At 66.4% G+C, this 53,927-nt stretch carries 63 protein-coding genes and 1 tRNA gene; 30 read left to right on the top strand and 34 right to left on the bottom strand.

The window, feature by feature from the left end:
• Window positions 1-216: 216 nt before the first annotated feature.
• From KYX69_RS13735 to KYX69_RS13710, 6 genes are read right to left on the bottom strand one after another with little or no spacing between them, the layout of a single operon-like run.
• Window positions 217-1,149 carry a ParB/RepB/Spo0J family partition protein gene (locus KYX69_RS13735; protein WP_300498288.1) on the bottom strand — a complete coding sequence of 311 codons (933 nt, stop codon included), beginning with the start codon at window positions 1,147-1,149 and terminating at the stop codon, window positions 217-219.
• On the bottom strand, window positions 1,146-1,925 hold the full coding sequence (locus KYX69_RS13730) for a ParA family protein (RefSeq protein ID WP_300498286.1): 780 nt from the start codon (window positions 1,923-1,925) through the stop codon (window positions 1,146-1,148). The genes KYX69_RS13735 and KYX69_RS13730 overlap by 4 nt, the downstream gene beginning before the upstream one ends.
• Window positions 1,922-2,530, bottom strand: coding sequence for a 16S rRNA (guanine(527)-N(7))-methyltransferase RsmG (rsmG, locus tag KYX69_RS13725; protein ID WP_300498285.1), 609 nt, complete (start codon window positions 2,528-2,530; stop codon window positions 1,922-1,924). The genes KYX69_RS13730 and rsmG overlap by 4 nt, the downstream gene beginning before the upstream one ends.
• Window positions 2,527-4,362: a tRNA uridine-5-carboxymethylaminomethyl(34) synthesis enzyme MnmG gene (gene mnmG, locus KYX69_RS13720; protein ID WP_300498283.1), complete on the bottom strand. Its 1,836-nt coding sequence runs from the start codon at window positions 4,360-4,362 to the stop codon at window positions 2,527-2,529. Before mnmG ends, rsmG begins: the two co-directional genes overlap by 4 nt.
• A gap of 55 nt (window positions 4,363-4,417) precedes the next feature.
• Window positions 4,418-5,713: a tRNA uridine-5-carboxymethylaminomethyl(34) synthesis GTPase MnmE gene (gene mnmE, locus KYX69_RS13715; RefSeq protein ID WP_300498282.1), complete on the bottom strand. Its 1,296-nt coding sequence runs from the start codon at window positions 5,711-5,713 to the stop codon at window positions 4,418-4,420.
• Window positions 5,710-5,949 carry a DUF6489 family protein gene (locus tag KYX69_RS13710; protein WP_300498281.1) on the bottom strand — a complete coding sequence of 80 codons (240 nt, stop codon included), beginning with the start codon at window positions 5,947-5,949 and terminating at the stop codon, window positions 5,710-5,712. Before KYX69_RS13710 ends, mnmE begins: the two co-directional genes overlap by 4 nt.
• A gap of 50 nt (window positions 5,950-5,999) precedes the next feature.
• Between KYX69_RS13710 and KYX69_RS13705 the strand changes: the two genes are divergently transcribed.
• Window positions 6,000-6,464: a methylated-DNA--[protein]-cysteine S-methyltransferase gene (locus tag KYX69_RS13705; protein WP_300498280.1), complete on the top strand. Its 465-nt coding sequence runs from the start codon at window positions 6,000-6,002 to the stop codon at window positions 6,462-6,464.
• A 15-nt stretch (window positions 6,465-6,479) separates the two neighbouring features.
• A complete protein-coding gene (locus tag KYX69_RS13700) occupies window positions 6,480-7,172 on the top strand; it encodes a dienelactone hydrolase family protein (protein WP_300498278.1) in 693 nt (230 codons plus the stop codon).
• A 57-nt stretch (window positions 7,173-7,229) separates the two neighbouring features.
• On the opposite strand, the gene KYX69_RS13695 is transcribed toward KYX69_RS13700, so the two are convergent.
• From KYX69_RS13695 to hemE, 4 genes are all read right to left on the bottom strand, one after another.
• Entirely contained in the window at window positions 7,230-7,907 is a 678-nt protein-coding gene (locus KYX69_RS13695; protein WP_300498276.1) for a TerC family protein, read from the bottom strand.
• A gap of 23 nt (window positions 7,908-7,930) precedes the next feature.
• On the bottom strand, window positions 7,931-9,187 hold the full coding sequence (gene rho, locus KYX69_RS13690) for a transcription termination factor Rho (RefSeq protein WP_300498274.1): 1,257 nt from the start codon (window positions 9,185-9,187) through the stop codon (window positions 7,931-7,933).
• Window positions 9,188-9,341: 154 nt separating this feature from the next.
• On the bottom strand, window positions 9,342-9,797 hold the full coding sequence (locus tag KYX69_RS13685; protein ID WP_300498272.1) for a CopD family protein: 456 nt from the start codon (window positions 9,795-9,797) through the stop codon (window positions 9,342-9,344).
• Window positions 9,794-10,825 (bottom strand): uroporphyrinogen decarboxylase, encoded by a 1,032-nt coding sequence (gene hemE, locus KYX69_RS13680; RefSeq protein ID WP_300498270.1) that lies wholly within the window; start codon window positions 10,823-10,825, stop codon window positions 9,794-9,796. Before hemE ends, KYX69_RS13685 begins: the two co-directional genes overlap by 4 nt.
• A 321-nt stretch (window positions 10,826-11,146) precedes the next feature.
• On the opposite strand from hemE, the gene KYX69_RS13675 reads away from it, so the two are divergent.
• The 11 genes from KYX69_RS13675 (at window position 11,147) to KYX69_RS13625 (ending at window position 17,911) form a co-directional block, all read left to right on the top strand.
• The gene (locus KYX69_RS13675; RefSeq protein ID WP_300498269.1) at window positions 11,147-11,968 is read left to right on the top strand and encodes a pyruvate, water dikinase regulatory protein; all 822 of its coding nucleotides are present in this window, start codon (window positions 11,147-11,149) and stop codon (window positions 11,966-11,968) included.
• Window positions 11,965-12,552, top strand: coding sequence for a nucleoside triphosphate pyrophosphatase (locus tag KYX69_RS13670; protein ID WP_300498267.1), 588 nt, complete (start codon window positions 11,965-11,967; stop codon window positions 12,550-12,552). The genes KYX69_RS13675 and KYX69_RS13670 overlap by 4 nt, the downstream gene beginning before the upstream one ends.
• The gene (gene aroE, locus KYX69_RS13665) at window positions 12,549-13,361 is read left to right on the top strand and encodes a shikimate dehydrogenase (protein ID WP_300498266.1); all 813 of its coding nucleotides are present in this window, start codon (window positions 12,549-12,551) and stop codon (window positions 13,359-13,361) included. Before KYX69_RS13670 ends, aroE begins: the two co-directional genes overlap by 4 nt.
• Complete coding sequence (gene coaE, locus KYX69_RS13660) at window positions 13,358-13,954, top strand: dephospho-CoA kinase (protein ID WP_300498265.1); 597 nt, start codon at window positions 13,358-13,360, stop codon at window positions 13,952-13,954. The genes aroE and coaE overlap by 4 nt, the downstream gene beginning before the upstream one ends.
• A 7-nt stretch (window positions 13,955-13,961) precedes the next feature.
• Complete coding sequence (gene dnaQ, locus KYX69_RS13655) at window positions 13,962-14,654, top strand: DNA polymerase III subunit epsilon (protein WP_300498264.1); 693 nt, start codon at window positions 13,962-13,964, stop codon at window positions 14,652-14,654.
• A 51-nt stretch (window positions 14,655-14,705) separates the two neighbouring features.
• A complete protein-coding gene (gene raiA / locus KYX69_RS13650) occupies window positions 14,706-15,281 on the top strand; it encodes a ribosome-associated translation inhibitor RaiA (RefSeq protein ID WP_300498263.1) in 576 nt (191 codons plus the stop codon).
• A gap of 8 nt (window positions 15,282-15,289) precedes the next feature.
• Complete coding sequence (locus KYX69_RS13645) at window positions 15,290-15,760, top strand: PTS sugar transporter subunit IIA (protein ID WP_300498261.1); 471 nt, start codon at window positions 15,290-15,292, stop codon at window positions 15,758-15,760.
• On the top strand, window positions 15,750-16,220 hold the full coding sequence (locus KYX69_RS13640) for a PaaI family thioesterase (protein WP_300498416.1): 471 nt from the start codon (window positions 15,750-15,752) through the stop codon (window positions 16,218-16,220). The genes KYX69_RS13645 and KYX69_RS13640 overlap by 11 nt, the downstream gene beginning before the upstream one ends.
• The gene (locus KYX69_RS13635; RefSeq protein ID WP_300498259.1) at window positions 16,217-16,558 is read left to right on the top strand and encodes a DUF1491 family protein; all 342 of its coding nucleotides are present in this window, start codon (window positions 16,217-16,219) and stop codon (window positions 16,556-16,558) included. Before KYX69_RS13640 ends, KYX69_RS13635 begins: the two co-directional genes overlap by 4 nt.
• Window positions 16,559-16,720: 162 nt before the next feature.
• Complete coding sequence (locus KYX69_RS13630) at window positions 16,721-17,356, top strand: cell wall hydrolase (protein WP_300498257.1); 636 nt, start codon at window positions 16,721-16,723, stop codon at window positions 17,354-17,356.
• A gap of 51 nt (window positions 17,357-17,407) precedes the next feature.
• Window positions 17,408-17,911 (top strand): MmcB family DNA repair protein, encoded by a 504-nt coding sequence (locus KYX69_RS13625; RefSeq protein WP_300498256.1) that lies wholly within the window; start codon window positions 17,408-17,410, stop codon window positions 17,909-17,911.
• On the opposite strand, the gene KYX69_RS13620 is transcribed toward KYX69_RS13625, so the two are convergent.
• A complete protein-coding gene (locus KYX69_RS13620; protein ID WP_300498254.1) occupies window positions 17,908-18,504 on the bottom strand; it encodes an ankyrin repeat domain-containing protein in 597 nt (198 codons plus the stop codon). The two genes, KYX69_RS13625 and KYX69_RS13620, sit on opposite strands and share 4 nt — an antisense overlap.
• A gap of 74 nt (window positions 18,505-18,578) precedes the next feature.
• On the opposite strand from KYX69_RS13620, the gene KYX69_RS13615 reads away from it, so the two are divergent.
• From KYX69_RS13615 to KYX69_RS13605, 3 genes are read left to right on the top strand one after another with little or no spacing between them, the layout of a single operon-like run.
• Entirely contained in the window at window positions 18,579-19,172 is a 594-nt protein-coding gene (locus KYX69_RS13615) for an SCO family protein (RefSeq protein ID WP_300498252.1), read from the top strand.
• A complete protein-coding gene (locus KYX69_RS13610) occupies window positions 19,169-19,597 on the top strand; it encodes a YcgN family cysteine cluster protein (protein ID WP_300498414.1) in 429 nt (142 codons plus the stop codon). Before KYX69_RS13615 ends, KYX69_RS13610 begins: the two co-directional genes overlap by 4 nt.
• Window positions 19,594-20,268: a M48 family metallopeptidase gene (locus KYX69_RS13605; RefSeq protein ID WP_300498250.1), complete on the top strand. Its 675-nt coding sequence runs from the start codon at window positions 19,594-19,596 to the stop codon at window positions 20,266-20,268. The genes KYX69_RS13610 and KYX69_RS13605 overlap by 4 nt, the downstream gene beginning before the upstream one ends.
• Here the strand turns inward: KYX69_RS13605 and KYX69_RS13600 are convergent.
• The 3 genes from KYX69_RS13600 to KYX69_RS13590 form a co-directional block, all read right to left on the bottom strand.
• Window positions 20,244-22,331 carry a transglycosylase domain-containing protein gene (locus KYX69_RS13600; RefSeq protein WP_300498248.1) on the bottom strand — a complete coding sequence of 696 codons (2,088 nt, stop codon included), beginning with the start codon at window positions 22,329-22,331 and terminating at the stop codon, window positions 20,244-20,246. The two genes, KYX69_RS13605 and KYX69_RS13600, sit on opposite strands and share 25 nt — an antisense overlap.
• A gap of 67 nt (window positions 22,332-22,398) precedes the next feature.
• Window positions 22,399-22,809, bottom strand: a complete 411-nt coding sequence (gene msrB / locus KYX69_RS13595) for a peptide-methionine (R)-S-oxide reductase MsrB (protein WP_300498247.1) — start codon at window positions 22,807-22,809, stop codon at window positions 22,399-22,401.
• A gap of 32 nt (window positions 22,810-22,841) precedes the next feature.
• Window positions 22,842-23,465 carry a methyltransferase domain-containing protein gene (locus tag KYX69_RS13590; protein ID WP_300498245.1) on the bottom strand — a complete coding sequence of 208 codons (624 nt, stop codon included), beginning with the start codon at window positions 23,463-23,465 and terminating at the stop codon, window positions 22,842-22,844.
• A gap of 132 nt (window positions 23,466-23,597) precedes the next feature.
• Here KYX69_RS13590 and KYX69_RS13585 point away from each other — a divergent pair, with 132 nt between their 5' ends.
• Together KYX69_RS13585 and KYX69_RS13580 are read left to right on the top strand one after the other, a co-directional pair.
• Complete coding sequence (locus KYX69_RS13585; RefSeq protein WP_300498243.1) at window positions 23,598-23,921, top strand: antibiotic biosynthesis monooxygenase; 324 nt, start codon at window positions 23,598-23,600, stop codon at window positions 23,919-23,921.
• Window positions 23,918-25,234, top strand: coding sequence for an MFS transporter (locus KYX69_RS13580; protein WP_300498241.1), 1,317 nt, complete (start codon window positions 23,918-23,920; stop codon window positions 25,232-25,234). The genes KYX69_RS13585 and KYX69_RS13580 overlap by 4 nt, the downstream gene beginning before the upstream one ends.
• Here KYX69_RS13580 and KYX69_RS13575 read toward each other — a convergent pair.
• A complete protein-coding gene (locus tag KYX69_RS13575) occupies window positions 25,185-27,479 on the bottom strand; it encodes a CDC48 family AAA ATPase (protein WP_300498240.1) in 2,295 nt (764 codons plus the stop codon). The genes KYX69_RS13580 and KYX69_RS13575 overlap by 50 nt on opposite strands.
• A 329-nt stretch (window positions 27,480-27,808) precedes the next feature.
• Here KYX69_RS13575 and KYX69_RS13570 point away from each other — a divergent pair, with 329 nt between their 5' ends.
• The gene (locus tag KYX69_RS13570) at window positions 27,809-28,699 is read left to right on the top strand and encodes a LysR substrate-binding domain-containing protein (RefSeq protein WP_300498238.1); all 891 of its coding nucleotides are present in this window, start codon (window positions 27,809-27,811) and stop codon (window positions 28,697-28,699) included.
• Here KYX69_RS13570 and KYX69_RS13565 read toward each other — a convergent pair.
• A complete protein-coding gene (locus KYX69_RS13565; RefSeq protein WP_300498236.1) occupies window positions 28,696-28,965 on the bottom strand; it encodes a hypothetical protein in 270 nt (89 codons plus the stop codon). The two genes, KYX69_RS13570 and KYX69_RS13565, sit on opposite strands and share 4 nt — an antisense overlap.
• The gene (locus tag KYX69_RS13560) at window positions 28,962-31,268 is read right to left on the bottom strand and encodes a DNA translocase FtsK (RefSeq protein ID WP_300498234.1); all 2,307 of its coding nucleotides are present in this window, start codon (window positions 31,266-31,268) and stop codon (window positions 28,962-28,964) included. Before KYX69_RS13560 ends, KYX69_RS13565 begins: the two co-directional genes overlap by 4 nt.
• 85 nt (window positions 31,269-31,353) lie before the next feature.
• Between KYX69_RS13560 and KYX69_RS13555 the strand changes: the two genes are divergently transcribed.
• On the top strand, window positions 31,354-32,571 hold the full coding sequence (locus KYX69_RS13555; RefSeq protein ID WP_300498232.1) for an FAD-dependent monooxygenase: 1,218 nt from the start codon (window positions 31,354-31,356) through the stop codon (window positions 32,569-32,571).
• A gap of 65 nt (window positions 32,572-32,636) precedes the next feature.
• Here the strand turns inward: KYX69_RS13555 and KYX69_RS13550 are convergent, their stop codons facing one another.
• The 3 genes from KYX69_RS13550 to KYX69_RS13540 all read right to left on the bottom strand — a co-directional run bounded on the left by KYX69_RS13550 (window position 32,637) and on the right by KYX69_RS13540 (window position 34,516).
• Window positions 32,637-32,897, bottom strand: a complete 261-nt coding sequence (locus KYX69_RS13550) for a hypothetical protein (protein ID WP_300498230.1) — start codon at window positions 32,895-32,897, stop codon at window positions 32,637-32,639.
• Between the two features lie 90 nt (window positions 32,898-32,987).
• Window positions 32,988-33,608, bottom strand: coding sequence for an LON peptidase substrate-binding domain-containing protein (locus KYX69_RS13545; RefSeq protein WP_300498228.1), 621 nt, complete (start codon window positions 33,606-33,608; stop codon window positions 32,988-32,990).
• Window positions 33,605-34,516 carry a tetratricopeptide repeat protein gene (locus tag KYX69_RS13540; RefSeq protein WP_300498226.1) on the bottom strand — a complete coding sequence of 304 codons (912 nt, stop codon included), beginning with the start codon at window positions 34,514-34,516 and terminating at the stop codon, window positions 33,605-33,607. Before KYX69_RS13540 ends, KYX69_RS13545 begins: the two co-directional genes overlap by 4 nt.
• 187 nt (window positions 34,517-34,703) lie before the next feature.
• Here KYX69_RS13540 and KYX69_RS13535 point away from each other — a divergent pair.
• From KYX69_RS13535 to KYX69_RS13520, 4 genes are all read left to right on the top strand, one after another.
• A tRNA-Gly gene (locus KYX69_RS13535) sits at window positions 34,704-34,778 on the top strand.
• Window positions 34,779-34,969: 191 nt separating this feature from the next.
• Window positions 34,970-35,425: a DUF2147 domain-containing protein gene (locus tag KYX69_RS13530; protein ID WP_300498224.1), complete on the top strand. Its 456-nt coding sequence runs from the start codon at window positions 34,970-34,972 to the stop codon at window positions 35,423-35,425.
• A 34-nt stretch (window positions 35,426-35,459) separates the two neighbouring features.
• Window positions 35,460-36,260: a DUF72 domain-containing protein gene (locus tag KYX69_RS13525; protein WP_300498222.1), complete on the top strand. Its 801-nt coding sequence runs from the start codon at window positions 35,460-35,462 to the stop codon at window positions 36,258-36,260.
• A 44-nt stretch (window positions 36,261-36,304) separates the two neighbouring features.
• Window positions 36,305-37,390 carry an acyltransferase gene (locus KYX69_RS13520; RefSeq protein ID WP_300498220.1) on the top strand — a complete coding sequence of 362 codons (1,086 nt, stop codon included), beginning with the start codon at window positions 36,305-36,307 and terminating at the stop codon, window positions 37,388-37,390.
• On the opposite strand, the gene KYX69_RS13515 is transcribed toward KYX69_RS13520, so the two are convergent.
• From KYX69_RS13515 to KYX69_RS13455, 13 genes are all read right to left on the bottom strand, one after another.
• Window positions 37,341-38,492: an FAD-dependent oxidoreductase gene (locus KYX69_RS13515; RefSeq protein WP_367280208.1), complete on the bottom strand. Its 1,152-nt coding sequence runs from the start codon at window positions 38,490-38,492 to the stop codon at window positions 37,341-37,343. The two genes, KYX69_RS13520 and KYX69_RS13515, sit on opposite strands and share 50 nt — an antisense overlap.
• Before the next feature lie 22 nt (window positions 38,493-38,514).
• Window positions 38,515-39,633 carry a CaiB/BaiF CoA-transferase family protein gene (locus KYX69_RS13510; protein WP_300498219.1) on the bottom strand — a complete coding sequence of 373 codons (1,119 nt, stop codon included), beginning with the start codon at window positions 39,631-39,633 and terminating at the stop codon, window positions 38,515-38,517.
• Complete coding sequence (locus tag KYX69_RS13505; RefSeq protein ID WP_300498217.1) at window positions 39,630-40,148, bottom strand: GNAT family N-acetyltransferase; 519 nt, start codon at window positions 40,146-40,148, stop codon at window positions 39,630-39,632. Before KYX69_RS13505 ends, KYX69_RS13510 begins: the two co-directional genes overlap by 4 nt.
• Entirely contained in the window at window positions 40,148-41,332 is a 1,185-nt protein-coding gene (locus tag KYX69_RS13500; protein ID WP_300498215.1) for an acyl-CoA dehydrogenase, read from the bottom strand. Before KYX69_RS13500 ends, KYX69_RS13505 begins: the two co-directional genes overlap by 1 nt.
• Before the next feature lies 1 nt (window position 41,333).
• Window positions 41,334-42,203, bottom strand: a complete 870-nt coding sequence (locus tag KYX69_RS13495; protein WP_300498214.1) for a hypothetical protein — start codon at window positions 42,201-42,203, stop codon at window positions 41,334-41,336.
• A 24-nt stretch (window positions 42,204-42,227) separates the two neighbouring features.
• Window positions 42,228-42,899, bottom strand: a complete 672-nt coding sequence (locus tag KYX69_RS13490) for a uroporphyrinogen-III synthase (protein ID WP_300498213.1) — start codon at window positions 42,897-42,899, stop codon at window positions 42,228-42,230.
• A complete protein-coding gene (hemC, locus tag KYX69_RS13485; protein ID WP_300498211.1) occupies window positions 42,899-43,810 on the bottom strand; it encodes a hydroxymethylbilane synthase in 912 nt (303 codons plus the stop codon). Before hemC ends, KYX69_RS13490 begins: the two co-directional genes overlap by 1 nt.
• 40 nt (window positions 43,811-43,850) lie before the next feature.
• Entirely contained in the window at window positions 43,851-45,047 is a 1,197-nt protein-coding gene (locus KYX69_RS13480; protein ID WP_300498210.1) for an acetyl-CoA C-acyltransferase, read from the bottom strand.
• Window positions 45,048-45,114: 67 nt separating this feature from the next.
• The gene (locus tag KYX69_RS13475) at window positions 45,115-45,900 is read right to left on the bottom strand and encodes a crotonase/enoyl-CoA hydratase family protein (RefSeq protein WP_300498208.1); all 786 of its coding nucleotides are present in this window, start codon (window positions 45,898-45,900) and stop codon (window positions 45,115-45,117) included.
• Between the two features lie 35 nt (window positions 45,901-45,935).
• Window positions 45,936-46,490 (bottom strand): response regulator transcription factor, encoded by a 555-nt coding sequence (locus KYX69_RS13470; RefSeq protein WP_300498206.1) that lies wholly within the window; start codon window positions 46,488-46,490, stop codon window positions 45,936-45,938.
• A 7-nt stretch (window positions 46,491-46,497) separates the two neighbouring features.
• Window positions 46,498-47,427 carry a transposase gene (locus KYX69_RS13465; RefSeq protein ID WP_300498205.1) on the bottom strand — a complete coding sequence of 310 codons (930 nt, stop codon included), beginning with the start codon at window positions 47,425-47,427 and terminating at the stop codon, window positions 46,498-46,500.
• Window positions 47,424-48,326, bottom strand: coding sequence for a hypothetical protein (locus tag KYX69_RS13460; RefSeq protein ID WP_300498203.1), 903 nt, complete (start codon window positions 48,324-48,326; stop codon window positions 47,424-47,426). Before KYX69_RS13460 ends, KYX69_RS13465 begins: the two co-directional genes overlap by 4 nt.
• Window positions 48,323-48,484 (bottom strand): hypothetical protein, encoded by a 162-nt coding sequence (locus KYX69_RS13455; protein ID WP_300498201.1) that lies wholly within the window; start codon window positions 48,482-48,484, stop codon window positions 48,323-48,325. The genes KYX69_RS13460 and KYX69_RS13455 overlap by 4 nt, the downstream gene beginning before the upstream one ends.
• 113 nt (window positions 48,485-48,597) lie before the next feature.
• Here KYX69_RS13455 and KYX69_RS13450 point away from each other — a divergent pair, with 113 nt between their 5' ends.
• Both KYX69_RS13450 and KYX69_RS13445 read left to right on the top strand, forming a co-directional pair.
• Window positions 48,598-49,035, top strand: coding sequence for a PaaI family thioesterase (locus KYX69_RS13450; RefSeq protein ID WP_066658351.1), 438 nt, complete (start codon window positions 48,598-48,600; stop codon window positions 49,033-49,035).
• Entirely contained in the window at window positions 49,032-49,418 is a 387-nt protein-coding gene (locus KYX69_RS13445) for a PaaI family thioesterase (RefSeq protein WP_300498199.1), read from the top strand. The genes KYX69_RS13450 and KYX69_RS13445 overlap by 4 nt, the downstream gene beginning before the upstream one ends.
• A 3-nt stretch (window positions 49,419-49,421) precedes the next feature.
• On the opposite strand, the gene KYX69_RS13440 is transcribed toward KYX69_RS13445, so the two are convergent.
• The gene (locus KYX69_RS13440; RefSeq protein ID WP_300498197.1) at window positions 49,422-50,555 is read right to left on the bottom strand and encodes a PQQ-dependent sugar dehydrogenase; all 1,134 of its coding nucleotides are present in this window, start codon (window positions 50,553-50,555) and stop codon (window positions 49,422-49,424) included.
• Window positions 50,556-50,777: 222 nt separating this feature from the next.
• Between KYX69_RS13440 and rimP the strand changes: the two genes are divergently transcribed.
• From rimP to KYX69_RS13420, 4 genes are all read left to right on the top strand, one after another.
• Window positions 50,778-51,323: a ribosome maturation protein RimP gene (gene rimP, locus KYX69_RS13435; protein ID WP_300498195.1), complete on the top strand. Its 546-nt coding sequence runs from the start codon at window positions 50,778-50,780 to the stop codon at window positions 51,321-51,323.
• Window positions 51,323-52,951: a transcription termination factor NusA gene (gene nusA, locus KYX69_RS13430; RefSeq protein WP_300498193.1), complete on the top strand. Its 1,629-nt coding sequence runs from the start codon at window positions 51,323-51,325 to the stop codon at window positions 52,949-52,951. The genes rimP and nusA overlap by 1 nt, the downstream gene beginning before the upstream one ends.
• A 13-nt stretch (window positions 52,952-52,964) precedes the next feature.
• Window positions 52,965-53,600: a DUF448 domain-containing protein gene (locus KYX69_RS13425; RefSeq protein ID WP_300498410.1), complete on the top strand. Its 636-nt coding sequence runs from the start codon at window positions 52,965-52,967 to the stop codon at window positions 53,598-53,600.
• A gap of 79 nt (window positions 53,601-53,679) precedes the next feature.
• Window positions 53,680-53,927: translation initiation factor IF-2 associated domain-containing protein (locus KYX69_RS13420; protein ID WP_300498191.1), on the top strand; the 248-nt coding region annotated here is incomplete at its 3' end.

The following is a 53,927-nucleotide window of genomic DNA, read 5'->3' as shown; positions in this document are numbered from 1 at the left end:
TCTCGCTCTGGTTGAGCGCGCGTCGGGCAGGTGCCCGAATGCGGACTACCGCCTCTTAGCCCTCTCCCGCTTGCGGGAGAGGGTTGGGTGAGGGTCTTCTTCATTTTGAGGGGGAGCGAGGTTCCCCGTTTCAAGAAGAAGAAGAAGAAGAAGACCCTCCCCAACCCCTCCCGCAGGCGGGAGGGGCTTTAGAAGACACCTAAACTACTGATATAACTATATTTTCTCGCCGGTCAGGCGCTGGCAGATCATGTCCAGCTGGTCCAGCGTCGAATAGGCCAGCGTAAGCGCCCCGCCCTTCTCGCCGAAGCTGATCTTGACGTTGAGGCCGAGCACGTCGCCCAGTTGGCGCTCCAGCGCGACGATGTCGGCGTTGCTGCCGCCGCCGCCCTTCTCGCCACCCTTCCCCGCCGCGCGCGGCTTGGCTTCGCGGGCGAGTTTTTCGGTGTCGCGTACCGACAGGTCACGTTCGACGACGATCTTGGCGAGCTTTTCCGGGTCCGGCGCACCAATCAGCGCGCGGGCGTGGCCCATGGTCAGCGCGCCTTCGACCACGCGCTGGCGGACGGTGGCGGGCAGGTCAAGCAGGCGGATCAGGTTCGCGATATGGCTGCGCGACTTGTGGACGACCTTGGCCAGTGCCTCCTGGCTATGGCCGAATTCGTTGATCAGCTTGGCGTACGCCTCGGCCTCTTCAATTGCGTTGAGATCCTCACGCTGGATATTCTCGACGATCGCGATTTCGACGGTCTGCGCCTCGTCCAGGTCGCGAACGATGACCGGCACCTCGTGCAGTCGTGCACGCTGGGCGGCGCGCCAGCGGCGTTCGCCGGCGACGATCTGATAATCCTTGCCATGCGGGCGCACGACAATCGGCTGAATGAGGCCACGCATCGCGATCGACTTGGCGAGCTCCTCCAGCGCATCCTCATCGAAATGGCGGCGTGGCTGATCCGGGTGCGGCGACAGCGAGCTGACCGGGAGCAGCCGCACGCCCATCGACGGCTCGGTACCAGGACGAACGGGCTCTTCACGCTCGGCATCGCCCAGCAATGCGCTGAGACCACGGCCAAGGCCGGGCCGCGCCTTGCGGGGGCTGAGTGGCGAGGCAGCGGGCGTCGTCGGCTCTTGCGGTGTCTCTTCGGTCATGCGGCCTTCTTCAGCTTGGGCAGGCGATCGATCACTTCGCGGGCAAGAGCGATATAGGCTTCGGACCCCGCGCAGCGATAATCATAGATCAGCGCAGGCAGGCCGTGGCTGGGCGCCTCGGACAGGCGGACGTTGCGCGGGATGACGGTATCGAACACCACCTTGCCCAGGACGGCGCGGACGTCGTCCGCAACCTGATCGGTCAGACGGTTGCGGCGGTCGTACATGGTGAGGACGACACCCAGGATCGACAGGCCGGGATTGAAGCGTCCGCGGATGCGCTCGACCGTGTTGAGCAACTGGCTAAGCCCTTCGAGGGCAAAGAATTCGCATTGGAGGGGTACGAGCAGCGCGTCCGACGCGACCATCGCGTTGATGGTGAGCAGCCCGAGCGAGGGCGGACAGTCCATCAGCACAACATCCCAACGCTGTGCGCTGCGCTCGATCGTGGTGGCCAGACGATGGGTGCGTGCTTCGAACTCGATCAGCTCGATCTCCGCGCCCGAGAGGTCGACCGTGGCGGGAACGATGTCGAGGCCCGGCACGCGGGTCGGGACAAACACGTCCTCGAGGTTGGTCTCACCGATCAGCAAGTCGTAGGTCGACCGCTCGCGATCAGCGCGACCGATGCCAAGGCCAGTGGAACAATTGCCCTGCGGGTCGAGATCGAGCAGCAGCACCCGCTTGCCGGTCGCGGCGAGTGCGGTGCCGACGTTGATCGCGGTCGTGGTCTTGCCCACGCCGCCCTTCTGATTCGCAATGGCGATGCAGATCATCTGGGGCGCACCTCTTTGGCGACGATGATGAGCGAGTCCGGTGCGGTCACGCTCGGTTCCACGTGGAACGAACCTTGCCACCATAGCTGCGCATCTTCCACCTCCGATTGCGCATTGCGGCCTTTGGGGAGCACCCAGATTGTGGACCGATCGCTCCGGTGGCGAGCGATGCGGAACAGTGTGTCGAGCGATCCGACAGCGCGGGCGGTGATGACGGCGGCGCGTCCCGTTGTTCGCTCTACCTTGGCCGTGTGGATGGTAACGTTGGTGAGACCGAGCGTATCAACGCAATGCTGGAGAAAGGCCGTGCGGAGTTTACGCGGTTCGACCAGTTCGACGGGCTCGTCACGGAGGATCGCTAGGACGATTCCGGGCAGGCCGGCGCCGCTGCCGATGTCGAGCCACAAGCCGCCGACATCGGCATGCTCAAGCAGCTGAGCTGAATCAACGATGTGCCGCGCCCAAATTTGCTCCAGGGACGTTGGGGAAACGAGGTTCTGACGCGTGGACTCATCGCGCAGCAGGTCCACAAAGGTTGCGAGCCGTGTTTCACGTGAAACATCGTAACGGCTGCGTATCCAGTCGCGAGCTTCGTCTTTGGTCATGCCGCGCGCTTCACATGGAGGAGGATCGCGGTCAATGCTGCGGGCGTGATGCCGCGGACGCGCGCAGCGTCGCCAATCGTGTCCGGACGCGCGGTGGCAAGCCGCTCGACCATCTCGTTCGACAGCCCTGGAACGGATGCATAGTCGAGCTCGGCGGGAATGCGCGTCCCGTCCGCGCGCTGCATGGTCGCGCTCTCCTGCGCCTGGCGTTCGAGATAGGGTGCGTAGCGGGCATCCTCGATCAGCTCGGCCAGCACTGCCGGGTCCGCACCGCCGGCATCGATCTGGAGATGATCGAGCGTCACAGTTGGAAACCGTAACCATTCGAATGCGGTGCGGCGGGCGCCGTCCTGCGCCACGGGCGCGCCGGCCTGACCGAGCACATGGGCGGTGCGGGTGTCGGCGAACAACATGTCCAGCCGTGCGCGCGCGTCACGCCGCTGGGCGACGAACGCCCGCCGGTCTGGCCCAAGGCAACCCGCCGCCTCGCCCAATTCGGCGAGCCGGCTATGGGCATTGTCGGCGCGGAGGTGCAGGCGGTGTTCGGCGCGGGCGGTGAGCATGCGATAGGGTTCGGTCACGCCTTGCAGCGTCAGGTCGTCGATCATCACTCCGATATAGCTGATCTCGCGCGGGAAGACGGTCGGGGGGTGGCCGAGCACTGCGGCTGCGGCGTTGATCCCGGCAACAAGGCCCTGAGCGGCCGCCTCCTCATAGCCGGTAGTGCCGTTGATCTGGCCCGCACAATAAAGGCCAGGAAGATCGCGGCACTCCAGCTGGTGCGACAGGGCGCGCGGATCGACATGGTCATATTCGACGGCATAGCCCGGCGTGACGATCTGGGCACGGTCGAGGCCGGGAATCGATGCGATCATCGCGGACTGAACATCGGTCGGAAGCGAGGTCGAAAGGCCGTTGGGATAGACGAGGTGAGTCGCCAGCCCCTCCGGTTCGAGAAAAACCTGATGCCCATCGCGGTCGCCGAAGCGGAAGATCTTGTCCTCGATCGAGGGGCAGTAGCGGGGGCCGCCGGCTTCGATTGCGCCGCTGAACAGCGGTGAGCGGTCGAGTCCGCCACGGATAATCTCATGGGTTTCGAGCGTGGTGCGGGTGATTGCGCAGGCGAGCTGCGGCAGCCGGGGTCCCGATGTCATGGGCGACATGCGCCAGTCGTCGGCGTCGCTGGGTTGCTCATCAAGCGCGCCCCAGTCGATCGTGCGGCCATCTAATCGCGGGGGCGTGCCGGTTTTGAGCCGGGTGATCGGGAGGCCGCAGTCGCGCAGCTGGACACCCAATGCGGTCGCGGCACGCTCCCCTACCCTGCCGCCGGTCTCGCGCTCCTCGCCCCGGAAAATGCGGCCGCCCAGGAAGGTGCCACTGGCAAGGACAACTGCCGGTGCGCGGAGCACGCGATCGTCGGCCAGCCGGATACCCGCCACCCTGCCCTGCTCAATCAACAGCGCGACCGCTTCCCCGGCGACGATATCGAGGCCATGTTGGGCGGCTAGCATCGTCTGAATGGCGGCGGCGTAGCGGACGCGGTCGGCCTGCACGCGGGGTCCCTGCACTGCTGGCCCTTTAGAGCGGTTGAGCAGTCGGTAGTGGATCGCCGCAGCGTCAGCAGCGCGGGCGATCAGTCCGTCCAGGGCATCGACTTCGCGGACCAGATGCCCCTTGCCGAGCCCACCGATCGCCGGATTGCACGACATCGCGCCGATCATCGCTGGGTCAAACGTGATGAGCGCCGTCCGCGCGCCGCAGCGGGCGGCCGCAGCCGCTGCTTCGGTCCCGGCATGGCCGCCGCCGATCACGATCACGTCGAGGGATTGCATACCGGCCGCATAGCCGCGCGCGGGGGTCAGGTCAAAAGCGTTCCACGTGGAACATTCACTTGCCGATACAGAACCGCCCGAACAGCGTGTCGAGCATCGCCTCGACATCCGCTGCGCCAGTGATGCGATGGAACGCGCGCAGCGCGGCACGGAGCTCTTCGGCAGCGAGCAGAAGATCGTGCAGGCCTGAAGCGGCGCGTAGGGCTGTCGCCGCCTGATCGGCAAGCCTGCGCTGTCGGATGTTGAGTGCGACGCTGTCCGACGGTGGCAGCAGCGCCGCAGTGACCCGGGCTATCGCATCCCATAGGCCGTCGATGCCCCGCCCCATCTGCGCCGATACACTGATCCGCTCATCCGGACCGACGTAGCGGCCTGCAGCGTCTGCACGGGGGTGGATCAGGAGGTGCGGAACGCCCACCAACTCCGGGGGCAGCGGCGCATCATCAAGCCAGAGGACGAGATCGGCAGCTTCGATCGCGGTCCGCGCCCGGGCGATCCCGATCTCCTCCACGATATCCGCAGGAGCGGCGTGGAGGCCGGCGGTGTCGGTGAGCAGATAAGCAACGCCGCCGCGCATCACCGGCACCTCAATCCGGTCGCGCGTCGTGCCCGCCAGCGACGAGACGATCGCCGCCTCGCGCCCGGCTAGCGCGTTGAGCAAGGTCGATTTGCCAGCGTTGGGCGACCCTGCCAGCACAATGCGGATGCCGTCACGAATGCGTTCCACCGGTGGCTGGGCGATTACGGCCTCGATCTCCGCGGCGAGTGCGCTGGCGTCGTTCTGAACGACGGCGAGCACATCACCCTCCCCCGCCACGTCATCCTCGTCGCCATGATCAAGCATGGCCTCGATGAGCGCCGACAGGCGCAGCGCGCGCGCCGCCCAGTCCTCGATCCGCGCGCGCACGCCACCCTCGGCAGCACGCAACGCGGTGCGGCGTTGCATCTCAGTCTCCGCCGCAAGCAGGTCGCCCAGCCCTTCGGCCTCGGTCAGGTCGATGCGGCCATGTTCGAGCGCCCGCCGGGTAAACTCCCCTGGCTCGGCGCCGCGCAGACCCGGGATCGCGGCGAGCGCTGCCTCGACCGCGCGCACCACGGCGCGGCCGCCGTGAAGATGCAACTCCGCCAGATCTTCGCCGGTCGCCGTTGCTGGACCGGGGAAGATGAGGACCAGCGCGCGGTCGAGCACTTCGCCGTCACACCGCAGGGTTCGCAGAGACGCGCGACGCTGTGCCGGAAGTTCGCCCGCCAGCGTCGTGACCGCCGCGAATGCATGCGGCCCCGAAATGCGGATAACCGCGATGCCGGCCGGCAATGCCCCGCTCGACAGCGCGAAAATCGTGTCGGTCACTCGCCCCCGCTACGCTTGCCCATATCGAACATGCCGCGCCAGAAATTCATTCCTGCCTCACCCATCGGGGTCCAGCTCTTCATCATGCTCTCCATCATCTCGGGATTGACCCCGCCCTTGTCGATCGAATCGAGCATCATCTGGATGTAGCGGTCATGGACCGGAGTGAAATCGGGCAAGCCCATCGCACGGCGCGCCTCTTCAGGGGTGCAGTCGACCTCGACATTGATCTTCATACCGTCTTCTCCACTTGAGCCCGAAGCATCCCCTGCCCTACGCTCAGCCCATGTATGCGCGCGACCATGCCCTGATCGCAACGCCCATCGGCCCGATGAAGATCGAGGGCGACGCATGCAGCGTGCTGCGCGTGACCATCGGTGCGGAGGGACCGCCAGCAATGGGCGCGACCGCACCGGTTCGCACTGCGGCGGAACAGCTGCTGGCGTATTTCTCCGGCGATCTCAGAACGTTCGATCTCCCGCTGGCCCCGGTGTCGTCGCCACGCGGTCGCGTGTTGCGCGACGGCCTGGTCGCGCTGGGCTATGGCGAGACGGCCAGTTACGGCGAACTCGCGCGACGACTCCAGTCGGGACCGCGCGCCATCGGGCAGTTGTGCGCGCGCAATCCGCTTCCCGTCATCATTCCATGCCACAGGGTGACCGCTGCCGGCGGCGCGCTGGGCAGCTATTCTGCGGGTGACGGCCCCGCGACCAAGCAATGGCTGCTCGACCACGAGCAGCGTCACCGCTGAACCAAGGAGCGTATCATGGCGAGTATCGAAATCCAGGCAATCGACGGCAGCGGCAGCTTCGCCGCCTATCGTGCCGACCCAGAGGGCACCCCGCGCGGCGCGATCGTCGTCATCCAGGAAATCTTTGGCGTGAATGAGGGCATCCGGCGCAAATGCGATCATTTCGCGTCGCTCGGCTATGTCGCGCTCGCCCCCGACCTGTTCTGGCGGCTTGAGCCTGGCATCGATCTGGACCCCGATGTCGAGCCGGAGTTCAAGCAGGCGCTCGACTGGATGGGGAAGTTCGATCAGGACAAAGGCGTCGCCGATATCGAGGCGACAATCCGCGTGGCGCGCGACGTCAGCGGCGGCAAGGTCGGGGTCACCGGCTATTGTCTGGGCGGTCGCCTGGCCTTCATGACCGCAGCGCGGACCGATAGCGACGCCAGCGTTGGCTATTATGCGGTCGGCGTCGATGGGCTGCTCGGTGAGAAGCATGCCATCGCCAACCCGCTGATGCTGCACATTGCCGGCGACGATGGCTTCGTTCCCGCCGCGACCCAGAAGGCGATGCATGAGGGGTTGGACGACCATCCAAAGGTGACGCTGCACGACTATCCGGGTGAGGACCATGGCTTTGCCACCGAGATGGGCAAGCGGCGGTCGGAGGCGGCAGCGCAGCTGGCCGACAGCCGGACCGAGGCGTTCTTCGCCGAGCATATCGGCTGAATCGAAAAGGGCGGCATCCTCGCGGATGCCGCCCTTTCCTGATTTTAGATCAATGCCTTAGCGGAAAAGCTGAAGCAGACCGATTTCCTGGTCGGTGATCCCGGTGTAGATCATCGAACCGGCGACATAGACAATCACCGCAAGACCGATCCACGCGATCCAGCGATAGCGTTCGATGTACTTGGCGATGATGTTCGCCGCGACGCCCATCAGCGCAACCGCGATCACCAGCCCGACCATCAGGATACCCGGATGGTCGCGCGCAGCCCCGGCGACGGCAAGGACGTTGTCGAGGCTCATCGAGACGTCGGCGACCGCGACCGCCCAGGCGGCGCTGGCAAAGCTCTTCGCCGGCTTCACGCCCGAATGTTCGTCGCCCTCAATCTCTGGCGATCCGGCGCTTTCGCCGCCATGGCCGATTTCGCGCCACATCTTCCACGCCACCCACAGCAGCAGGACGCCGCCGGCGAAAACCAGGCCGATAACCTGCAGCAACTGTGTCACCACCAGCGCAAAGCCGATGCGCAGCACCAGCGCGGCGACGATGCCGATCAGGATGACCTTCTTGCGCTGATCCGCGGGCAGCCCGGCGGCGAGCGCACCGATGACGATCGCGTTATCGCCCGCCAGGACGATGTCGATCAGAATGACCTGGCCGAATGCCAGCCAGGCGGACCCGCTGCCCGAGAACAAGCCAGCGAAGTCGGCGACGATATGGCCCCAAATTTCCTGCATGTGCGGCTAAACCCTCTGGCCGTTTATTGGTTCATCGAATCAAAGAAGTCTTCGTTGGTCTTCGAATCCTTCATCTTGTCGAGCAGGAACTCCATCGCGTCGGTGGTGCCCATCTGCATGAGGATGCGGCGCAGCACCCACATTTTCGACAGCGTCGCCTTGTCGAGCAGCAGCTCTTCCTTGCGCGTGCCGCTCTTGCCGACGTCGAGCGCCGGGAAGATGCGCTTGTCCGCGACCTTGCGGTCGAGCACGATTTCGGAGTTGCCGGTGCCCTTGAACTCTTCAAAGATCACTTCGTCCATGCGGCTGCCGGTGTCGATCAGCGCGGTGGCGATGATCGAGAGCGAGCCGCCTTCCTCGATATTGCGGGCGGCACCGAAGAAGCGCTTCGGACGCTGGAGCGCGTTCGCGTCGACACCGCCGGTCAGCACCTTGCCCGAGCTGGGCACGACGGTGTTGTAGGCGCGGCCGAGGCGGGTGATCGAGTCGAGCAGGATGACGACATCCTTCTTGTGCTCGACCAGGCGCTTGGCCTTTTCGATCACCATTTCGGCGACCTGGACGTGGCGCGTGGCGGGTTCGTCGAAGGTCGAGCTGACCACCTCACCCTTCACGCTGCGCTGCATGTCGGTGACTTCCTCGGGCCGCTCGTCGATCAGCAGGACGAGCAGGAACACCTCGGGATGATTGTCGGTGATCGCCTTGGCGATGTTCTGCAGCATCACCGTCTTGCCGACGCGCGGCGGCGCGACGATCAGCGTGCGCTGGCCCTTCCCCTGCGGGCTGACGATGTCGATGACGCGCGCCGACTTGTCCTTTTGCGTCGGATCGGCAGGATCGAGCTTGAGCTTCTGATCCGGGTAGAGTGGCGTCAAATTGTCGAAATTGACGCGATGGCGGACCACATCGGGATCGTCGAAATTGACGCTGACTAGCTTGGTCAGCGCGAAATAGCGCTCGCCATCCTTGGGGGCGCGGATTTCGCCTTCGACCGTGTCGCCGGTGCGCAGTCCGAACTTGCGGACCTGGTTCGGCGAAACATAGATGTCGTCGGGGCCGGCGAGATAGTTGGACTGCGGGCTGCGCAGGAAGCCGAAGCCGTCCTGAAGCACTTCGATCGTGCCCTCGCCCATGATCAGCTCGCCATTTTCGGCCTGGGCCTTGAGGATGGCGAACATCAGGTCCTGCTTGCGCAGCGTGGACGCGCTTTCGACGCCGAGTTCCTCGGCCATCGTCACCAGTTCGGCGGGCGCGGTTTTCTTTAAATCTTTCAAATGCATGGGAGAAGTCCGTCTGGCGATCGCTACAAGGTTTTCGGGCGTTTGGACGCGCGGGAGGCGATGGCTTGAGGAAAAAAGGAGGGATGCCGGGCCGCCGCCGGAACGGCGACGCGACCCAAGCGGATTAGGATTCGGCCGGGTTCAAGTCAAGCGATCAGAACGGACGCACCACCGCGAGGATCACGATCAGTGCGACGAAGATCGCCGGGATTTCGTTGGCCATGCGCAGCTGTTTGGAGGTCAGCGACCCCTGCCCCGCCGCGAGCTTCTTCGAATAGGCGATCGCCCATCCGTGATAGCCGGATAGCAGCACGACCAGCAGCAGCTTCGCATGGAGCCAGCCGAGGCCCGCACCGCCCTCGAACAGCCCGAGATTGATCGCGAGCGCAAGCCCCAGCACCCAGACGATCACCAGCGAGGGGGTGAGGATCACGCGGCGCAATCTGGCTTCGCGTTCGGCCCATGCTTTCGCCTGCACCGGGTCGCCAAGCGCCTCCTGATGATGGACGAGATAGCGTGGCAGGATGAACAGGCCGGCCATCCAGAAGATCACGAAGATGACGTGCGCGGCCTTCACCCACAGCCAGGCGAAGCTCAGAAATCCGGTCATGCTGGTGCTGTCCCCCGAACGATCGCGATCAGCTGTTCGACATGGCCGATCGGCGTGTCCTGTTGAATGCCGTGGCCCAGATTGAAGATATGGGGGCGGTCGCGCAGGGCATCAACCACGCGGGTTGCCGCTGCCTTGAGCTCCTCCCCGCCCGCGATCAGCGCGAGCGGGTCGAGATTGCCCTGAACCGGCATGCCGGCGGGGAGCTCCCGGTGCGCCCAAGCGGGATCGACGGTTTCGTCGAGGCCGATCGCGTCTACGCCAGTCTCCCGGGCATAGGCGGCGAGCTTGCCGCCGGCGCCCTTCGGGAAACCGATAATTTTCGCATTCGGGCAACGTGAGCGCAGCCCGGCGACGATTGCGGCATTGGGAGCGATCACCCAGCGTTCGAATTGCGCAGGGCTGAGCGATCCGGCCCAGCTGTCGAACAGCTGCACCGCCTCCCCCCCCGCTTCGATCTGCTTGGCGAGATAGTCGATGGTCATCGCGACGATGGCATCGATGATCGCCTGAAACGCCGCCGGGTCGGTATAGGCCATGCGGCGCGTCTCGCTCTGGTCGCGGCTCCCCTGCCCCGCGACCATGTACGTCGCGTTGGTCCAGGGACTTCCTGCAAAGCCCAGAAACGTCACGTCAGGCGGCAACGCAGCGGCGACACGGGTGACGGTGCCATAGACCGGGTCGAGCCGCTGTGGGGCAGCTGTAAGGCTTTCCAGCGCGGTATCGACCAGCTTGGGGGCAAGGCGCGGTCCCTCCCCGGCTTCGAACCACAGGTCCTGGCCGAGCGCGTGCGGAACGACGAGGATGTCGGAGAACAGGATGGCGCCATCGAAGCCGAAGCGGCGGATCGGCTGGAGCGTGACTTCGGCCGCGGCGTCGCTGTCGTTGACCAACTCGAGAAACCCGCCCTTCTCGGCGCGGAGTGCGCGATATTCGGGGAGATAGCGACCCGCCTGACGCATCAGCCACATCGGCGGGGCATCGACGCGTTCCCCTGACAGCACTCGGAGCAGTTTTTTCGCAGTCACAGGGTCGCCCGTCTCTCAACAAAAATAAGAAGAAGAATCTTAGAAAGATGTAGTTGTGTGTTGGTGCGTGGATGCTGGGGCTTAAGCGTTCGTCCCCATTCTGCCAACAGATTGACGGCGCGGAGTCCCGCGATTCCGCCGCGATTCGATTCAACCGTCCACATTATCCACAGGCTGTGGAGCGGATCGCGTCGCTGTGGGCGCGGTTGTGGACGAATGACCCGGAGCGTGGACAGAGTCCCCCGCTTGGCGGGTCCGGCGCGTTGCGCTAGCGATTTCCCCCATGTTTTCCACAGAACTGTCCAGACAGGCGATTTTCAGGTGAAACTGCACCTGCATCTGCTCTCCGATTCCACCGGCGAGACGCTGGAGAATATCGCAAAGGCGGCGCTCGCGCAGTTCGACGATGTCGAGGTGCTGCGCCATTTCTGGCCGATGGTGCGTAGCGAGACGCATCTCGAGCGGATCCTGGCGGAGATCGCGCAGAATCCAGGGCTGGTGATCTTCACGCTGGTGAACCCGGAGATCCGCCGTCAGCTCGAGACGCGGTGCCGCGCGATCGGGCTGCCCGCCGTGGCGCCGCTCGATCCGGTCAATCATGCGCTGTCCAATCTGCTGGGACAGGAGATGAAGGCGCGGCCGGGGCGGCAGCATATGCTCGACGCTGCCTATTTCGCGCGCGTCGATGCGATCCAGTTCACCATCGCGCATGACGATGGCGTCAATTGGGAGAATTGGGAGGAGGCGGACATCGTGCTCGCCGGGGTGTCGCGCACGTCGAAGACGCCGACATCGATCTACCTCGCCAATCGCGGGTTCAAGGTCGCCAATATCCCGATCGTGCCGCAATCGCCGCCACCCGAACTGCTGTTTTCGCTGAAAAATCCGATGGTCGTCGGTCTGACCACCAGTCCCGAGCGACTGATCCAGGTACGGCGCAACCGCCTGCTCGCACTCAACCAGCAGGACGAGACCAGCTATGTCGAGCAGGAGGCGGTGCAGAAGGAGGTCGCCTATGCCCGGCGCATGTTCGCCGACAATGGCTGGCCGGTCATCGATGTGACGCGGCGGTCGATCGAGGAAACGGCAGCAGCGATCATCACCATGGCGAATGAGCGGGTGACCGCGGGAGGCCGCGCATGATCGTGCTGGCATCAACCAGTGCGTCGCGGCGCGCGATGCTGACGGCGGCGGGTGTGGCGCATGAGGCGCTGCCGGCATTGGTCGACGAGGATGCGGTCAAAGCCGCGATGGGCGAAGTTGCGCCGCGCGACTTGGCCGATGCGCTCGCGGAGATGAAGGCGCTCAAGGTCAGTCAGCGGGTGCCGGGCACGCTGGTGCTCGGTGGGGACTCGGTCGTAGCGATCGAGGACGGGACGTTGCTCGACAAGCCGGTCGACCGCGCGGATGCCGAGAAGCACCTTCGGATGCTGTCGGGCAAGCGCCATGACCTCTACAGCGCGGCGGTAGTTGCCGAGAATGGCCGCGCCGTGTGGCGGCATGTCGACCGGGCGCGATTATGGGTACGGCCGATGTCGGACGCCTTCATCGCGGAGTATCTCGACGCCGAATGGCCGGCGATTTCAGGCTGTGTCGGTTGCTACCGGGTCGAGGGGCCGGGGGTGCAGCTGTTCAGCCGGATAGAGGGCAGCCATTATACGATCCTGGGGATGCCGTTGCTCAACATCCTCGATTATCTGCGGACCAGAGGCCAGTTGACGTCATGACCACTCCCTTTGCCGAAGTCATCGGCGATCCCATCGCGCAATCCAAGTCGCCGCTGATCCACAAGTTCTGGCTCTCTAAACTTGGGATTCCGGGCGATTATCGCGCTTTCCACGTCCCGCCGGACGAGCTGGTAGATTACATAGCCGGTGCTTGCGCTGATGCTGACTGGCGCGGTTGCAATGTCACGCTGCCCCACAAGATCGCCGTGATGGATCTTGTTGATGATCCGGGTGGGGTCCGTGACACGATCGGTGCGATGAACACGATTTTGCGGCAGCCGGATGGGAGCGTGATCGGGACCAATACCGACGCCGCGGGCTTCTACGCTCCGATTGCCGAGTTCGATCTGGAGGGTGCGCCGGTCGCGGTGGTGGGTGCGGGCGGTGCGGCGCGCGCGATCCTGTTCGCGCTGGCACGGGCGGGGGTCGGGCATGTCACGATCCTCAACCGGTCCCCGTTGAAGGCGATGGGGCTTCTCGCGACGTTCGGGCTCAAGGGCGATGTGGTAGCACTCGATGCGCCGCTGCCTCCGGTGGCGTTGCTGGTCAATGCCAGCGCGTTAGGGATGCTCGGCCAGCCACCGCTCGACCTCGACCTGTCGAACCTGCCTGAAGACGCGCTGGTCTATGACGCGGTCTATGCGCCGCTCGAGACCGGGTTGCTGGCGGCGGCACGGGCGCGCGGGCTGGAGACGGTTGACGGGCTGGAAATGCTGATCGGCCAGGCGGCGCTGGCGTTCGAGCTGTTCTTCGGCAAGGCGGCGCCGCGCGAGCATGATGCGGAGTTGCGGGCGCTGCTACTGAAATGAGCCTCGTCCTTGGCCTCACCGGTTCGATCGGGATGGGCAAGTCGACCGTCGCGGCGATGTTTGCCGAGGCGGGGGTGCCGGTGTTCGACGCCGATGCGGAGGTACACCGGCTGCAGGGGCCGGGCGGCGCGCTAGTCGCGGCGATCGAGGCCGAGTTTCCGGATACGACGACCGAATTGGGGGTGGATCGCACGCTCCTCGGCGAGGCGGTGTTCGGCAATCCGGAGGCATTCAAGCGGCTGGAGGGGATCGTCCACCCCGCCGTCGCCCATGCCCGCAATGAATTTCTCAAGGCCAATGCCGACAAGCCGCTGGTGTTGCTCGACGTGCCGTTGCTGTTCGAGGCCGGTGGGTGGCGGCAGGTGGACAAGATCGTCGTCGTGTCGGCTCCGGCAGAGGTCCAACGCGCGCGGGTGCTGGCGCGGCCGGGCATGACGGTCGAGCGGTTCGAGTCGATCCTGGCGCGGCAGATGCCCGATGCGGAGAAGCGCGCGCGGGCGGATTTCGTGATCGATACCGGCACGACGAAAGAGGCGACGCGCGCCGAAGTTGCGGCGGTCATCGCTTGCCTCACGGGCCAAACGGGCGGATAAGCAGGGCATGCGCGAAATCGTGTTCGACACCGAAACAACCGGCCTGAGCTACAGTGCCGGGCACCGGCTGGTGGAGATTGGCTGTGTCGAGCTGATCAACCGCGTACCGACCGGGCGACATTTCCACCGTTACGTGAACCCCGACCGCGACATGCCGGTCGAGGCGTTCGCGGTGCATGGCCTTTCGGAGGCGTTCCTGGCCGACAAGCCGCGCTTTCACGAGATTTGCGACGAGCTGATCGAGTTTCTGGGCGATTGTCCGCTGATCGCGCACAATGCGATGTTCGACCTTGGCTTCATGAACGGTGAGCTGAAGGCGTGCGGCCGCGCGATGTTACCGGTCGACCGCATCGTCGACACGCTCCAGATCGCGCGCGCCAAACATCCCGGGGCCAAGCATACGCTCGACGCGCTGTGCGTGCGCTATGGCGTCGACCTGTCGGCGCGCGAGCTGCACGGCGCGCTGCTCGACGCGCAATTGCTGGCGCAGGTGTTCATCGAACTGACCGGCGGGCGGCAGATCGCGCTGGGGCTGGCGGTGGGTGAAACTACCGGGCCCGACCGGATCACCGTCGCTTCGACTAAGAGCAATATACGCCCGGCGCGCATTTTTACGCCGAGCGCAGAGGAACTGGCGCGCCATTCGGCGTTTATGGCCGGGTTCGAGGACCCTGTCTGGGGAGTTCCGGCGTCCGGTTGACGCTGTCGCCCCCCATTCCTAGGTGCTCCTCTTGTTTAGACGGAGGACGATATGGATATCCGCGTTTCTGGTCATCAGGTAGACACGGGCGAAGCACTGCGCCAGCACGTGGACGACCGGCTGCAGGGTATCGCCGAAAAGTATTTCGCCCGTGCCATCTCGGCGCAGGTGACGTTCGGCAAGGGTCCGCACGACCATGGCTTTACCTGCGACATCGTGGCGCACGTGATGCAGGGGCTGGTGCTCAAGGGGTCGCATTCGGCCCCGTCCGAGGCGCATCTTGCGTTCGACGGCGCCGCCGACAAGATCGAGAAGCAGCTGCGCCGCTACATGCGCCGCCTGAAGGACCGCAATAACGGTCAGCAGCAGGCGATGATGGCCGATTTCGACGCTGGCTATACCGTGTTCCAGGTGGAGGAGACCGAAGAGGTCGCCGATGCGCCGGCGATCATCGCGGAAACCCGCGTCGACGTGCCGGACGCCAGCGTGTCCGATGCGGTGATGATGCTCGACCTGCGCAACACCAATGCGCTGCTGTTCAAGAATACGGGAACGGGCGCCTACAACATGGTCTATCGCCGCACCGACGGCACGATCGGCTGGGTCGAACCCAACCGGGCGGCCTGATCCACCTGATGCTTGATCTGACGGATCTGGTGACGCCCGAGGCGGTGGTCTCGGGCGTGACGGCGGGCAGCACGAAGAAGCTCTTCGCGCTGCTCGCCGACGTCGCGGCGCGGGTCTATGGCCTGGACGCCGCGACCGTCGCCACCGCACTTGCCGCGCGCGAAAAGCTTGGCACCACTGGATTTGGTGGCGGAATCGCGATCCCGCACGGGCGGATCGAGGGACTGGATGCCGTGCGCGGGGTGATGGTGCGGCTCGACAGGCCGATGGATTTCGGGGCGGTCGATGACAGTCCGGTCGATCTGGTGTTCATGCTGTTGTCCCCGGTCAATGCCGGGGCGGATCATCTGAAGGCGCTGGCGCGCGTTTCGCGGCGGCTGCGCGACCGTGGCTTTACCGCCAAGTTGCGCGGGGCGGGGTCGGCCGACGCGATCTACGCCCTGCTCGCCGGGACCGAAGCGCGTGACGCTGCCGCCTGACGCCACTCCGGCGTTCGGCGCGGCGGCGCATCACCGTGCGCTCGAATCGCTCTATGCCGCCGCGCCGATCAATCAGCTGTTCGACTCGCGACTGGAGATTGCCCAAGCTGGGGTCGCGCGGATCCACTTCACCATCGACCAGCGCCATTTCCATGCCGGCGGCGCGGCGCATGGGACGAGCTATTTCAAGATGCTCGACGACGCGGCGTTCTACGCGGCCAACAGCCTGGTGACCGACCGGTTCCTGCTGACCACGGCGTTCAACCTGCTCTTCACCAAGCCGCTGGGGCCGGGACCCGTTACCGCCGAGGGACGCTGGGTCAGCGGGCAGCGGCGCGTGTTCGTGGCCGAAGCGCGGCTGATCGATGCCACGGGCGAAGAGGCGGCGCGCGGGACCGGCACCTTCATGAAATCGCGGATCGCGCTGGCCGGGCTGCCCGGTTATCGCGTCGCGCCGTGACGCCGCGGCTGGCGAGCGGGCTGGTCGTCAACGCGCTGGTCCGCCGCGTCAATGCCGAGGGTGGCAGCGCCATGGTGCTGGCCAAGGGCCATGCCGAGGCGGGCGCGATCCTGATCCTGGCGCTGGAACGGGGAGAGAATCCGCGCTTTTTCGAGCGGGGGATTGGGCCGGATGGGCAGTCGGCACTGCTGCCGAGCGGACCATCGACGTTCGAAGATCCGGGCGCGGTCGCCGATTACTGGCAGCGGCGGCGTAGTCGCGATCCAGATCTGTGGGTGGTCGAACTGGATATCGCAGCGGCAGAACGGTTCGCCGCTGAAACGATTATCGGTGGTTGACGCACCGCAACAATGTCGGCAGGGGCGCGCGACGATTTAATAGCGTTGTGCCGTCGGGGTCAGAGGCCGGTGGTTACGCAGTCGGGGGGCAAGCCCGATCGGTCCGTGCATTCGCACCTTGAGAGACACGATCGCGCACCAACCGCATAGTATCGAAGTTGAATGTCTTTTTCGTTCCGGGCTGCGATTATCGCGGCCACGACCCTCACCTTTGCCGCGGGCATTGGTGCAACGGCCCCGGGTGTTGCCGGAGAGGCCGAAAAGACCCCGGTTCAGGCGATCAACGAAGCTGCGGCTGAACAGGTTCCCACGATGGGCGAATCGCTCGCTGCGCTCGACGCCGACGACGCCGCCATCACCGAAGACTCCGAATCCGACTCCGCCACCTATGCGACGCTGGCCGCTGCGGTCGCGGCGCAGGACGCGATTGCAGACGATGCCGGGCACAACTGTCTGGCGATCGGCGTCTATTATGAATCCAAGGGCGAGCCGCTCGAAGGCCAGCTCGCGGTCGCCGAAGTGATCCTCAACCGCGCCAAGTCCGGCCGCTTCCCCGCATCGGTGTGCGGCGTGCTGACCCAGCGCGGGCAATTCTCGTTCGTGCGCAACGGCCGTCTGCCGCAGCCGCCGGCGAGCGCCCGCGCGTGGAAGACCGCGCTCGCCGTGGCGCAGGTCGCGCGCGACGATGCGTGGGACAGCCGCGTGTCGAATGCGCTGTTCTTTCACGCCCGCTATGTCTCGCCCGGCTGGCGCCGGGCGCGCGTGGGTAGCGTCGGCAACCACATCTTCTATCGTTGAGACGTGGCGGACGGGTTTTCGTTCGTTCGTCAAATGTTCTAAGGGCCGGGGATGGTTTCGAACCCCTCCCCGGCCATTTCCGTTGCCGACTCCGATCCGCTGATCGCCGCCGATGTCACGCGCGGCGTGTGCCGGATGTTGCTGCGCCACGAAACGGTGGCGATGGCGGAGGTACCGCTGGGCGATGGCCGCCGGGCTGACCTGATGGCGCTCAATGTCCGCGGCGAGATCGTGATCGTGGAGGTCAAGGTCTCGCGCGCGGACCTGATTGGCGATGGCAAGTGGACCGATTATCTCGCGCATTGCGACCGCTATTTCTGGGCGGTGCCGCAGGGGTTCGACCTGTCCCCGCTGGAACGCCCCGATTTCCTGCCCGAACGTGCCGGGATTATCGTCGCCGACCGCTATGACGCGGCGATCGTGCGTGAGGCGCGGACCGTGCCGCTGGCGAGCGCGACGCGGCGCAAATGCACGCTCGCCTTTGCCCGCCGCGCAGCGCGGCGGGTGATCACGTTGACCGATCCCGATGCCGACGGGCTGGGTTGGGGCGGTTAGAAACTGGGGCCGGAAACGGCGCGCTTCTGGACCTTGGGGGCGTTCTTGAGCGCTTCGGCGATGGCGGGCGCGCGGCCGTCGCGGGCGGCATAGTCGCGCGCGCTGAGCCCGGCGAGGCGGTCGACCATGTCGGGATCGGCGCCGTTGGACAGCAGCAGCTGGACGAGCTCGCCGTCGCGGCGCTGCACGGCGCGCATCAGCGGGGTTTCGCCGCCATTATTGGCGAGGTTGACGTTACCCTTGCGCGTGATCAGCTCGCGCACCCCGTCGGTCCAGGCCGCCTCGACCGCCAGCAGCAGTGCGGTGTTGCCCGCCCCGTCCTGCAGATTCACATTGCCGCCGCGCGCCAGGACGAAGCGCAGATAGGTCATGTCGCGCCGTTTGGTGACGATGTGGATCGCGGCTTCGCCCTTGTCGTCCTTGGCATTGACGATGGTCTGGCCCGGGGCGTTGAGATATTCGGTGACCTTGTTGCCGTCCTGCTCGCGCACGGCTTTGAGGAAGTTGTAGCTTTCGGAAAAGCGCTGGGCGCCGGCCGGAAGCGCTACGCACAGCAGCGCCGCGGCGAATACGAGCCGGGACGGAACGGTCAACATGGTCGGAATACACCCCTGAACAACTGCAAGCCTTGCCTAAGCCCCCCTATCAGATCATGGGTCGCCTTGTCATGAACAGGATATTTTTCTTCGCCCTGCCCGCCCTTCTGACCCTCGCCGCCTGTGGGGGCGGTGCGCCACAGCCCAAGTCGCTGGCCGATGCGCCGCTCGCAGGGGCCTCTATCGGCGGGCCGTTCACGCTGGTGAATGGCGACGGCAAGACTGTCACCGAGAAGGATTTTGCGGGCAAATACCGCATCATGTATTTCGGCTACACCTTCTGCCCCGATGTGTGCCCGGTCGATGTGCAGAATATCGGCGGCGCGATGAAGCGGTTGGACCAGCAGAATCCGCAGCTGGCGGCGAAGATCGTCCCCGTGTTCGTGTCGATCGATCCGGCGCGCGACACGCCCGCCGTGGTCAAGGAATTCACCGCGGCGTTCCACCCGCGCATGGTCGGGCTGACCGGCAGCGCGGCACAGGTCGATGCGGCGGCCAAGGTCTATCGCGTCCCCTATGCCAAGCGCGAGACGCCGACCGGATATCTGATGGACCATGGTCGTCAGGCCTATCTGATGGGCCCGAATGGCGAGCCGATCGCATTGTTGCCGCAGGAGCAGAGCCCCGAGGCGATCGTCGCGGAAATCACGCGGTGGATCGGCTGACCCCGTTCTGGGAATTGCCGCTCGCCCGGCTCGACCGCGCGCAGTGGGAGGCGCTGTGCGACGGCTGCGGCAAATGCTGTCTGCACAAGGTCGAGGATGCCGATAGCGGCGCTATCTATGCCACCAATGTCGCGTGCCGCTTGCTCGACCGCGATCAGGGGCAGTGCAGCGATTATCGTCACCGCCACGCCTATGTCGCCGAATGTGTTCGGCTGAACGCGGGCAATGTCGACGAGATCGCGTGGCTGCCGGTGACCTGCGCCTATCGCCTGCGCGCGGCGGGCGAGCCGCTGCCCGACTGGCATTATCTGATCTCGGGCAGCCGCGAGAGCGTGCATGAGGCGGGCGAATCGACCCGTGGCTGGACGATTTCGGAGGATATGGCGGGCGACCTCGAACATCATATGGTCGACCGCATCCTGTGAGCCATGAGATCCAGATCGTCCGCCATCCACGCGCGCGGACGATGCGGCTGTCGGTCGATTCTGCGACCGGGGCGGTGCGGCTGACGATCCCGCCGCGTGCCCCGGCCGGGCCGGCTTTGCGCTGGGCTGAGGGGCAGCAGGAATGGATTGCGCGCGCGCTGGCCAACCGCGCCGCGCCGACACCGTTCGAACCGGGCGCGACGATCCTGTATCTGGGCGAAGAGGTCGGCCTTGGCTGGGACAGCGGCTTTCCGCGCACACCGCTGCTCGACGACGGCCAGATCATCGCGGGTGGACCGCGTGAGGGATTCGAGCGGCGGATCGAGCTGTGGTTGCGCAAGCGCGCGCTGGAGACGCTGAGCGCGGAGACGGCTGACTATGCCGCGCTGTCGGGCGTCAAGGTCAGCAAGGTCGCAATCGGCGATCCCAAGGGGCGCTGGGGCAGCTGTGCGTCATCGGGCGTGATCCGCTATAACTGGCGGCTGATCCTCGCCCCGCCGGCGGTGCGGCGGGCGACGGTGGCGCATGAAGTGGCGCATCGCACGCATATGAACCACAGCCCGGCATTTCATGCGCTGGTTCGCACCCTTTATGGGCGCGATCCGAAGCCGGAACGCGCATGGCTCCGTGCCAACGCGATGCGGCTTCACTCGTTCGGGCGGTCGTCCTGAGGCGCGCGTAGCGGCTCGCGCTGCGGCTGTTGCTGCTGCGGCGCGCGGTCGGCAGGTTCGCGGCGCGGCGCGGGTTGCTGGTCGCGCGGAGCGTCACGCCCGGTCATGCGGTCGAGCCAGTCCTGACTGATCCCGCCTTCGTCACCCGGTGCGGGCTCACCCTCGATCGCTTCCTCATCGCGGGCGACCGGGTTACCGTCCTGATCGACGAACACGCCATTATCCGCCTCGCCCCACGCCTCTTGATCGGGCTCGAGCTGCCATTCGGGCAGGGTCACTTCGGTGTCGAAATTTTCGACCGGGCGGCTGGCGACTGCAACACGCATGAAATTGGCGAAGGCGCGTGCGGGCGCTGTGCCGCCCTGCAGTCCGCCGACGCGCTTGGCATCGTCGCGGCCCATCCACACGCCGGTGGTGAGGCCGGAAGAAAAGCCGAGGAACCAGCCATCCTTGTTCGATGTGGTCGTGCCGGTCTTGCCCGCGACCGGGCGGCCGATCTGGGCCGCGCGCCCGGTGCCGGTGTTGACCGCGGTCTGGAGCAGGTCGGTCATCTGCGCCGCGACATAGGGGGCGACCAGCACGCGTGAGGTATCGACCTCATGCTGATAGATGACGGCGCCATTCGCGGTAACGCGGGTGATGGCATAGGGGGTCACTGCCACGCCCTTTTGCCCGACCGAGGCGAAGGCGCGGGTCATGTCGATCAGGCGGACGTTGGAGGTGCCGAGCACCATCGCCGGCTGGGTATTGATCGGCGTGGTGATACCAAAGCGCCGCGCCATGTCGGCGACGGTGCCGAAGCCGGTTTCCTGCCCCAGCTTCGCCGCGACGGTGTTGATCGAATAGGCAAAGGCCGAGCGCAGCGTCATTTCACCGCTGAATCGGCCGCTATTGTTGCGCGGGGACCAGCCATCGATCGTGACGGGCTCGTCGACCACCCGGTCCTCGACCTTGTGGCCCCCCTCCAGCGCGGCGAGATAGACGAACAGCTTGAACGCCGAGCCCGGCTGGCGCGTCGCCTGGGTCGCACGGTTGTAGATTGATGAGACGTAATCGCGCCCGCCGACCATCGCGCGCACTGCGCCGTCGCGGTCGAGGCTGACCAAGGCGCCCTGCGCGCCCTTGGGCGTGTTTGCCTGGATCGCCTGGGTCGCGGCGTTCTGCATCTTGAGGTCGATCGTCGTCCACACGTCGAGCGGGGCGACGGTTTCGTCGATCAGCACTTCGAGCTGGGGCAGTGCCCAATCGGTGAAATAGCGCACGCTGTTCTGCTTGGGCGCGGCGGCGAGCTTGACCTGGGCGGGGCTGGCGGCGGCGGCCTCGGCGGCGGTCAGCGCGCCGGTTTCGACCATCACGTCGAGCACGACGCTGGCGCGGCCCACGGCGGCCTGCGCGTCGGCGGTGGGCGAATAGCGCGAGGGTGCTTTGACGAGCCCCGCAATCACCGCCGCTTCGGACAGCGTCAGATTGGTTGCCGGATGGCCGAAAAAGGTGCGTGAGGCAGCATCGATGCCATAGGCGCCGCCGCCGAAATACACCTTGTTCAAATAGAGTTCGAGGATCTGGTCCTTGGTAAACTTGCGTTCCAGCGCGAGGGCGAGGATCATCTCGCGAAATTTGCGCCCGACATCGTACTTGTTCGACAGGAAGATGGTGCGCGCGACCTGTTGTGTGATCGTCGACGCGCCCTGCAGCCGACGGCCGGTGCCGCGATTGTCGATTGCGAATTTGGTGATGCGCATCAGCGCAACCGGATCGACGCCCCAGTGCGATCGGAAGCGGCGATCCTCGATTGCGACCATCGCGTCGCGCATCGGCTCGGGGATCTTGTCGTATTCGATCCACTCGCCATAGCTTGGCCCGAGCGATACGATCACCGTGCCGTCGGCGGCATGGACGCGAATCATCTGGCCATTGGGGGAGGATTTTAGATCCTCGTAACTCGGCAACGACGCCTTTGCCGTATAGACCGCGATCAGCAGCGCGATGAACGCGGCGAGCGCCGTCAACGCAATGCCGCCACCCACCCAGAGGAGGATGCGACGCGCCTTGGGCGAGAGCATTGGTTTACGGATGGCCATGGGACGCTGTGTGACGATTTACGGGTGAACCGGTGCTGTCACAAGCGAATCATTCGTCGTTGGATGCCGCTCTTGGCCGGAATTCGAGCGCGACCGAATTGATGCAGTAGCGCAGGCCGGTGGGCGGCGGTCCGTCGGGGAAGACATGGCCCTGATGCCCGTCGCAGCGCGCGCACCGCACCTCGACCCGGGTCATGCCGTGGCTGGTGTCGCGATGTTCGCTGATATGATCGGGCGCGATCGGCCGGGTGAAGCTGGGCCAGCCCGACCCCGAATCATATTTGTCGTCGCTGTCGAACAGCTCCAGATGGCACCCCGCGCAGCGGTAGGTCCCGTCCGCCGTGTTATCCGACAACGCGCCAGAAAAGGCGCGCTCGGTCCCGGCTTCGCGGAGCACATGATATTGTTGCGGAGTAAGACGCTGACGCCACTCCGACTCTGACAGGTTGAGCTGATCCATGCCCCGGAATGTGGGACGCGCCTCTGCTGGCGTCAATCCGCCGGCGCATCCTTCCACGCCCACCACAATTGCGCCGGGGGCACGTTCCACCATTCCATCGCATGGTCGATGCGCGGGAAATGGGGGGTCAGGAAATTGCGGACATTGGGATTGAACTGATAGACCAGGAACTGGCCGCCGGTGCGCAGCACCTGATGCGTCGCTGCCGCAATCTCCTCCCCCACGCCGGGCGGAAGGGTCGAGAAGGGCAGGCCCGACAGGACATAATCTGCGTGCTCCGCGCCATGGTCGGCGACGATTGTGTTCACGTCAGCGGCCGAGCCGTGGATCGCCGAAAAGCGCGGGTCGACGATGGTGCGGCGCAGATAGGCGACGAAGTCGGCATTGGTGTCGATCGCGATATATTTCGCGTCGGGGCCAAGCCGGTCGAGGATCGCGCGGCAGAAGGTGCCGACGCCCGGGCCATATTCGACAAAGACCTTGCAGTTATCCCAGTCGACCGGGCCGAGCATCTTGCGGATCAGCTTGCCCGAGGACGGGATGATCGATCCGACCATCACCGGATGCTTGAAAAAACCCTGAAGAAACAAAGCCTGCGGCGACAGCGGGCGCGAAGCCTTGCGCTTCGCGCGGGCGATCGTGGTCGAACCGGTCATCAAACATCCTCAAGTCGGTGTCGCGCATCTGTAGGACAGTTGCCACCGTCCTGTCATCATCGACATAGCGCATTAACGTTGATCCTGCCGCAGCGGTTGCGCCACGGCGGGAAACGTTTCATCCTGAAACTCATGGACCATCCGCGCACAGGGCAGATCGCCGTGATCTTTGTCTCGCAGCGGACCGGCGTGGATGCCGCTGGCTATGCCGCGGCTGCAACGGCGATGGATGCGCTCGCCGCGACGCAGCCGGGCTATGCCGGGGTGGACAGTGTCCGCGATGCGCAGGGCCTGGGCATCACGATCAGCTACTGGACCGACGAAGCAAGCGCCGTGGCATGGCGCGACCATCCCGAGCATGCGCGCATCCGCGATCTGGGTCGGGCGCGCTGGTACGACTGGTATTCGCTGGACGTGACGCGGGTCGAGCGGAGCTATGGCTGGAGGCGTGGATGAGCGAGACGCGGTTCGACCGGACCTTTGCGATCCTGTTCGCCGTCATGTTCGTGATCGCTGCGGGCAACACCGCGCTGCAATCGGTGCTGCCTGCGCTCGGTCGCTCGCTGGGTGTGCCCGACAGCGCCGTGGCGGCGGCGTTTTCGGTTTCGGCGTTGCTATGGACGATGGTCGCGCCCTTCTGGGCCAACCGGTCGGACCGCTATGGGCGGCGCAAGATGGTGTTGCTGGGGCAGATCGGGTTGACCGCGTCGCTGTTCTTCTGCGGCCTGTTCCTTGCCGCCGGGATCAATGGCTGGATCGCGCCGGTCACCGCATTCGCCTTCTTCGTCGCTGCGCGCATGCTCTATGGCGGATTCGGATCGGCTGCACCCCCGGCGATCCAGGCGATCGTCGCATCGCGCACCAGCCGGGAGGAGCGGACCAAAGCGCTGACCCTGCTAGGCTCGGCGTTCGGGCTTGGGACCATCCTTGGCCCGGCGATCGCGCCCTATCTGGTACTGGGCGATCTGTGGCGAGGCGGGCCAACGATCGGGCTGGCGGGGCCGGCGCTGATCTTCAGCATCCTCGCGCTGGCGATGCTGTTCGCGGTCGCCCGGCTGTTGCCGCGCGATGTCGACGATCCGGTCAGCCATGGCGCGGCGGCGAGCTACCCGTCGATCGGCGGACAGGCGAGCGGGGCGAGCGTAACCGCCGCGACCGCCGACAAGATCGAACCGATCGGCTTCCTCGACCCGCGGGTGCGCGCATGGATGATCTGTGGCCTGATCCTCGGCCATGCGCAGGCGATGGCGGGGCAGGTGATCGGGTTCCTGATCATCGACAGGCTGGGCGTGCCGCCGCTGGAGGCGATCGAGGCGACGGGTCTGGTGCTGATGATGGGCGCTGGCTCGGCTTTGCTGGTGCAATGGGGGATTATCCCGCTGCTTGGGCTGAACCCGCGCCAGCTGATGCTGATCGGATTGAGTTTGAGCGCGGTCGGGTGCCTGGCGACCGGGACGGCGACCTCGCTGTACGGCATTGCGACGGCCTATGCGCTGACAACGATGGGCTTCGGCTTCTCGCGCCCCGGTTTCACGGCGGGATCGTCGCTGGCGGTGCCGCAGGGGGCGCAGGGGTCGGTGGCGGGGAAGGTCACGTCGATCAACGGCGCGGCGTTCATCCTGGGCCCGTCGATCGGCGTCGCACTCTATGGGGGATGGCGGCCGCTCCCCTATCTGGTCGCGGCCGCCGCCCTGGCAGTGCTGGTCGTCTATGGCTGGTTCAGTCTTCGGACGAGCGAGTCCGCCCCTGAAGCATCCCCGGAGCGATAAAGCCGATCGGGTTCAGCGCGACCGCGTCCTGCTTCATCTTCGAGACGATCTGTTCGTACTCGCGTTCCATTTCCGGCGTGACGGTGGCGCGCGAATCGGCGAGCGCCGTCTCGAAATGCGCCATCGTCACCTGTGTAGCCGGTGGACGTTCGCGTAGCGCGGCAAGGCCAGCGCGCCGGGCGACGTCCTCCAGATCCGCGCCGGTAAAGCGCTCCGCCCGCGCCGCGATCGACGCAAGGTCGACATCGTCGGCAAGCGGCATCTTCTGCGTCTGGATCTTGAGGATGCGCTCGCGCCCTGGGGCATCGGGCACGCCGACATAGATCAGCTCGTCGAGTCGGCCCGGACGCATCAGCGCGGGGTCGATCAGGTTCGGCCGGTTGGTCGCACCGATCACCACGACCGACTGCAGCTCCTCCAGCCCGTCCATCTCGGCGAGGATGGTGTTGACCACCCGCTCGGTCACCTGTGGCTCGCCCATCCCCGACCCGCGTGCGGGGACGAGGCTGTCGAGCTCATCGATGAAGATGACGCAGGGCGCGACCTGGCGGGCGCGGGCGAATAGCCGGGCGATCTGCTGCTCGCTCTCGCCATACCATTTGGACAGGAGGTCACTCGACTTGGTGGCGATGAAATTCGCCTCCGCTTCGCGCGCCACCGCCTTTGCGAGCAACGTCTTACCGGTGCCGGGCGGGCCGTAGAGCAGGAAGCCCTTGGCCGGGCGGATGCCGAGGCGGCGGAACGCGTCGGGATCGCGCATCGGCAGCTCGACGCCTTCCTTGAGGCGCATCTGCGCATCGTCGAGGCCGCCGACATCCTCCCATTTGATGTTCGGCTTTTGCACCATCACCTCGCGCATCGCGCTCGGCTGGACGCGCTTCAATGCCTCAACGAAATCCTCGCGCGTGACGGCGAGGGTTTCGAGGACATCTGCGGGCACGGTTTTTTCGCTGAGGTTGAGGCGCGGCATGATCCGCCGCACCGCCTCGATCGCCGCCTCCCGGGCGAGCGCGGCAATATCCGCCCCGACAAAGCCGAAGGTGGTGCGGGCGAGCTCGTCGAGATCGACGCGCTCCTCGATCGGCATGCCGCGCGTGTGGATGCCGAGGATCTCGCGCCGTCCGCGCTCGTCGGGGACGCCGACGATGATCTCGCGGTCGAAGCGGCCGGGGCGGCGCAGCGCTTCGTCGATCGCCTCGGGCCGGTTAGTCGCAGCGATCACGACGATGTTGGCGCGCGCCTCCAGCCCGTCCATCAGCGTCAGCAGCTGGGCGACGAGGCGCTTCTCGGCCTCGCCCGACACCTGGCCGCGCTTGGGCGCGATCGAATCGATCTCGTCGATGAATACGATCGATGGGGCGTTCTTCGAGGCTTCCTCGAACACGTCGCGCAGCCGCTTTTCCGATTCGCCATAGGCCGATCCCATGATCTCGGGACCGTTGATCAGGAAGAATTGCGCGTCGGATTCGTTGGCGACCGCGCGGGCAAGCCGCGTCTTGCCGGTGCCGGGCGGCCCATGGAGCAGCACGCCCTTGGGCGGATCGACGCCCAGACGCTGAAACAGTTCGGGGTAGCGCAGCGGCAGTTCGACCATCTCGCGCAACTGGTCGATCGTCGCGGCCATGCCGCCGATATCGTCATAGGTTACGTCGGCGCGGCGCAGCTCGCGGGCTTCCTCGAACTCGTTGCGCAGCTCGATCTCGGTCTCGGCGTCGATATGGACGATGCCGCGCGGGACGGCCGAGACGACGGTCAGGCGAATCTCCTGCAGCGCATAAGCGGGCGCGCGTAGGTGCTGGAGCACATTGGGCGGCATGTCCGACACGCGCTGCTGCCCAACGGTGGAAATCGTGTCCCCCTGGCAGAGCGGGCGACCGAGAAAGGTGCGGCGCAGCGCGTCGCCGGAACCCTCGAGGCGCAGGTCGCGGCGCGCGGGGGCGAAGACGACGCGAGTCGCTGGGCGCGACTCGGCCTTGCGCACCTCGACGAAATCGCCCGAACCGACGCCGGCATTGGCGCGCTGAAGCCCGTCGATGCGCAGCAGCTCCAGCCCTTCATCCTCGGGATAGGGGTAGACGGCGCGCGCGGGGGTGGTGCGCTTGCCGATAATTTCGACCACGTCGCCCTGTTGCAGGCCGAGCGCGTCCATCATCGCGCGCGGCAGATGCGCGATGCCGCGACCACTGTCCTCGGGTCGTGAATTGGCGACCTGCAGCTTGCGCGTGTCTGATTCGGTATCGGCCATCGGCTCTCCTTTCGCCCGTCGGGGGGTGACGCGCAGATAGGCAGCCGGTTCCATCTCGCCTAGGTTGCGGGTCGTTCCGCAGGCGATTCGGGCAAAAAAATGGGCCGGTCCGAAGACCAGCCCTTTGAAAGGTTTAGGAGAGGATGCCTGAAAGGCACGTCCTATGTGCAGTGCGGCGAGTTTTTGTGCAAGTGCGAAGAGCGTTCGTTGCGATTGCAGATTCTGCAATCTGTAACATTCGCGGATTACTGCCGATGACAAAGGTGTCATCCGCCGGGCATCCAGGGGAATGAGTTGCAATATGCTACGCTGCACCACAGAAATATAAAATGCGCAGGCTGCCGCCCCTCACCGCCATCGAGGCGTTTGTCCAGGTCGCACGGCTGGGATCGGTCAAGGCCGCGTCGGAGGAACTGGCGCTGTCCTCGCCCGCGCTGAGCCGTCGCGTTCAGGCGCTCGAGCGATTCATCGGCAAACAATTGTTCGAGCGGCGACATCAGGCGATGAAGCTGAATGCGGAGGGCGAGCGGTTGCTCGGTCTGATCGCGCCGGCGCTCGATACGATGAGCGACGCGATCGAGAGCATGAACAGCGGGACCGAGGTGCTGCGGTTGCGGCTGGGCACGCCGTCGCTGTTCGCGAGCCAGCGGCTGCTGCCCTATCTTACCTCGTTGCGTGCGGTGCATCCGCAGCTCCACCTCGATATCGATACCGGCGGACATGGCATGTCGCGGCTGGGCGACGGGCTGGACGCGGCGATCGTGCTGGCGCGCGATATCGAGCCGACTCTGTATGGCCGCCGCCTCGACCGCAACCGAATCCGCCCGGTGGCGGCGCGGCGGCTGGCGCATGGGCCCGAAGCGATCGGGCGGCCGGAGGAGCTGGCCGGCTATTCGATCCTGGCGCATCGCGACATGGCCGACAGTTTCGAGATCTGGCGCGCGGCTTTGGGCCTGCCCGATCTGGAGCCGGTGTCGATCGACCTGTTCGATTCGGGATCGCTGCTGCTGGAGGCGGCGGCGCAGGGGGTGGGAATCGCCTTCATGCTCGATTCGCACCGCATCGATCCCGATGATCCGCGCATTGGAACGCTGTTCGGCGAGCCGAGCGTGAAGAGCCCGTACAGCTACTGGTTCGTCTGCCGCCCCCGCGCGCTGGAGCAGCGGCCGGTGAAGCTGTTCCATGACTGGCTGATCGGGTTGTTTGATATCGAGAGTTAGCGCGATTCTCGCTTATCCAAGCGACGAGAGACGGCTAGGCCCAAGGCCGCCAAAGACAAGGTCACGGCTAACCCTGCTAAGCGATCTTCAAGCGAGAAATCGCTTCGGAACACTAGGAAAAGCAGATTGATAGAGGCGGGCAGCCCGACCGCCATCCAGATGCGGCTTCGGTGATACTCGCTGCGAGACAGGCCGCCCCAAATAATCGGCCCCAATATAATCATATTGAAGGCCGCACCGCTGATGACTGTGAAATCAACGTTCACAACGGTCGCCCGTCCTGATCCATCAGCACCTCGCGCCGGCCGACATGGTCGGGGCGCGAGACGAGGCCGTCCTTTTCCATCCGTTCGACCAAGCGCGCCGCGCTGTTGTAACCGACGCGCAGCTGGCGTTGCAGCCATGACGTCGATGCCTTCTGGCTCTCCGCGACCAGCTGCGCCGCGCGGCGGTAGAGTTGTTCTTCTGGCGAATCCTCGCCGGTCGGGGCGCCGTCGAGGGCGAATTCGCCGCCCTCCGGCTCTTCGGTGACGGCGGAGATATAGTCGGGCGCGCCCTGCGCGCGCCAGTGATCGGCGACTGCCATCACTTCCTCATCCGACACGAACGGGCCGTGGACGCGGGCGATCTGCTTGCCGCCGGGCATGTAGAGCATGTCGCCCTTGCCGAGCAGCTGTTCGGCACCCTGTTCGCCCAGGATCGTGCGCGAATCGATCTTCGACGTGACGTGGAAGCTGATTCGGGTGGGCAAGTTCGCCTTGATGACGCCGGTGATGACATCGACCGACGGGCGCTGCGTTGCCATGATCAGGTGGATGCCCGCCGCACGTGCCTTTTGTGCCAAACGCTGGATCAGGAATTCGACTTCCTTGCCCGCGGTCATCATCAGATCGGCGAGCTCGTCGACGATGATCACGATCTGCGGCAGCGGATTGAGGTCGAGCGTTTCTTCCTCATAGAGCGGCTTGCGCGTTTCGGGGTCGTAGCCGACCTGTACCTTGCGGCCGAGCTTCTGCCCCTTGGCCAGCGCCTGGCGCACCTTGTCGTTAAAGCTGCCCAAGGATCGGACATTGACCGACGCCATCATGCGATAGCGTTCCTCCATCTGCTCGACTGCCCATTTGAGCGCGCGCACCGCCTTGGGCGGGTCGGTAACCACGTCCGCCAGCAGATGCGGGATATCCTTGTACATGCTGAGTTCCAGCATCTTGGGATCGATCATGATCATGCGGCACTGATCCGGGGTGAGCCGGTAGAGCAGCGACAGGATCATGCAGTTGAGCCCGACCGACTTGCCCGACCCGGTGGTGCCGGCGACGAGCAGGTGGGGCATCGGCGCAAGATCGGCGATGACCGGATCGCCCGCTATATTCTTGCCCAGCACGATCGGGAGCTGCGCGCCCAGATCCTCGAACGTCTCGCTGCCGATCAGTTCGTGGAGCGACACGGTTTCGCGCTTCACATTGGGCAGTTCGATGCCGATCACGCTTCGGCCGGGGATCGTCGCGACGCGCGCGGAAACGGCGGACATGTTGCGCGCGATATCGTCGGCGAGCTGGACGACGCGGCTCGCCTTGATGCCCGATGCGGGTTCGAGTTCGTACATCGTCACCACCGGGCCGGGGCGGACTTCGACGATCTGGCCCTTCACATGGAAGTCGTCGAGCACCGATTCGAGCAGGCGGGCGTTGCGCTCCAGCGCCGCCTTGTCGATCGCGGCGGTTCCGCTCTTGGTCGGCTCCTTGAGCAGTTTGAGCGGGGGAAGCTGATAGGTCCCCTTGAAGTCCAGCGTCGCCTGAACCGGCTTGGCCTTGGGCGGCTGGGGTGCGGGGGTGCGGTCGGCGATGACCGGGCCGGGGCGTTCGTCGGGCAGCGCGAGCTTGCGCGGCCGCGGGGCGGCGGGGGTGAAGACGTCGTCGGCATCGTCGACATCGGTGTCGAACGGCAGCGCGCCGACCGCCTCACGCTGCGGCTTGCGCGGCAGGCGGATATGCTGGCGGAAGTCGAACTGCACGCTGCGCGCCCACAGGATCACGCCGCCGATGCCAAGGACCAGCCCGACCGCGCGGGTGCCCCACAAGGCGACCGTCGCGTCTCCGCTTAGGCCGAGCAGCCCGCGCACTGCGCTGACCACCGCAAGGCCGAACAGCCCGCCCCATCCGCCGGGCAGCTCCATCACCGCGACACTGGAGATCGACGCGAGCGCCGCGCCCATGAGCGCAATGCCGCCGAGCGCGCCGAACAGCATGCGCCGCCAGTTCCCAGCCCCCTCGCCGCGCCACAACCGCAGGCCTATGATGATCCCGACCGGAGCGAGCAGCACGATGGGCAGGCCGCCGATCGCGAGCAACAGGTCGGCGAGCCACGCGCCCGGCTCACCCAGCAGGTTGCGCGCCGGGCCGCCAGCGGCGGTGTTGAGCGAGGGATCCTCGCCATTGTAGGTCCCGATCGCGAGCACCCCGGCCAGCGTCAGCGCGAACAGCGCGATCGCGCCGATCAGCGCGCCGCTCCGTCGTGCCCCTGCCCGCATCGTGTCACGCCACAGCATCGGCTGCGCCCGGCTCGCCATCATTCCCACCCGTGTTCGATAATCGTTCCAATCATCCCCCTTGTGGACTCTGGCGTCAAGGCGAGCGAGCGCCTAACTGCGGGATATGACCCAGGCAGACCTTCTCATTCTCGGCGGCGGACTGGTCGGGAGCGCGCTTGCCGTGGCGCTCGACGCGCATGGCATCTCCAGCATCGTGATCGACCCGGCGGACCCGGACGCAATCCTGGCGGCCAGCCATGACGGGCGCGCATCCGCCATCGCCGCCGCGCCGCTGCGCATGCTGGAGGCAATCGGCCTCGCCGATGATCTGGCGGGCAAGGGGTGCCCGATCGAGAGCATTCGCGTGTCGGATGGGTTGAAGCCCGGCAAGCTCGATTTCGATCCGCAGGAGGGGGAGGGCGCGCTCGGCACGATGTTCGAGAATCGCGACCTGCGCCGGGCGCTGATGGCGGCGGCGGAGCGTGCGCCGCTGGCCGATGTGCGGATGAAGACGCGCGCGGTGTCGGTCGAGCGCGACGCGGCTGGTGTCACCGCGACGCTTGATTCGGGTGAGACAGTGCGCGCGCAATTGCTGATCGGCGCTGAGGGGCGTGCATCGCCGACGCGCGACGCCGCGCTGCTGCGGGTGGCGCGCTGGAACTACGATCACGCGGCGATCGTGACCTCGCTCCATCACGAGCATAGCCACGAGAATACCGCGTTCGAGATCTTCTACCCGCAGGGGCCGTTCGCGATTCTTCCGCTGCGTGATGACGAAAACGGCCACCGTTCGGCGATCGTGTGGTCGGTGAAGCGCAGCGAAGAGGCGGGGATGATGAAGCTGTCCGAACGCGGCTTTCTCGCCGAGGCGGACAAGAAGATGGGCGGGTTCCTCGGCAAGCTCGGGCCGCTTGGGCCGCGCTTCAGCTATCCGCTCGGCTTCCACCATGCCGCGAAGATCACGGCGGAGCGGCTGGCGCTGGTCGGCGACGCCGCGCACGGCATCCACCCGATTGCGGGGCAGGGGGTCAATGTCGGCTTCCGCGACGTGGCAGCTTTGGTCGAGGTGCTGGTCGAGGGGAAAAGGCTGGGGCTCGACATGTGCGATCCCGCCCTGCTGTCGCGCTACGAACGCTGGCGCAGCCTCGACACGATGATGGTCAGCATCGCCACCGACGCGCTGACGCATCTGTTCGGCCTTCCGGGCGGCGCGGCGAACGCGGCGCGGCGGTTCGGGCTGTCGGCGGTGGACAAGGTGCCGACGCTGAAAAACTGGTTCATGGCCGAAGCACGCGGCGAATCGGGCAAGGTGCCGCGATTGCTGCATGGGGAGATGGCGTAGATCATTACCACCGTCGCCCCGGCCTTGAGCCGGGGCTGGGCTTCTTGGAGTGGATGCGTGAGGCGTTAGCCTCGCTTGCGGTCTCTGACGCGGTCAACAATCGACTGAATTGCCAGCTCGTCACCTGAGAGCGACAGGCCGATGTAGGTTTCGGCCTCGACAGTCAGCGGCGTTCCGTCGAGCTTGTACTGTAAGGTATTGATTTCCTGAGAGCCGGCTACGCCCCAGTTTCGGAAAACTTCCTCCGCGCCCAATTCGCGAAGCACATCGAGCAGAGTGTTGGTGAGCGCGAGGTCATGCTCCGCTCCGAGGACTAGCTTGACCACTTCCTTTAGCCCCCTTCATGGCTGGCGTTCGCCGCTCGCAAAGAAAAGCCCTGTCCCGGGTCGAGTCCGGGACGACGCGAGGGGAACGGGTCACTGCAACGTCCCCTCTTCCCCCTCGTGCCGGCCGAAAAACTGCATCAGCTGGATGATCAGCTCGGCGCGGTCGGCGATGGTGTCGGCTTCCAGCAGCGCCTGTTTTGCGGCGGGGTCGAAGGGGGCGATCTGGGCGATGCCGTTGACGAGATTCTGGTCATCGAGCCGCGCGACCGCTTCCCAGTCGACGGCATAGCCCTGCACCTCGGCAAAGCGGCGCGATTCGAGTTCGAGTGCGGCGCGGGCACCCATCGACAGGGTTTCGTCGACCGGGTCGGCGATCAGCTCGGCCTCGACCTGGCGGAACAGGGTGGTCACCTCCAGCTCACGCAAGATCCGGAAGCGCGACAGCCCCTCCAGCACCACGTTGAAGCGGCCATCCTCCATCGCCTCGACATCGGCAATGCGGCCGACACAGCCGATCTCGAACAAGGGCGGCTTGTCCCCGCCCCCCTTGGGCTGAATCATCGCGATGCGGCGGTCGCGGGCAAGGCTGTCATTGACCATCGCCCGGTAGCGCGGCTCGAAAATATGCAGCGGCAAATGCATGCCGGGGAACAGCAGCGCCCCGGGCAGCGGGAAGATCGAGAGGCGCGTGCCGGTCGCCAATGCGGTCATCCGAACAGGATCGCGGACAGCTTGCGGCGATGTGCCGACACCCACGGATCCTCGAGCCCGACCGCTTCGAACAGCTTGAGCAGTCGCGCGCGGGCGGCGCCGTCATTCCATTCCTTATCCTCGGCGATCATCGCCAGCAGCGTGTCGGCCGCAGCCTGACGGTCGCTGCCCATCAGCGCGCCGGCCAGCTCGTAGCGTGCCTCCATGTCGCCGGTCGCGGCCTTGGCGCGCAGTTCGCCGAGTTCATCGTCACCGGCAGCGGCGGGAGCCTCCTGTGCCAGGCTGAGTGCGGCGCGGGCGCGTTCGACCTCGGGCGCCTTGGCGGCGTCATCTGGCAAAGCGGCGAGCACGGCGGCGGCCTCATCGAGTCGCGCGAGCGCGGTCAATGCACGGGCGCGACCGGCGGCGGCTTGTGCATTGTCGGGGGCGATCTCGGCAATCTGTTCGAAGATCGACAGCGCGCGTTCGGTCTCGCCGCCCGCCAGCACCTCTTCGCCCATCGCCAGTAGCGGCTCGAGCTCGGCGGCCTGCGCGGCCTCGTCGCTTTCGACCGGAATCTGGCGCAGGATCTGGTCGAGCATCGCCTTGAGCTGCGATTCGGTGCGCGCGTTGGTCAGGTCTGCGACCAGCTGGCCCTGGAACATCGCATAGACGGTCGGGATCGATCGCACCTGGAACTGCGCGGCGATGAACTGATTCGCGTCGACGTCGATCTTGGCGAGCATCACGCCCTTGTCGGCATAGTCCGCCGCGACCTTTTCCAGCACCGGGGCGAGCGCCTTGCACGGCCCGCACCATTCCGCCCAGAAATCGAGGATGACGAGCTTCGTCATCGACGGTTCGGCGATGTCGCGGCGAAATGCCTCGACGGCGTCCTTGTCGGCGGCGGAAAGTCCTAGCGTGGCCACGGCGAATCCCTTGTCGTTCGAGCAATGCGTTGCGCCCTATTTGGGCGCTCGCGGGCTCAGGGCCAACCCCCTGAGCGGGAATCGCGAATCCCGCAACTTCCCCCTTGCAGACCCACAAACCCGCTGCTAGAGGCCGCCACCTTGCCCCGCCCCCTCCGCTGCGAGTGGGCACATATGGCGCCAGAGAGCGGGCGTAGCTCAGGGGTAGAGCACAACCTTGCCAAGGTTGGGGTCGAGGGTTCGAATCCCTTCGCCCGCTCCAGTCGCCGCGGTGGCAGCACCATCCGCTATGTCGCTGAACCGATTGCCGCGCGCGACACTTCGCGAACGCGGCGTTTCGCAAATTGCCCCCTTCCCGCCCTTTTCGCGCCGGGTCTGGCCCCTAATTATCTGTTCAAACAGGATTTCAGCGCGCGGAAGCGCGATTCCGACGGACATACAGGAGTTTAGACCATGACGATCGAGGGACCGGTGCGGCGCACGGCGCGTCCGCGGGCATGGATGATGGCGGTGGCCGGGCTGGCGATGCTGGCCGCGCCGCTGGGTGGCGCCACCGCCGCCGGCAATGGCGCGACGCAGCTGGTGTCGAGCGAATGGCGCAACCCGAGTAACAGCGTGCATATCCGCATCACCCCATGCGGCGACGACCGCATGTGCGGGACGGTGATCTGGGCGAGCGACAAGGCCAAGGCCGATGCGCGCAGGGGCGGCACCGACAAGCTGGTCGGCGCAAACCTGTTTCGAGAATTCCGGCAGGTCGCGCCCGGCCAGTATAAGGGCCGTGTGTTCGTGCCCGACATGAACCGCACCTTTAGCGGCCAGATGCGCGTCCAGGGCAATGCGATGATCGGCAAGGGCTGCGTGCTCGGCTTTATCTGCAAGTCGCAGACCTGGACGCGTATTTCGTGATGTGAGGCGGGCAGCGGCGCGCTAAGCACGCGGCATGACGCACGCACCCATTCGCACCGGCATCGGTGGCTGGACCTTCGAACGTTGGCGCGGGACCTTTTACCCTGACGGTCTCGCGCAGAAGAAGGAGCTGGAGTTCGCCAGCCGCCAGCTCGGCGCGATCGAGATCAACGGCACCTATTATTCGGGGTTCAAGCCCGCGACCTTTGCCGGCTGGGCGGCGAGTGTGCCCGAGGGGTTCGTATTCGCGGTCAAGGCATCGCGTTATTGCACCAATAGAAAGGTCCTCGCGGACGCTGGCGAATCGATCGCCAAGTTCGTGGGGCAGGGGATTGTCGAGCTGGGCGACAAGCTCGGGCCGATCCTGTGGCAGTTCATGGCAACCAAGAAGTTCGACGCGGCGGATTTCGGGGCGTTCTTGAAGCTGCTGCCCGCATCACATGATGGTGTGACGCTGCGCCATGCGGTGCAGGTGCGGCATCAGAGTTTCGCGGTGCCCGAGTTCGTGGCGATGTGCCGCGATGCGGGTGTCGCGATCGTCTATGCCCACTCGCCCGAATACCCCGCGATTGCCGATGTGACCGGCGATTTCGTCTATGCGCGGCTGGAGTCGGGGGAGGACGACAACCCGCTTTGCTATCCCGAGGCCGAGCTGGATCGCTGGGCGGAAGCGGCGACGTGCTGGGCAGCCGGCGGGCGGCCAGCGGGCCTGCCCTATGTCGCGGAGGGCGATCCGCCCGCGACACCGCGCGAAACCTTTGTGTTCCTGATCCACGGCGGAAAGGTGCGGGCGCCCGCCGGGGCGCAGGCGCTGGCGACACGGGTGCGCGGCTGAACGCGACCGGGGAACAGTCTGCGCCGCCCGCAGCGTGGTTCCATATGGATGCGATGCGCGCGGTGCTCGCGGTGACGGTCGCGTTCGGGCATTTGTGGGGGCTGCTGGTTGAGGATTACCGGCCGACCGCGTCGGTGCTGGTCAATTTCGGCTATTTCCTTGCCGGGTTCGCGCATTCGGCGGTGATTTTGTTCTTTGTGCTCAGCGGATACTGGATCGCGCGCAGCGTGTCGGCGCGGGCCGAGCGGGGTTGGCGCTGGGACGATTATCTGATCGACCGGGTCGCGCGGTTGGGGATCGTGCTGGTCCCGGCCCTCATGTTGGGCGGAATGCTCGATTGGATCGGCTATCATCTGCGGGAGCTGCCCACGCACTATGGGCTGACGGGCGCGTGGGTGTTCACGCAGGATCTGTCGCAATCGCTGACGCTGCGCGCGCTGGTCGGCAATCTGCTGTTCCTGCAGCATCTGATCGTCCCCCCCTTTGGCAGCAACGGGCCGTTGTGGAGCCTGGCGTTCGAATTCTGGTATTATCTGTGGTTTCCGGCGCTCTGGCTGGCGCTGCGCTATCGGCGGCCCGGCATTGCGCTGGCGACGTTGGGAATCGCGTTCGCCAATCCGGAGATCGCGCTCGGCTTCCTCAGCTGGCTGTGCGGCGCGGCGTTGCTTGGCGCGGAGCGGCGCTGGCCGGATTTGCGCCTGCCGCGCTGGACGCCGGTTCCGGCCGGGCTGCTTTGCCTCGCCGCATTGCTATGGGGGCGGACGGGTGATTTCGGGGTCGAGGATCCGATCGAGGCTGCCAGCTTCGCGCTGTTCCTGTTTACACTGCTGCGCAGTGATCCGCCCCGCATCGCCGCTTTGCGCCCGCTCGCCAGCTTTGGTGCACAGGCGAGCTTCTCGCTCTATGCGATCCACTTCCCATTGATTGCGCTGGCGGCGGGGTGGATCGTCGGCGACGCGCGGCTGGCGCCCGGGGGTGAGGCTGTGTTGGCAGTAGTGGCGATTCTGATACTGGCGCTCGCCGCGGCGTGGCTGTTCGCGGCGCGGACCGAGGCGCACACCGGGGCGCTGCGCAACTGGATCAGAAGGCGAGTCCAAGGCGGGCGAGCGGGTGACCCACCGCCCCGCTGACCAACGCCGCCTGTGCCGCAGTAAGCGGCCACAGCTTCGACACAGGCCCCATTACCCGGTCGCGCAGCCAGGGGATCGCAGCGCCATCGGACTGATAGACCGGGGTCAGCAAACGACTGAGCAGCTGATAGAGTTGAATCTGGTCGCGACGCAGGCGGATGGTTTCGGCGAGCGCATCGGGCAGGGTGCGCGCGCGCCGTAGACCCAATGCGAGGGCATAGGCGTCGAGCAACGCCATGTTCGCGCCCTGCCCCAGCTGCGGGCTGGTCGAATGCCAGGAATCGCCGAGATGGATCAGGCCGGGTTCGACCGGCTGGCGCAAGGTGCGGTGCGCGTAGCTGGCAAAGGTCAGCTGGTCGGGATCGGTGATCTGGTCGAGCAGCGGCGCGGTCGCGGGCCAAAGCGCCAGCAGCTCGTCCTTCCATGCAGCGAGGCCGGTCGCGCGCCAGTCGGCGAGGCGATCACCGCGCAGCGACCAGAACAGCGCCGCGCGCGGCCCCGTCGCATGGCGCGGCGTTCCGATCGGCAGCACGCCGGTCATCACGCTGGCGCGGCGATAGCGTTGCTGGAGCGCATCGGGGATGAAGTCGCCCGCCCAGTCGAGATCGGCCCACAGCGCGCCGAACGCCAACGGACGCGTCGCGGGGACGAGCGGGGAGCGGCTGCCCATCGCATCGACGATCAGGTCGAACCGCGCGGTCTGCGGGCCATCCGCGAAGTGCAGCCGACCGTCCGCGCACGCCGTGATCGCACGACCGGCTTGGATTTCGATCCCCTCGGCCAGCACGGCATCGTGAAGGATCGCGAACAGCGTTGCCCGGTGCACGCCGATCCCGACGCCACAGTGCTTCAATGCGGCATAGCGCACGTCGAGCACGCAGTGCTTCCCGGCATGGCCGATCAGCCTTGTGACCGACGCGCCACGCGTGATCAGCTCTGCCTCCAGTCCCAGCGCGCGCAGAACAGCCTGCCCGGTCGGCTGGATCAGCAGGCCCGAACCGAGCGGGCGGGGGCTTTCAAAGCGCTCGAACAGTGTGACGCGATGACCGTCGCGGTGGAGCAGCAAGGCTGCGGCCAGCCCGGCAGTGCCGCATCCTGCCACCGCGATATCCAGCGGGGGCAGCTTAATCCTCCACCGGTCGCGCCGGGCTGGCGCGGTCGGACACCATGCGCTGCCCGTCGATCACGATCGGGCTGGCAACGCCCGGAAGGCCCTCCGCCGCGATCTGCATGCCGCGTGCGATCACCTGCGGGTCGGCGAACACCTCGTCCACGGTGTTGATCGGCCCGGCGGGGACGCCCTGTGCCTCGAGCGCATCGGACAGCGCCTGTTTGGTCCAATCGGCAACTGCCGCCTGAATCGGTGCGATCAGGCGCGCGCGGTTGCGCACGCGCGCGGGATTGGTCGCGAAATCGGGATCGTCGGCCAGGGGGAGGCCGAGGACGGTGCACAGCTTGCGGAACTGGCCGTCATTGCCCACCGCGATGATCAGGTCGCCGTCGCGGGCCGTAAACGCTTGATAGGGGGCGAGGTTGGCGTGACCATTGCCCATGCGGTGCGGGACCTTGGCCGGGTTGGCCATCCAGTTCAGCGCCTGGTTGGCGAGCACTGCGACCTGGGTGTCGAGCAGCGCCATGTCGATATGCGCGCCAACTCCCGTCGCATCCCGCTGACGCAGCACGGCGAGGATCGCGACGGCGGAATAGACGCCGGTGAAGATGTCGGCATAGGCGATCCCGGCCTTTTGCGGCGCGCCATCGGGTTCGCCGGTCAGCGACATGATCCCGCCCATCCCCTGAATGATGAAATCATAGCCAGCGCGGTGGGCATAGGGACCGGTCTGGCCAAAGCCGGTGATCGAACAGGTGATCAGGCGCGGGTTGAGTGCGCTCAGGCTGGCATGGTCGAGGCCATATTTGATTAGCCCGCCGACCTTGTAGTTTTCGATCACGACATCGGCGTCGGCGACCAGTGCGCGAACTTCGGCCTGACCCTCCGGGGTTGTGATATCGATGAAGCGGGCGGTCTTCCCGCGATTGGCCGAGTGGTAATAAGCGGCGTCGCGGCTTACCCCTTCGCTGTCATGCAGGAAGGGTGGCCCCCAGTGGCGGGTGTCGTCGCCGGCGCCGGGGCGCTCGACCTTGATCACCTCTGCCCCCAGATCGGCGAGCAGCTGCCCGCACCACGGCCCGGCAAGGATGCGGGCGAGTTCGACCACCTTGACCCCGGCGAGCGGCTTCATGCGCGGCAAATCTCGTAGACGACATGGTCGGGGAAGGATTTTCCGCCGCCGCGATGGGTGCGACCGGGGATCAGGCGCCCGCCGATCTTCTCCATCGCGCCGCGCGAGCGCAGATTGTCCTGCCCGACGATGAACACGACGCGATTCACGAAGCGGTGGATATGGTCGAGCATCAGCCGCTTGATCTCGCGGTTATAGGTGCCGCCCCAATGGCTCCGCGCGATGAAGGTCCAGCCTATCTCGATCTCGTCTTCGTCCGGCACCCAGCAGTCATAGCGGCTCGACCCGATGACCGCGCCGGTTGCCTTGTCGAGGATCGCGAGTCCACCGCCACACGCCAGCGCGTCGTCGAAGAATTTGCGGAACACCGGTTCCTGCCAGCGGTCGTTAGCCGGGTGGAGTTCCCAGATCAGCGGGTCCGACGCAACGGCGAAGAGGGCGTCCCAATCACCCTCTTGGAGAGGGCGAATCGTGACCAGTTCGCCGTCGAGGAGCGGCTGCCGATCCGGCTCCATCAGAACGCAGCGATGCCCGTGATCGCGCGACCGAGGAGCAGGCCGTGGACGTCGTGCGTGCCCTCATAGGTGTTGACCGTTTCGAGGTTGATCGCGTGGCGCATCACATGGAATTCGGCAGAGATGCCGTTGCCGCCATGCATGTCGCGCGCGACGCGGGCGATATCGAGCGCCTTGCCGCAATTGTTGCGTTTGATGATGCTGATCGCCTCGGGTGACAGCGTGCCCTCGTCGAACATCCGGCCTGCGCGCAGTGCAGCCTGCAGGCCGAGCGCGATCTCGGTCTCCATGTTTGCGAGCTTCAGCTGCACCAGCTGGGTCGCGGCGAGCGGGCGGCCGAACTGGTGACGGTCGAGCGTATATTGACGGGCGGCCTGCATGCAGGCTTCAGCGGCGCCCATCGTGCCCCACGCGATGCCATAGCGTGCGCGGTTGAGGCAGCCGAATGGACCCTGGAGCCCCTGAACTTCGGGCAGCAGCGCGTCTTCACCCACTTCCACGCCGTCCATCACGATCTCGCCGGTGATCGATGCGCGCAGGCTCAGCTTGCCCTCGATCTTGGGCGCCGAAAGGCCCTTCATCCTCTTTTCGAGGACGAAGCCCTTGATCCCGCCGCCATGTGCGTCGCTTTTGGCCCAGACGACGAAGACATCGGCGATCGGCGAATTGGTGATCCACATCTTGGACCCGGTCAGCTTGTATCCGCCGTCGATCTTCGTCGCGCGGGTGCGCATCCCTGCGGGATCGCTGCCGGCATCGGGCTCGGTCAGGCCGAAACAGCCGACCCATTCGCCGCTGGCGAGCTTGGGCAGATATTTCCGCTTCTGCTCCTCGGTGCCGTACGCATGAATCGGGTGCATGACGAGGCTCGACTGCACGCTCATCGCGCTGCGATAGCCCGAATCGACCGCCTCCACCTCACGCGCGACCAGGCCATAGGCGACATAGCCAAGGCCTGCGCCGCCATAGGTTTCGGGAATCGTCGGGCCGAGCAGGCCGAGCTGGCCCATTTCGCGCATGATTTCGCGGTCGAACGATTCGTCCAGAAATGCGCGGGTGACGCGCGGCAGCAGCTGTTCCTGCGCATAGGCGCGCGCGGCGTCGCGGACCATCCGTTCTTCGTCGGTCAGCTGTGCGTCGAGCGCGAACGGATCCTGCCAGTCGAACCGGCCCATCTCGGCCATCTTACTCTCCCTGAACGGTTTTTTGTGCGGGCGCAGCTGGCGCGGTCGCGCCTGCCGCCGGCTGTGCCTTGCCCTCGATTGCGGCATCCTCAAGCGTGTCGAGCGCGCGGCGCGTCGCGATGTAGCGGCCCGCTGCCGCCATCCAGCTCTCCGCGCCCTGTGCGCCGGGCAGGCGCGACACTTCGGCCAGCGCGGCCTCGACATGCCCCTGTCCCAGCAGACGACGCGCGCGCGCCAGCCGCTCGCGCGGGTGGGGGCTGGGGGCGTCCTGTTTGCGGATGATGACGAGCGTGGACAGCTCGCGCTGGATCGCGCTCAGCCAGCCATCGTCGGGCTGTGACGTCGACAGGCGCGGGGCGATCTGGTCGAATGCGACGCGCAGATCCTCCAGCGTGATCGGCTCGCCCGAGGCGGAGACGACGGTCGCCACCGCGTTGGGCTCCGCCGCGCCGAGTCGGCGGCGCAGTTCACCTGCGACGATGCCGAGCTCCTGTCCGCGTTCCAACGCGCGGCGGGCACCGAACACCAGCATCATCGCTTCGGCGCGCCCGGCATAGCTGGCCGCGACGCGGGCGTCGGCGTCGGTCGCCTTGAGCCGCGCATCGAGCGATTCGAGCCGCGCAGCGAGCGCCTGTTCGCGTGCCGCCAGCGTGGCGACATCCATGCCCGGCGCGGTGACGGGCGCGGCGGAGATCGGCGGCTGGACGACTGTGGCAGGCGCGACGGCGGGTTGGCCCCACCAGTCGCCAGCGCGGTACACGACCGCCATCACCGCCAGGCCGGCGATGAAGGCAATCAGCCCCGCCACCAGAATCATCGTCATGGAATTGCCGCGCGCGGGGGCGGTGGGAACCGGAGCGTCGGGGGTCATGGCCTGCTTATTCTCCCGATGCGCTCAAGGGTCAATCGCCAGCCGCTGCGCAACTTCGATCAGTGCGGTGTCGTCGGGCCGGGGGGCTATGGCAACGCGGTCCCATCCGCGCCCATCGGCATCGGCGGCGCGCGCGCTGATCGCCGCGATGCGGAGCGATGTGCGGGGGATGCGATGAGTGTCGAGCTGCGCTGCCAATTGCCGCATCGCGCGGGCGGAATGGACCAGAGCAACCGTGCCGGACAGGCTCAGCGCCTGCGCTCCGGTGATCGCGATGGTTTCGCTGGCATAGACCGGAATGATCGCGCGGATCGCCGGATGCTCGATCGCGATCCGGTCGCGTCCGGCCAGCCAGAGCAGCCGCTGCGACCAGGGCTGGCGGGCGAGCAGGGTTTCGACGCCATATTGGCCGTGTTCGATCACACGCAGACCGGCGTGTTCGGAGGCGCGTGCGGTCTCCCGACCCACTGCCAGCACCGGGAGGCGGGCGAGCACATCCAGTCCCGGTCCGGCATGCCGCGCGGCATTGGCGCTGGTCAGCAGCAGCGCGTCGAAGCTGGCGGGATCGGGCGGGGTCCAGTCAAGCGGGACAACCGCAAAGAGCGGCAGCACCAGCGGATCGAGTCCGGCCGCGCGCACGCGCTCGGCAGTCGCCGCTCCGCCTGGCTCCGGGCGCAGAATGGCAATCGGCCGCATCAATGGCCGAACAGGCGGCGCAGCTGCGGCGAGGCACCGGCCAGCAGCGCCTGGGCATGGTCCACCGCTTCTTCCGCGGTGCCGGAGAGACCGCTACGGTCGATGCGAACATGCTCCGCCCCGTCTTCGCGCAGGATTTCGGCGCGCAGCCGCAGCCCGTCCGGCGCGACCGTCGCCAGCGCCGCGATCGGGGAATGGCAATCGCCGCTGATCGCCGCGAGCAGCGCGCGCTCGGCCCAGACGCAGCGCTCGGTCAGCGCGTCGCCGATCGCGGCGACATGGATGCGGGTCGTCGAATCGTCGGCGCGCACCTCGATCCCGACCGCGCCCTGCGATGGGGCGGGGAGCAGCTGATCGATGTCGATCGCCACCCCGACATCGCCATAGCCCAGCCGGTCGAGCCCGGCGGCGGCGAGCAAAGTGGCGTCAACCTCACCCATCGCGACCTTGGCGCGGCGCGTGTCGACATTGCCGCGCAGCGACAGGATGGTCAGGTCGGGGCGCAGGCGACGCAGCTGCGCGGCGCGGCGCGGCGAGCTTGTGCCGATGCGTGCGCCCTGCGGCAGCGCGGCGATCGACTCAGCTCCGATCAACCGGTCGCGCACATCGGCGCGAGGCAGCATCGCGGCGACGGCGATCGACTCCGGACGGATCGTCTCGACATCCTTCATCGAATGGACGGCAAGGTCGATCTCGCGGTCGAGCAGCGCGCGGTCGAGTTCCTTGGTCCACAGCGCCTTTCCGCCGATTTCGGCCAAGGGCCGGTCCTGCACACGGTCGCCCGTGGTGCGGATCGGCACGATCTCGATTCGCTCCGGCGCCCAGCCATGCGCGGCGAGCAGCGCATCGCGCACCATATTGGCCTGAACAAGCGCGAGCGGCGAACCGCGGGTACCGAGACGAAGCTGCATCGGTGCCGTCTAGCGAAGCGTTCGGGCGATGTCGAAGGGGTCAGGGAATCTCGAATAATCCCGCTGCGCCCATGCCGCCGGCGGTGCACATCGACACTACCACCCAGCGCACCCCGCGCTTGCGTCCTTCGATCAGCGCATGGCCGACCAGCCGCGCGCCGGTCATGCCGAACGGATGGCCGATCGCGATCGCGCCGCCATTGACGTTGTACGTGTCGGGATCGATGCCGAGGTGATCGCGGCAATAGAGGCACTGGCTGGCGAACGCCTCATTGAGTTCCCACAGGCCGATATCCGCGACCGACAGCCCGGCGCGGTCGAGCAGCTTGGGGATCGCGAAGATCGGGCCAATGCCCATTTCGTCAGGGCCGCAGCCCGCCGCCTGAAAGCCGCGATAGATGCCGAGGATGTCCTTGCCCTCGGCCTGCGCGGTGGCGCGGTCCATCACGATCTGCGCGGCGGCGCCGTCTGACAGCTGGCTGGCATTGCCGGCGGTGATGTGGCGGCCTTCCTTGATGACCTGCCCGTCTTTCCACACGGTCTTGAGGCCGGCCAGCGCTTCGATGGTGGTGCCGGGCCGGATGCCCTCGTCCTGCGTCACCGTGACCGTCTCGCTCCCGGTGCGGTTGCCTTCCTTGTCGAACAGCGCCTTTTCGACCGTGATCGGGGCGATCTCCTCCGCGAACGCCCCCTTGGAAAGTCCGGCTTCAGCGCGCTGCTGGCTCTGCGCGGCATAGGCGTCCTGCGCTTCGCGGCTGATGCCATAGCGTTCGGCGACGATCTCCGCCGTCTCGATCATCGGCATGTAGGCGTGGGATTCGTTCGCCAGCACCGACTGGTTGGCAAAGCGCGGCGCGTCCTTGGTCACCGTCAGGCTGATCGATTCCATGCCCCCGGACAGTGCGACATCGATATCCCCCGCGATGATCGAGCGCGCCGCCAGCGCGAGCGCGGTGAGGCCGGAGCCGCACTTGCGGTCGAGCGTGAAGGCGGGGACGCTCTGCGGCAGTCCGGCGGCGAACACCGCCATGCGCCCGGCATTGCCGCCCTGTGTCCCCCATTGATTGCCTACCCCCCAGAAGATGTCGTCGATCCGCGCCGGGTCGATCCCGGCACGCTCGACCGCGGCGTTCATCACATGGGCGGCGAGCACCGGCGCCTCGGTCGCGTTGAACGCGCCGCGATACGCCTTGCCAATGCCCGTCCGGGCGGTGGAGACGATCGCGGCTTCGCGCATGGACATCCTCTCATTCGTATATCGGGTATGGCGATCCTTTATCGTGCGCGGGGCTGCATTGGAAGAGTCAGTCGGTGAAGGTCGGCGTGCGCTTCTGCATATTGGCCATCACCGCCTCCATCTGATTGGGCGAGCGCATCAGCTTGCCCTGCTCGGCGCTTTCGGCTGCCAGGATCGGCCCCGTACTGGCATCGGCGGCCAGATTGGCGAGGCGTTTGGCGGCGCGGATCGCTTCGGGATTGCGCCCGGCAATCGCGGCGGCAATGTCCATCGCAGCAGCATAGGGCGCGTCGGACAGATGTGTGACGAAGCCGAGCGCCGCTGCCTCCGCCGCGTCGAACTCACGCGCGGTATAGGTCAGCTCGCGCAGCACATCGTCGCGCACGGTCGTGCGCCACAGCGCGAACCCGGCCATGTCGGGGACGATGCCCCATTTCATCTCCATGATCGAGCAGCGCGTGTCCGGCGCCATGATACGGATGTCCGCGCCGGACATGATCTGGAAGCCGCCGCCAAACGCGATGCCGTGCACCGCAGCGATCACCGGAACCGGCAAGGTACGCCAGCCCCAGGCGACCTGCTGGAACAGATTGGCCTCGCCATGGCTGCGGGCGTGGATGTCGAGATCGGTACCCCCGCCCGCCATGCTCGCCATGTCGAGCCCGGCGCAAAAGGCGCGCCCCTCGCCCGACAGCACCACCGCGCGCAGGCCGGGCGTGGCGGTAAGCTGATCGATCGCGTCGGCGATCCCTGCGAACATTGCCGGGTCGAGCGCGTTCATCTTGTCCGGCCGCGCCAGCCGAACATCGGCGATGCCGTTGGCGATATGGATGGTTACGCGCTGCTCGGTCATGGCTCCGCTCCGTTCGATCTTGCTTTACGCTTACGTTAATCGGCGATGAGGCGATAGCCTAGCCCCTTGCGACCCTCGATCAGCGCGGTCGGAAACGGGCGGTCGAGCTTGGCGCGCAGGTTGGAAATATGGACCGCGACAACATTGGTGCCGGGGTCGAAGCGAAGTCCCCAGACTTGTTCCAACAGCTCGCTGCGGGGCACGAATCGGCCGTGCGACTCGGCTAGGTAGCGTAGCAGCGCGAACTCGCGCGGAACCAGCGCGATCTGCGTTCCCGCCCGGATGGCGGTGCGTGCGACCGGGTCGAGCGTCAGCGCGCCGACCGTGAGCGGGGTGGCGGCATGGCGCCGCACCCGGACATCGACACGGGCGGCGAGCTCATCGGGATCGACTGGAACAACCACGGCGTCGGACGCGCCGGCTTCGAGCGCCGCGACCAGTGCGGCGCGGTCCTGCGTGAGCGCGATCTGTGGGACGGGCCCGGCCATGATCGCCCGCCCGATCTGCCATCGACACAGGATCGCCGCGACAGGGGGTGCGGGCGCGGCGCGCGCATCGCCGATCTCAAGCCGATAGCCCCGCGCGCGCACGGCCTGGTCAAGCCACGGTATCTCGACTTCGGATAGAATCACCGGGCCCACAGGGCGCTTTTGCGCGGATCGGCTGCACCCTGTCTGCCGCAGATGGGTCCAAAGCGGGGTGATCCGGTGCGGCGCGGGCGATCAGCGCCATGGCCTCCGGGCAGTCCGGTCGCGCCGATGCGAGTGCGGCGAGCGCGGTCGCGCGCATGCGCGGATGCGGGTGGCGGCGGGCGAGGTGGTCGATCAGGTCGAGCCCGTTGCCACCGCCGAGATGCGTGGCGATCGTCGCCAGCCCCTCCGACGGCGCGGTGGTCAGCACGTCGGCGATGGCTCCGGTCGCCGGGTCGAAGCGATGCTGGTCGATCCAGCGATGTGACGGATGGCTCCCCAGGATGTTGAGCGTGACCGAAAAGGCGTCAGGCGGCAGCTGCGCATGCACGTCGCGGCACATGCGATAGAGCATCAGCTGCCCTGGTTCGATCCGGCGACGGCCGGTGAAGCGCATCGGCTGCTCCGGTCGGTCGGGATCATGCTCCCAATAATCGCTCCAATAGCCGGGGCCGAGATAGCCATAGGTCAGGAACGGGAAATTATGGTCGTGCGCCATCCCATAAACGAACGGCGCAGTGCCGCTCGCCTGGACGATGCCGTCATCGCCCGACGGCCAGAAGTTGGCGCGCAGCACGAACCGGCGATTGGGCGGGCGCAGCAGGAACACCTGCGCGCCATAGCTGTTGGCGGCGCTCTGTCCGGCGCAGCGCGTCTTGAGCTCGGCGATGGCGAGGTCGGCGAGGAAATCCCGGTTGCGCCCCAGCCGGGCAAGCAGCGGGCCGAGTGCGGCAAAGCTGTCCTCGTCATGCGGATCGAATGGGGTGGTTTCTAACGCCTCGACCAGGTCGTCGAGGGTGATCGCGCCACCGATGCCGGGGTCGATCAAGCGGGTCATGCGGCGGCGATCCGGGCGTCGAGTCGGTTGAGCGTTTGCGCCGCCGCGGCGCGCACGCCCGGGTCGGGGTCCTTGGCTGCCATTTCGGCCAGCCGGGGCCGTGCGGCGCGTGCGTCAAGCATCAGCCATTCACGCATCGCCGCCCAGCGCAGGTGAAAGGCGGGGTCTCGAGTCATGGCGTCAAAGCTGTCCACCGCATCGCTCCGCCCGCTGGCGCGGAGCAGCGCGAGCAGCAGCTCGGCCCGCGAGGCCCGATCGTCGGCGGTCGCGCTGCGGACGGGTGTGCCATCGGCGATCGCGAATTCGTGGATCAGCGGATCGGCGCCCGGCTTGGCAGTTGCCGTGATGGCAACGACGTCGCTGGCTGCAGCAACGATCAGCCGCCCTTCGCGCCGACCGTCCAGTTCGATCAGGTCACCGTCGTGCAGCGTGAGGCGCGCAATCTCGACGCAGCGGCGTGGGTCGGCATCGGCGAGCCGCCAACGCCGCACCTGTGCCTCCCCGCCCCGGACATACCGGGTCAGCGCGCGCCGCCCCGACAGCACCACCGTGCTTGGCGGATCGATCCCGGCGAGCGCAGCGGCCGATGTGACGCTCGCGGTCAGCGTCACGCTGGGCAGATCGGCGAGCACCACCGCCGTGCGCAGGGCATCGCGGGTCATGCGGAGCGCCGGATCGAACCACGGATCGGCGCGCAGGGCATCGACCAGCGGCGCGATCAGGTCGGCGATCCAGTCGCTGTCGGACAGCAGCACGCGGGCTTGTTCCTGCACCGCGTCCGCATCACCAAGCCCGGCGAACCGGGCGCCAACGCGGTCGCGCACGGCGTCGGCAAAGGCGGCATTGGCGCAAGTCGATCGCGCGCGCACTCCCGACACCGCCGGGGCGAGGCTGGTCAAGCGGCGGTGTCGTAAACGATGATGACGATCGCGACCATCATCTCGAAAATCTCGTCCCCGGCGATTTCCGAAGCGCGGATCGCGCCGTGCATCGCGACCTGAGTGCCCAGCGTGGCGATGTCGGACAGTGCGAGCGTCAGCATGGTCGTGCCCCCCATTTGATGATGGGGTCAGGCTAGGCGGTGACGTCGCAATGGCTGAGTTAATTCGACTTTATGTTGCGTTCGCCCCCGGCTTGCCGTGCGTCACTCGGCCCGCTAGCGCGACCGCCATGAGCGCGGCGCCGATCCCCTTTGACCCCCAACGCTTTTTCACCGCCCGGGTGGGCGGGCATGGCGATGCGCTGGGCATCCGTTATCGCGCTCACGGTCCTGACTGGTGCGAGCTTGCACTGCCGTTCGATCCAAAACTGATCGGCGATGTCGAGCGCGGGGTGCTGGCGTCGGGGCCGATCATCACCCTGCTCGACATGGCGACCAGCGTGGCGGTGTGGATGAAGCGCGGCGGGTTCCTGCCGCATGCGACGCTCGACCTGCGTGTCGATTATCTGCGGCCGGCGGTGGCGGGGCGTGAGGTGATCGGGCGGGGTGAATGCTATCGCGTGACCCGCTCGGTCGGGTTCGTGCGCGGAGTGGCGCATGACGGCGATCCCGACGATCCGGTCGCGCATGTCGCCGGCACCTTCATGTTCATGGAGGGTGCGGCATGAGCTTTGCGCTGCCGCCCTATGCCGAATTGCTCGGCATCACGATCGAGCGCGGGAAGGGGCCTCCGATCCTCGACATGCCGTTCGGCAGCGGCGTGCTGGGGCGTCCGGGGTTCGTCCATGGCGGCGCGCTGTCGGGACTGCTCGAAATGGCAGCGGTCGCCGCGCTGCGGCATGCGCTGGCGGCGGAGGATCGCGAAGGCGCACGGATCAAGCCGGTCAACGTCACCGTCGATTTCATGCGCGGCGGGCGCGAAAAGGTCACGCGCGCACAGGGGAAGGTCAGCCGGCTGGGCAACCGCGTTGCGAATGTCGAGGCATTCGCCTGGCAGGATGACCCGGACCGCCCGGTGGCGGCGGCCCGGATGAATTTCCTGATCGGGTAAGAGTTATTTCCGCGTCAGCTTGAGCAGCCGCCCTTCCGACCCGCGGCCGCCATCTTCGAGCAGCCAGATCGCGCCATCGGGGCCCTCCTCGACCTCACGGATGCGGGCACCCATCGGCCATTGGTCGCCCTTGGTCGCATTGGTACCGTTGACATCGACGCGGACCAGCGCCTGGCTCGACAGGCCGCCGATGAACAGATCGCCCTTCCATTGCGGGAACATCTTGCCCGAATAGACGATCAGCCCGCCCGGCGAGATTGCCGGGTTCCACGACACTTTGGGCGCCTCGAACTCCGGGCGCGTCTTGTGGTCGGGAATGTCGCGCCCGTCATAATGATCGCCGTCCGAGACGATCGGATAGCCATAGTTGCGGCCAGGCAGGACCAGATTGACCTCGTCGCCGCCCTTGGGGCCCATTTCCTGCTCCCACAGATTGCCGGCGCTGTCGAACGCGATGCCGAGCAGGTTGCGATGGCCGTAGGACCAGACGGCCGGGTGGAAACCCTTCGCCGTCAGGCCCGGATCGCCGGCGGGTTTGCCGTCGAGGGTGAGGCGCAGCATCTTGCCGAGCGTGGACTTGGGGTCCTGTGCCGGATCGAACTTCTGGCGCTCGCCATTGGCGAAGAACAGATGCTTGCCGTCGGGGGCAAAGGCGATGCGGCCCGAATAATGGCCGCTGCCCTCGACATAGGGGCTGGCCTGGAACAGCCGCTCGACATTGGTCAGCGTTGGCGCAGTGCCGTCGGTCAGCACCGCGCGGGCAAGGACGACGCCCTTGCCGCCCTGCCCGGCCTCGGAAAAGCTGAAATAGACGCGCTTGCTCTTCGCATAGTCCGGCGCGAGCAGAATTTCCTTGAGCGCGCCTTGCCCGGCGCTGTCGACTGCGGGGACGCCGGTCACTTCGGTCTTGGTCTTGCCGTCGGCGCTGACCATGATCAGCTTGCCGGCCTTTTCGGTCACCAGCATGCGCCCGTCGGGCAGGAAGGTCATCGACCAGGGCGCGTCGAAATCGGCCACCGGGGTCACGGTGAAAGGCAGCGCGCCGGATGCGGCGACGCTTTCCTGGCTGTTGCCGGGCTGGGCCGTGGTGCAGGCGATCAGGACGAACGGCACGGCGGCGATCGGTAACAGGCGCATCAAATCCTCCCAGAAACTGTGCGCGCAACGCGCGAGATGCGACGATGTTGCATGCGAAGCGGCGCGCGAAAAGGGGTCGCAAGGAGCAGACTCGAACGGCTTGCCGTTTGTGCGGCGTGCGCGTATAGGGAGGCCGTTCTCGACATTGGCAACCTTGGCGAGGTCGGACCCACCGGGTCCGGCGGCGACGGGGTGTATCCGGTGCAGTTGGAGTTTTGAGCGTTGACCGATCTGGCAGTCCTGACCGCAATCATCGAGCCCGAGGCACGTGCGCTCGGCTTCGATCTGGTGCGCGTCAAGCTGTTTGGCGGTGAGGGCGACCGTACGCTGCAGGTGATGGCGGAGCGGCCCGACACGCGTCAGCTCAACATCGACGATTGCGCCGACCTGTCGCGCCGCATCTCCGACCGGCTCGATGAACTCGAAGAGGCAGGCCGCGATCCGATCCCCGAAGCGTACCGGTTGGAGGTCAGCTCGCCCGGCATCGACCGGCCGCTGACCCGGCTCAAGGATTTCGCGGACTGGAAGGGGCATGAAGCCCGCATCACGCTCAGCGAGAAGGTCGACGGGCGCAAACAATATAAGGGCGACCTTGCCGGTGTGACCGGTGAGGTGGTCGCGATTACCGACGCGCAGGGCGTCACTTATTCAGTGCCGTTCGGCAAGATCGAGGATGCCAAGCTCCTGATCACCGACCGGCTGATCGCCGCAACCAAGCCGCTCTCGACCGAGGGCGCGGACGAATTCGAAGCAGAGGAACAGGACTGATGGCCACCGCCATTTCCGCCAACAAGGCCGAGCTGATCGCCATCGCCAATTCGGTGGCGTCCGAGAAGATGATCGACAAGGCGATCGTCATCGAGGCGATGGAGGACGCGATCGAGCGTGCCGCCAAGAATCGCTATGGCGTCGAGAACGACATCCGCGCCAAGCTGGACCCGATGACCGGCGACCTGCGCCTGTGGCGCGTGGTCGAGGTGGTCGAGGCCGTCGACGACTATTTCAAGCAGGTCGACCTCAAGGGCGCGCAGAAGATCCAGAAGGATGCCAAGGTCGGCGACTTCATCGTCGATCCGCTGCCGCCGATCGAATTCGGCCGCATCCAGGCGCAGGCAAGCAAGCAGATCATCTTCCAGAAGGTCCGCGACGCCGAGCGTGAGCGCCAGTATGAAGAGTTCAAGGACCGCCAGGGCGAGATCATCACCGGCGTCGTCAAGCGCGTCGAGTTCGGCCATGTCGTGGTCGATCTGGGCCGTGCCGAAGGCGTGATCCGCCGCGACGCACAGATCCCGCGCGAAGTGGTGCGCGTCGGCGACCGCGTCCGCAGCCTGATCCTGAAGGTCGTGCGCGAAACGCGTGGGCCCCAGATCTTCCTGAGCCGCGCGCATCCCGACTTCATGAAGAAGCTGTTCGCGCAGGAAGTCCCGGAAATCTATGACGGGATCATCGAGATCAAGGCCGCTGCCCGCGACCCGGGTTCGCGCGCCAAGATCGGCGTGATTTCGCACGATTCCTCGATCGACCCGGTCGGCGCCTGCGTCGGCATGAAGGGCAGCCGCGTGCAGGCGGTCGTTCAGGAAATGCAGGGCGAGAAGATCGACATCATCCCGTGGTCGCCCGACACCGCGACCTTCGTCGTCAACGCGCTGCAGCCGGCGAACGTCGCGCGCGTCGTCATCGACGAAGAGGATGACCGCATCGAAGTGGTCGTGCCCGACGATCAGCTGAGCCTTGCCATCGGCCGTCGCGGCCAGAATGTCCGCCTCGCCAGCCAGCTGACCGGCAAGGCGATCGACATCATGACCGAGACCGATTCGAGCGAGAAGCGTCAGCAGGAATTCGTCGCCAACAGCGAGATGTTCCAGAACGAACTCGACGTCGACGAGACGCTTGCCCAGCTGCTGGTTGCCGAAGGCTTCAGCCAGCTGGAAGAGGTCGCCTATGTCGAAATCGACGAGCTGGCGAGCATCGAAGGCTTTGACGACGACCTCGCGCAGGAGCTGCAGAGCCGCGCCGCCGAGGCACTTGAGCGCCGCGAAGAGGCAAACCGCGAGGCCCGCCGTGCGCTGGGCGTCGAGGACGATCTGGCGACCATGCCGTATCTGACCGAAGCGATGCTGGTCACACTGGGCAAGGCCGGGATCAAGACGCTCGACGATCTGGCCGATCTCGCCACCGACGAACTGGTCGCCAAGAAGCGCGCCGAACCGCGTCGCCGTGGCGATGGCCCGGCAGCGCCAGTGCGCGAGCAGGACAAGGGCGGCGTGCTCGGCGAGTACGGTCTGACCGACGAGCAGGGCAACGAGATCATCATGGCGGCCCGTGCACACTGGTTCGCGGACGAAGAACCTGCCTCGGCAGGCGAGGAGGACGCTGTTGCGGACTCCGAACAATGAGCGCCCGGTTGAACTGACGGACGGTCAGCGTGCGGATGGGGGTCCCATCCGCACCTGTATCCTCTCGCGCGAGGGTCAGCCTCGCGACGGGCTGATCCGGCTTGCCGTGTCGCCCGATGGCGATGTGCTGCCCGACGTTCGTGCCAAGGCCCCGGGGCGCGGGGCATGGATCGGCGTCGACCGCGCGACGCTGGAGGCGAGCGGCAAGCAGCTGCGCGGCGCGCTGTCGCGGGCGTTCAAGACGAGCGACCTCAACATCCCCGAAGATCTTGGCGCGCGCATCGTGGCGCAGCTCGAACGCGCGTTCCTCGATCGGCTCGGGCTGGAGGCCAAGGCCGGCTATGTGGTGATCGGCGGCGAGCGGATCGAAAAGGCGGGCCGGATGGGCAAGCTGCACCTGCTGCTGCACGCTGCTGACGCTGGGGCGGACGGCTCGCGCAAGCTCGACCAGGCGTTGCGCGTCGGCACTGATCGTGAGGGCTCCGGGGACACGGGGTTCACATTGCCGTTCCCACGCACCATATTGTCCTTGGCGCTTGGCCGCGAAAATGTGGTACATGCAGGCCTGACCGACCCACGAGCAGCGGGGCGGGTGCGCGAAGCACTCGACCGACTGCTCCATTTTATCGGACCCGACCCGGCCCCATAGCCTTGCGAAACCCGCTCGCAAGGCGCATCGGGCCTTGCGGCGATCTGAACGAACGACGAAGAACGACAGGATTAGAGACTTGAGCGATACCGAAAACGACAAGCCGAAACTCGGAATGCGCCAGCCATTGGGGCTGAAGCGCACGGTCGAGACCGGCAAGGTGAAGCAAAGCTTCAGCCACGGACGCTCGAACACCGTCGTGGTCGAAGTGAAGCGCCGCCGCATGCTCGGCCCACAGAGCGGGACCGCCACCGAAGAGGCTGCACCGCCGCCGCCCGCACCTGTCGCCGCGCCGCCGCCGCCGCCGGCCCCCGCGCCGCGTCCCGC

The organism is Sphingomonas sp. (assembly GCF_030145815.1).
Taxonomy (GTDB): Bacteria; Pseudomonadota; Alphaproteobacteria; order Sphingomonadales; family Sphingomonadaceae; genus Sphingomonas.
The sequence above is the reverse complement of the archived record's forward strand: the minus strand, read 5'-3'. Positions and strand labels throughout refer to the sequence as shown.

Bases quoted from the DNA above. Each gene is read 5' to 3' on its own strand.
- KYX69_RS13735 (WP_300498288.1), bottom strand. From the start codon at position 1,149: ATGACCGAAGAGACACCGCAAGAGCCGACGACGCCCGCTGCCTCGCCA.
- KYX69_RS13730 (WP_300498286.1), bottom strand. From the start codon at position 1,925: ATGATCTGCATCGCCATTGCGAATCAGAAGGGCGGCGTGGGCAAGACC.
- rsmG (WP_300498285.1), bottom strand. From the start codon at position 2,530: ATGACCAAAGACGAAGCTCGCGACTGGATACGCAGCCGTTACGATGTT.
- mnmG (WP_300498283.1), bottom strand. From the start codon at position 4,362: ATGCAATCCCTCGACGTGATCGTGATCGGCGGCGGCCATGCCGGGACC.
- KYX69_RS13710 (WP_300498281.1), bottom strand. From the start codon at position 5,949: ATGAAGATCAATGTCGAGGTCGACTGCACCCCTGAAGAGGCGCGCCGT.
- KYX69_RS13705 (WP_300498280.1), top strand. From the start codon at position 6,000: ATGTATGCGCGCGACCATGCCCTGATCGCAACGCCCATCGGCCCGATG.
- KYX69_RS13700 (WP_300498278.1), top strand. From the start codon at position 6,480: ATGGCGAGTATCGAAATCCAGGCAATCGACGGCAGCGGCAGCTTCGCC.
- KYX69_RS13695 (WP_300498276.1), bottom strand. From the start codon at position 7,907: ATGCAGGAAATTTGGGGCCATATCGTCGCCGACTTCGCTGGCTTGTTC.
- rho (WP_300498274.1), bottom strand. From the start codon at position 9,187: ATGCATTTGAAAGATTTAAAGAAAACCGCGCCCGCCGAACTGGTGACG.
- KYX69_RS13685 (WP_300498272.1), bottom strand. From the start codon at position 9,797: ATGACCGGATTTCTGAGCTTCGCCTGGCTGTGGGTGAAGGCCGCGCAC.
- KYX69_RS13670 (WP_300498267.1), top strand. From the start codon at position 11,965: ATGATCGTGCTGGCATCAACCAGTGCGTCGCGGCGCGCGATGCTGACG.
- aroE (WP_300498266.1), top strand. From the start codon at position 12,549: ATGACCACTCCCTTTGCCGAAGTCATCGGCGATCCCATCGCGCAATCC.
- coaE (WP_300498265.1), top strand. From the start codon at position 13,358: ATGAGCCTCGTCCTTGGCCTCACCGGTTCGATCGGGATGGGCAAGTCG.
- dnaQ (WP_300498264.1), top strand. From the start codon at position 13,962: ATGCGCGAAATCGTGTTCGACACCGAAACAACCGGCCTGAGCTACAGT.
- raiA (WP_300498263.1), top strand. From the start codon at position 14,706: ATGGATATCCGCGTTTCTGGTCATCAGGTAGACACGGGCGAAGCACTG.
- KYX69_RS13645 (WP_300498261.1), top strand. From the start codon at position 15,290: ATGCTTGATCTGACGGATCTGGTGACGCCCGAGGCGGTGGTCTCGGGC.
- KYX69_RS13630 (WP_300498257.1), top strand. From the start codon at position 16,721: ATGTCTTTTTCGTTCCGGGCTGCGATTATCGCGGCCACGACCCTCACC.
- KYX69_RS13625 (WP_300498256.1), top strand. From the start codon at position 17,408: ATGGTTTCGAACCCCTCCCCGGCCATTTCCGTTGCCGACTCCGATCCG.
- KYX69_RS13615 (WP_300498252.1), top strand. From the start codon at position 18,579: ATGAACAGGATATTTTTCTTCGCCCTGCCCGCCCTTCTGACCCTCGCC.
- KYX69_RS13600 (WP_300498248.1), bottom strand. From the start codon at position 22,331: ATGCTCTCGCCCAAGGCGCGTCGCATCCTCCTCTGGGTGGGTGGCGGC.
- msrB (WP_300498247.1), bottom strand. From the start codon at position 22,809: ATGGATCAGCTCAACCTGTCAGAGTCGGAGTGGCGTCAGCGTCTTACT.
- KYX69_RS13590 (WP_300498245.1), bottom strand. From the start codon at position 23,465: ATGACCGGTTCGACCACGATCGCCCGCGCGAAGCGCAAGGCTTCGCGC.
- KYX69_RS13585 (WP_300498243.1), top strand. From the start codon at position 23,598: ATGGACCATCCGCGCACAGGGCAGATCGCCGTGATCTTTGTCTCGCAG.
- KYX69_RS13580 (WP_300498241.1), top strand. From the start codon at position 23,918: ATGAGCGAGACGCGGTTCGACCGGACCTTTGCGATCCTGTTCGCCGTC.
- KYX69_RS13575 (WP_300498240.1), bottom strand. From the start codon at position 27,479: ATGGCCGATACCGAATCAGACACGCGCAAGCTGCAGGTCGCCAATTCA.
- KYX69_RS13570 (WP_300498238.1), top strand. From the start codon at position 27,809: ATGCGCAGGCTGCCGCCCCTCACCGCCATCGAGGCGTTTGTCCAGGTC.
- KYX69_RS13560 (WP_300498234.1), bottom strand. From the start codon at position 31,268: ATGGCGAGCCGGGCGCAGCCGATGCTGTGGCGTGACACGATGCGGGCA.
- KYX69_RS13555 (WP_300498232.1), top strand. From the start codon at position 31,354: ATGACCCAGGCAGACCTTCTCATTCTCGGCGGCGGACTGGTCGGGAGC.
- KYX69_RS13545 (WP_300498228.1), bottom strand. From the start codon at position 33,608: ATGACCGCATTGGCGACCGGCACGCGCCTCTCGATCTTCCCGCTGCCC.
- KYX69_RS13530 (WP_300498224.1), top strand. From the start codon at position 34,970: ATGACGATCGAGGGACCGGTGCGGCGCACGGCGCGTCCGCGGGCATGG.
- KYX69_RS13525 (WP_300498222.1), top strand. From the start codon at position 35,460: ATGACGCACGCACCCATTCGCACCGGCATCGGTGGCTGGACCTTCGAA.
- KYX69_RS13520 (WP_300498220.1), top strand. From the start codon at position 36,305: ATGGATGCGATGCGCGCGGTGCTCGCGGTGACGGTCGCGTTCGGGCAT.
- KYX69_RS13510 (WP_300498219.1), bottom strand. From the start codon at position 39,633: ATGAAGCCGCTCGCCGGGGTCAAGGTGGTCGAACTCGCCCGCATCCTT.
- KYX69_RS13505 (WP_300498217.1), bottom strand. From the start codon at position 40,148: ATGGAGCCGGATCGGCAGCCGCTCCTCGACGGCGAACTGGTCACGATT.
- KYX69_RS13500 (WP_300498215.1), bottom strand. From the start codon at position 41,332: ATGGCCGAGATGGGCCGGTTCGACTGGCAGGATCCGTTCGCGCTCGAC.
- KYX69_RS13495 (WP_300498214.1), bottom strand. From the start codon at position 42,203: ATGACCCCCGACGCTCCGGTTCCCACCGCCCCCGCGCGCGGCAATTCC.
- KYX69_RS13490 (WP_300498213.1), bottom strand. From the start codon at position 42,899: ATGCGGCCGATTGCCATTCTGCGCCCGGAGCCAGGCGGAGCGGCGACT.
- hemC (WP_300498211.1), bottom strand. From the start codon at position 43,810: ATGCAGCTTCGTCTCGGTACCCGCGGTTCGCCGCTCGCGCTTGTTCAG.
- KYX69_RS13480 (WP_300498210.1), bottom strand. From the start codon at position 45,047: ATGCGCGAAGCCGCGATCGTCTCCACCGCCCGGACGGGCATTGGCAAG.
- KYX69_RS13475 (WP_300498208.1), bottom strand. From the start codon at position 45,900: ATGACCGAGCAGCGCGTAACCATCCATATCGCCAACGGCATCGCCGAT.
- KYX69_RS13465 (WP_300498205.1), bottom strand. From the start codon at position 47,427: ATGACCCGCTTGATCGACCCCGGCATCGGTGGCGCGATCACCCTCGAC.
- KYX69_RS13455 (WP_300498201.1), bottom strand. From the start codon at position 48,484: ATGGGGGGCACGACCATGCTGACGCTCGCACTGTCCGACATCGCCACG.
- KYX69_RS13450 (WP_066658351.1), top strand. From the start codon at position 48,598: ATGAGCGCGGCGCCGATCCCCTTTGACCCCCAACGCTTTTTCACCGCC.
- KYX69_RS13445 (WP_300498199.1), top strand. From the start codon at position 49,032: ATGAGCTTTGCGCTGCCGCCCTATGCCGAATTGCTCGGCATCACGATC.
- KYX69_RS13440 (WP_300498197.1), bottom strand. From the start codon at position 50,555: ATGCGCCTGTTACCGATCGCCGCCGTGCCGTTCGTCCTGATCGCCTGC.
- nusA (WP_300498193.1), top strand. From the start codon at position 51,323: ATGGCCACCGCCATTTCCGCCAACAAGGCCGAGCTGATCGCCATCGCC.